Below are 57281 nucleotides of genomic sequence, written 5' to 3'. Positions count from 1 at the left end.
ACCGGCTGGACACCGACATCGCGGGCGCCGTCACCGCGGGCATGGACTCGCTGTGCGTGCTCACCGGCGTCGCGACCCCCGCCACCCTCGTCACCGCGGTCCCCGCCGAACGGCCGACCTACCTGGGCGCCGACCTCGGCGCCCTCACCGAACCCGCGGACGAACTGCGCGTCGCCCCGCAGGCCGGCTGGGACGTCCGCCGCGACGGGGACACCCTCGTCGTGACCGGCGACGGCGACCCGCTGGCCCTGCTGCGCACCCTCTGCGCCGTCGCCTGGGACACCGGCGTCACGGCCATCGCGCCGGGGGACGGCCGAGCCGGAAAAATCCTCGCGGAGCTGGGGCTGCCGTCCGGCGGCCGACCGATCCGTTAGCGTGGTGACCGTGCAGCACCAACCGACTCCGCAACCCCCGCGGCCGGTCCCCGGGCCGCCGCCGGCCGCCGCGCCGCAGCAGGACCCGCGCGCCGGCATCGAGGAGGCCATGGCCGCGCTCGGCGACCTGGACCGCATCCCGCTCGCCGAGCACGTCGAGCGCTTCGACGCCGTGCACGCCGAGCTCACCACCGCCCTGTCCAGCATCGACAAGGTGTGAGGCGATGCCCCGCAGGGCCCGCCTCGACGCCGAACTGGTGCGCCGCGGCCTCGCCCGCTCCCGCGAACACGCCAGCACGCTGATCAGCGAGGGCAAGGTGACCGTCAACGGCATGGTCGCCAGCAAACCGGCCACCGGCGTCGAGACCGGCGCGCCGATCGTGGTGAAAGCCGCCGACGACCCGGGCTGGGCGTCCCGCGGCGCCCACAAGCTGCTCGGCGCGCTCGAGGCCTTCGAACCGTCCGGGCTGTCCGTGGACGGCAAACGCTGCCTGGACGCCGGCGCCTCGACCGGCGGGTTCACCGACGTCCTGCTCCGCCGCGGCGCCGCCCAGGTGGTCGCCGCCGACGTCGGACGCGGTCTGCTCGACTGGCGGCTGCAGACCGACGAGCGCGTCGTCGTGCTGGACAAGACCAACGTCCGCAACCTCACCCCCGAGCAGTGCGGCGGTCCCGTCGACCTCGTGGTCGGCGACCTGTCGTTCATCTCGCTGCGCCTGGTCCTGCCCGCACTGGCCGCGTGCGCGACCGCGGAGGCCGACCTGGTCCCGATGGTCAAACCGCAGTTCGAGGTCGGCAAGGAACGCCTCGGCAGCGGTGGGGTGGTGCGGGACGCGGAACTGCGCGCCCGTGCCGTCCTGGACGTCCTGGACGCCGCCGCCGGGCTGGGCCTGCACCCGCACGGCGTGGTCGCGAGCCCGCTGCCGGGACCGTCCGGCAACGTCGAGTACTTCGCCTGGCTGCGCCGCGACCCGGCGCCGGACCAGGACGTCGAGCAACTGGTCCGCGACGCGGTCGGGAAGGGGCCCCAGTGAGCGAGCGCCGCGAGGTGCTGCTGGTCATGCACCCCGACCGCGAGACGACCAAGGACGCCGCGCGCGAGGTCGCCACCCGCTTCGACGAGGCCGGCATCGGGCTGCGCGTCATCGACGACGAGGTCAAGGAACTGATCGAGCACGACTCCCTCGACGAGCTGTGCACCCTCGTCGCGCCCGGCGACGACCCCGCCCGCGGCGCCGAGCTGGTGCTCGTGCTCGGCGGCGACGGCACCCTGCTGCGCGCCGCCGAACTGGCCCGTCCCGCCGGGGTGCCGGTGCTGGGCGTCAACCTCGGCCGCGTCGGCTTCCTCACCGAGGCCGATTCGGACGCGCTCACCGAGACCGTCGGGCGGGTCGTCTCGCGCGAGTACACCGTCGAGGAGCGCATGACGATCGACGTCACGGTGTCGGTCGAGGGCCGGGTCGTGGCCCGCACCTGGGCGCTCAACGAGGCCAGCGTCGAGAAAAGCACCCGCGAGCGGATCCTGGACGCGCTCATCGAGGTCGACGGCAGGCCGGTGTCCGCCTTCGGCTGCGACGGTGTGCTGTGCGCCACTCCGACCGGCTCCACCGCCTACGCGTTCTCCGCGGGCGGCCCGGTGATCTGGCCCGACGTCGAGGCGCTGCTCGTCGTCCCCAGCAACGCGCACGCGATGTTCTCCCGCCCGCTGGTCGTCTCGCGCGACTCGGTGATCACCGTCGGCGTCGACCCGTACGGCTCGCCCGCGGTCCTGACCTGCGACGGGCTGCGGCACATCGCCCTGCCGCGCGGCGCCAGGGTCGAGGTCGTCGCCGGTGAGGTCCCGGTCCGGCTGGCCCGCCTGCACCCCGGCCCGTTCACCGACCGGCTGGTCCACAAGTTCTCGCTGCCCGTCAAGAGCTGGCGGGAGCGGCACGCGCGCTGAGGCGAGGCGTCCGCGGATTGTCGGAGCGGACCGCTACGGTGGTCCCGTGCTGGCCGAGATGCGCATCCAGGGCCTCGGAGTGATCGAGGACGCCCTGCTCGAACTGCACCCGGGATTCACCGTGGTCACCGGCGAGACCGGCGCGGGCAAGACCATGGTCGTCACCGGGCTGCACCTGCTGTCCGGGGGACGCGCCGAGGCGTCGAAGGTCCGCAACGGCTCCGGCCGGGCGAGCGTCGAGGGACGTTTCGAAGGCGTGTTCGCCGGTCACGTCGCCCGGATCGTCGCCGACGCGGGCGGCGAGACCGACGAGGACGGCAGCCTCATCGCGCTGCGCTCGGTGGGCGCCGACGGGCGGTCCCGCGCCCACCTCGGCGGCCGCTCGGTGCCGGTGAGCGTGCTGTCCGACCTGGCCGACCGTCTGCTGGCGGTGCACGGGCAGAACGACCAGCTGCGGCTGCTGCGCCCCTCCGAACAACGCGAGGTGCTCGACCGGTTCGCCGGGGACGACGTCGCCGAGCCGCTGCGCCAGTACCGGGAGGTGCGCGACGAGTGGCTCGCGGTGGTCGCGGAGCTGACGGAGCGCACCAGCCGCTCCCGTGAGATGGCGCAGCAGGCGGACCTGCTCAAGCACGGTCTGGACGAGATCGCCGCGGTCGACCCGAAGCCGGGGGAGGACGCGGAGCTGGCCGAGCAGGTCAAGCGGCTCACCGCCACCGAGGAGCTGCGGGCCGCGGCGAGCGGCGCGCAGGCCGCGGTGTCCGGCGCGGCCGACGGCGACCCGGACCAGCCGGGCGCGCTCGGCCTGATCGGCGAGGCCCGGCGGCGGCTGGCCGGCGCGGACGACTCGGCCCTGCGCGACCTGGAGCCGCGGCTGGCCGAGGCCGAGATGCTGCTCAACGACGTCGGCGCCGAGCTGGGCGGCTACCTCGACGGGCTGGACGCCGACCCGGGACTGCTCGAGCAGATCCTCGCCAGGCAGGCCGAGCTGAAGACCCTGACCCGCAAGTACGCGCCCGACATCGACGGCGTCCTGGCCTGGGCCGAGGACGCGAACTCGCGCCTGGCGTCGATGGACACCTCGGAGGAGGCGCTCGCGGCTCTGGCCGCGCGGCGGGACGAGCTGGCCGCGCAGCTGGCCGTGCACGCCGCCGCGGTGTCGGCGGCACGCACCGTCGCCGCAGCCGAGCTGGCCGGCGCGGTCACCGAGGAGCTGTCCGGCCTGGCGATGGGCCAGGCCCAGATCGAGGTGACGGTGAAGCGCCGGGCCACCGACGCGTCCGACCCCCAGGCGCTGCGGGTGGACGGCGAGCTGGTGCACGCGGGCGGCTCCGGCGTCGACGACGTCGAGCTGATGCTCAAGGCGCACCCCGCCGCGCCGGCGATGCCGGTGCACAAGGCCGCCTCCGGCGGTGAGCTGTCCCGCGTGATGCTCGCGATCGAGGTCGTGCTGGCCGACGCCGACACCGTGCAGACGCTGGTGTTCGACGAGGTCGACGCCGGGGTCGGCGGCCGCGCGGCCATCGAGATCGGGCGGCGCCTCGCTCGCCTCGCGCGCACCCACCAGGTGCTCGTGGTGACCCACCTGCCGCAGGTGGCCGCGTTCGCCGACCGGCACCTGGTGGTCGACAAGGGCACCGCGGAGGGCGTCACGCGCAGCGACGTCAAGACGCTGCGCAAGTCCGAGCGGGTGGTCGAGCTGGCGCGGATGCTCGCCGGGATGGAGAGCACCGAGACCGGGCGGGCGCACGCGGAGGAACTGCTCGCGGTGGCCGACGCGGACAAGGAAGCGGCGGCGAAACCGCGCCGGAAGACCGGCAAGCGCACCAAGCGCTGACCGTCCACACGCGCCGGTCCACCGGGGAGATCACGCCGAGAAACCGGATTGTGCACGGCGTGTTGCGAGCGGACATCCGGCTTTCGTTTGCCACCATCGGACGCATGAAGCTTCCCGGTCTGCTCAACCGCAACACCGAGGCCCTCCCCGGCATCGTCGGCGTCGCCCGGGTGGACCGGCGCACGCGCGACCTGCTCCGCCGCGTCGGCCCCGGCGACATCGTGGTGCTGGACCAGATCGACCTGGACCGCGCCACCGCCGACGCGCTCGTCGAGGCCGAGGTCGCCGGGGTGGTCAACGCCTCGCCGTCGATCTCCGGCCGGTTCCCCAACCTGGGCCCGGAGATCCTGGTGAACGCCGGCATCCCGCTGCTGGACAACGTCGGCGGCGAGGTGCTGCGCCGCATCAAGGACGGCAGCCGCATCCGGCTGCACGAGGGCGGCGTCTACGTCGGCGACCGGCACGTCGCCAGCGGCAGCGAGCAGACGCCGGACAGCGTCGCCGACCAGATGATCGAGGCCAAGGCCGGGATGTCCACCCAGCTGGAGGCCTTCTCCGCCAACACCATCGAGTTCCTGCGCCGCGAGCGCACGCTCATCCTCGACGGGGTCGGCGTGCCCGAGGTGCGGGTGCCGCTGCGCGACCGGCACGTGCTGGTCGTCGCACCGGGCAAGGGGCACGCCGAGGACCTCAAGGCGCTCAAGAAGTACATCGCCGAGCACCGGCCGGTGCTGATCGGCGTGGACGGCGGCGCGGACACTCTGCGCGCGCAGAAGTACCAGCCGGACATCATCGTCGGCGACCCGTTCGGCATCGACGCCGAGACGCTCAAGTGCGGCGCCGAGGTGGTCGTCCCGGCCCAGCCGGACGGGCACGCGCCGGGCGTGGCGCGCATCCAGGACCTGGGCATCGGCGCGGTCACGTTCCCCGCGTCCGGCAACCCGGAGGACCTGGCGCTGCTGCTCGCCGACGCGCACGAGGCCGGGCTGGTCGTCACCGTCGGGTTCCAGGCGACGCTGCGGGAGTTCCTCGACCACGGCCGGTCCGGGTCGAACCCGTCGACGTTCCTGACCCGGCTCAAGCTCGGCACCCGCCTGGTCGACGGCAAGGCGGTCGCCGCACTGCACCGCAGCCGCGTCTCGCTGGGCGCGGTGGTGCTGCTCGTCGTCGCCGCGCTCGTCGCGGTCGCGGTCGCGCTGCTCATGTCCGACGTCGGCGGGGCGTACCTGGACTGGGCGCGCTCCACCTGGGATTCCTTCACAAGCTGGGTCAAGGGGCTCTTCACGTGATTTCTCTGCGGTACCACATCGTCTCGATCGCGGCGGTGTTCCTGGCGCTCGCCGTCGGCGTCGTGCTCGGGTCGACGGCGCTGAACGGGGCGCTCCTGTCCGGGCTGTCCGACGAGAAGGGCAAGCTCGCGTCGCAGGTGTCCGACCTGGAGGCCCAGCGCAACGCGCTCAACGCGCGGCTGTCCGACGCGGACGCCTTCGCCGGCTCGCTCGGCCCGAAGGTCGTCGCGGGCGCGCTGGACCGCCGCTCGGTCGTGCTCGTCACGACGCAGGAGGCGAACCCGGCCGACCGCGACGCGCTGCGGCAGCTCATCGAGGCCTCCGGCGCGCGGGTGTCGGGGGAGCTGCAGCTCACGGACTCGTTCACCGATCCGGCGAAGGCGGACCAGCTGCGCCAGGTGGTGACCCGGCTGCAGCCGGCCGGTTCGACGTTCCCGACGGCGGGTGACCCGGGCACGCTCGCCGGTGCGCTGGTCGGTTCGGTGCTGCTGCTCAACAAGGACACCGCGCAGCCGCAGTCCACAACGGACGAACTGGCCGCGGCGATCGCGGGCCTGCAGGACGGCGGGTTCGCCAACGCCAGCCCGGGCATCGGGCCGGGCCAGCTGGCGCTGGTGCTGACCGGCGGCCAGGCGACGGGCGACGGGGCCGGCGACAAGGCCGCGACACTGGCCCGGTTCGCGGCGCAGCTGGACCGCTCCGGCGCGGGCACGGTGCTCGCGGGCGACCCGGCGTCGGCCGAGGGCACCGGCGCGATCGGCTTCGTGCGGGCCGACACCTCGGCGACGTCCATCCTGTCCACTGTGGACAACGCGAACACGGCGGCCGGGCGGATCAGCGCGGTGCTGGCGCTCAAGGAACAGCTGGACGGCGGGACCGGGCGGTACGGCATCGCGGGCAACGCGCAGTCGCCCGCGCCTGGGGTGGCACAGCCGGGGAGCTGACCGCCGCCGCTGCCCGCCGGGTCGTTCCCGGCGGACAGCGTATAACGACCTATACCGCGCGGCTCTGAGTGATCAGGCCTTGGGCGATCAGGTCCCGGCCAGGGCCTCGACCACCGGGATCGCCGCTTCCAGAGCGTGGGCGTTGATCGTCACGTACGAGACCCCGAACTCGTCCCGGCGGCGGCGCAGCGTGTCCACCACCGTCGCCGTGTCGCCGGTCAGCACCGCCGGGTTCGTGTTGTCCCTGGCCGCCGCCGGGTCGATGCCGAACTGCCGCATCCACTCCGGGAGCGGGCCGTCGCCGATGGCGAACACGTTCACGCTCAGCTCCAGCTCGTCGAAGCGGGCGCCGGCCGCCTCCCGGAGCACCGGCAGGCGCTCACGCAGCTCCTCCTCGCTGCTGGTGTGCACCGCCACGATGTCGGCCTCCTGGGCGGCCAGCCGCAGCAACCGGGTCCCGCCGCCCGCCACCATGATCGGCGGCGCGGGCTGCTGCACCGGCCTGAACGTGCCGTCGGCGAACAGCTTCCGCACCGCCTGGATCGCCTCGCCCACCTGCCGCACCCGCTCGCCCGCGCTGCCGAAGGGCACGCCCAGCAGCTCCGCCGTGCCGCCGGCGTCCCCGCGGCCCGCGCCAAGACCCAGCTCGAACCGGCCTTCGGACAGCTGGTCGAGCGTCGCGGTTTCCCAGGCGATGCGGCCGGGGGAGTGCATCGGCGCGGCGAGCACGAACGTGCCGATCCGCAGCCGGGAGCTCGACGCGGCGACCGCGGCCAGCGCCGGGACCGACGCCTGCACCCCGGCCGCGTCGGGCACCAGTAGCGTGTCGAAACCGAGGTCCTCGGCGCGACGGGCCAGGCCCGCCCAGTGGCTCGCGGGCCCCGGCTGCCCGGTGACCAGGCCGAACCGGAAACGGCGATCGGTCATGAAAACCAGTCCTTCCCCAGATGATCTTGAGCTAAGATCGAAAGTACTCCACGGGACCGTGCCTGCCACCGAACCACAGCCGCAGAGGCAGCACCGCGAGAAATGTCCGGAGCGGGCGGCACTGTCAGTTCGTGATGCCCGTTTTCTGGAGGAATTCATGCACTTCGGCCTCGGCCTGCCCATCGGCAGCCCCGAACAGCTCACCGACTGGGCCCGGCGCGCCGACGACGGCCCGTTTCGCACCCTCGGCCTGCTCGACCGGATCGTCTACGACAACCCCGAGCCGCTGGTCACCCTCGCCGTGCTCGCCGGCGCCACCACCCGCGTCCGCCTGCAGACCGAGGTCCTGCTGGCGCCGCTGCGTGAACCCGCCCTGCTCGCCAAGCAGGCCGCCACCCTGGACCGGCTCTCCGGCGGCCGCTTCACCCTCGGCCTCGGGGTCGGCGGCCGCGCCGACGACCACCAGGCCACCGGCACCGACCCGCGTCAGCGTGGCCGGATCCTCGACGAGCAGATGACCCGCATGCGGCGGATCTGGTCCGGCGCCGAAGGGATCGGGCCGTCCCCGGCCACTCCCGGCGGTCCCGAGGTCCTGTTCGGCGCCTTCGCCGACCCCGCCCTGCAGCGGATCGCCCGGCACGGCGACGGGTTCCTGTGCGCCGCGCCCCCGCAGTGGGCCGGCGACCTGTTCGCCAAGGTCGAGCGGTTCTGGACCGACGCGGGCCGCGACAGCCGCCCGCGCATGGTCGCCCAGGTCAACGTCGCACTCGAGTCCGATGTGGACGAAGCGCGCACCGCGATCCTGGACTACTACGGCTTCACCGGTGACTGGGCGCGGCAGACCGCCGAGCGCATGCTCACCACGCCGGAGCAGGTCCGCGAAGCCGCCAAGCACTTCGCGGACCTCGGCGCCGACGAGCTGATGCTCTACTGCTGGGGCACCGACCCGGGCCAGGTCGACCGTCTGGCCGACGTGGTCAGCTGAGCATCCCCGCCCAGGCGGTGGTGAACCCGGGGAAGGTCTTGCCGACCGTCGCCGGGTCCTCGACCTCCACACCCGGCACCCGCAGGCCGAGCACCGCGCCGGCCATCACCAGCCGGTGGTCCTCGTAGGTGTGGAACACGCCGCCGTGCATCGGGGCCGGGGTGATCGCCAGGCCGTCCGCGGTCTCGGTCACCCCGGCGCCCAGCGCGGACAGCTCGGTCGCCAGCGCGGCCAGCCGGTCGGTCTCGTGCCCGCGCAGGTGCGCGACGCCGGAGATGACCGACGGCCCGTCGGCGAAGCACAGCAGCGCGGCGATCACCGGGGTCAGCTCACCCACCTCGTGCAGGTCGAGCCGCGCCCCCGGGATTTCGCCCGTTCCGGTGACGGTCAGCCCCTCCGGGGTGAGCTCCACGCGCTGGCCCAGCTCGGTCATCAGGCTGCGCAGCCAGTCACCCGGCTGGGTGGAGTACTCCGGCCAGCCCGGGATGCGCACCGTGCCGCCCGCGGCCGCCGCGGCCACCACGAACGGCGCCGCCGTGGACAGGTCCGGCTCGACCGTGAAGTCCGGGCAGGACAGCCGCGCCGGACCGACGTGGAACTCCTGCCCGTCCCGCTCCGGGGACGCGCCGAACCGGCGCAGCATGTCCAGCGTCATCGCGATGTGCGGCTCACTCGGCGGGGTGCCGCCGGTCAGCCGAACCGTCACCCCGGCCTCGAACGCGGGACCGGCGAGCAGCAGCGCCGACAGGAATTGGCTGGAGGCGCTGGAGTCGAGGTCGACCTTCCCGCCGGGCAGGCCGCCGTGCCCGCGGACGGTGAACGGCGGCGCGCCCCGGCCCTCGTCGTCGATGTCCGCGCCCGCCTCGCGCAGCGCGGCCAGCAGCGGCGCGATCGGGCGGCGGCGGATGGCCTCGTCCCCGTCGAAGGTCACCGGCGCCGACCCCAGCCCGGCCAGCGCGGGCGTGAAACGCGCGACCGTGCCCGCGTTGCCCAGCACCACGTTCGCCGGTTCGGTCGAGCCGTGGGCGAGCGGGCGGACCAGCACGTCGTCGCCGCGCCGCTCCCAGCCGCCGCCCAGCGACTCCAGCGCGCCCAGCATGAGCCGGGCGTCCCGGGAGTCCAGCGGGGCGCGGACCAGGGTCGGCTCACCGGCCAGCGCGGCCAGCACGAACGCCCGGTTGGTGATCGACTTGGAGCCGGGGACGCGCACCGTCGCGTCGAGCGGGCCGGGCGCGACCGGCGCGGTCCAGGTGGGCTGGGAAGCGGGGGGCTGGGTCACGGTGCCTCTTTCACGCGCGAACGTCTGACGTGACCCATCGAACTACGTGGGCGCGGCGAGCGAGCGTCCGGGGGCCGGTGCGATAAGGTGGAAGCCCGTGGGACTTCAGCCGCGGACAGCCAAGTATGTTTTCGTCACGGGGGGCGTCGCCTCCTCCCTGGGCAAGGGCCTGACGGCCTCCAGCCTGGGCCAGCTCCTCACCTCTCGCGGCCTGCGGGTCACGATGCAGAAGCTGGATCCCTACCTCAACGTGGATCCAGGCACCATGAACCCGTTCCAGCACGGCGAGGTGTTCGTCACCGAGGACGGCGCCGAGACCGACCTGGACATCGGCCACTACGAGCGCTTCCTCGACCGGGACCTCTCCGGCTCGGCGAACGTCACGACCGGCCAGGTCTACTCCGAGGTCATCGCCAAGGAGCGCCGGGGTGAGTACCTCGGCGACACCGTGCAGGTCATCCCGCACATCACCGACGAGATCAAGCGCCGCATCATGGCGGTCGCCGAGTCCGACGGGACCGGGCAGCAGCCGGACGTGGTCATCACCGAGGTCGGCGGCACGGTCGGCGACATCGAGTCGCTGCCGTTCCTGGAGGCCTGCCGCCAGGTGCGGCACGAGATCGGCCGGGACAACTGCTTCTTCCTGCACGTGTCGCTGGTGCCCTACCTGGCGCCGTCGGGCGAGCTCAAGACCAAGCCGACGCAGCACTCGGTCGCCGCGCTGCGCAACATCGGCATCCAGCCCGACGCACTGGTGTGCCGGGCCGACCGCGACCTGCCCGAGGACCTCAAGCGCAAGATCGGGCTGATGTGCGACGTGGACACCGAGGCCGTCATCGCCTGCCCGGACGCCCGGTCGATCTACGACATCCCGAAGGTGCTGCACCGCGAGGCGCTGGACGCCTACGTCGTGCGCCGCCTCGGCCTGCCCTTCCGCGACGTCGACTGGACGGTGTGGGGCGACCTGCTCGACCGGGTGCACAACCCGTCCGAGACCGTCCGGGTGGCGCTGGTCGGCAAGTACATCGACCTGCCCGACGCCTACCTGTCGGTCACCGAGGCGCTGCGCGCGGGCGGGTTCGCCCACCGCGCCAAGGTCGAGATCGTGTGGGTCGCCTCCGACCGCGCGACCACCCCGGCCGGCGCGGCCGCCGCGCTGGGCGACGTCGACGGCGTCCTGGTGCCCGGTGGGTTCGGCGTGCGCGGCATCGAGGGTAAGATCGGCGCGATCCACTACGCCCGCACCCGCGGCATCCCGGTGCTCGGGCTGTGCCTCGGCCTGCAGTGCATGGTCATCGAGGCGGCCCGCAACCTGGCCGGCATCGAGGGCGCGAACTCGGCCGAGTTCGACGACACCACCGAGCACCCGGTGATCTCCACGATGGCCGACCAGAAGGACGTCGTCGCCGGCGAGCGCGACATGGGCGGCACGATGCGGCTGGGCGCCTACCCGGCCAAGCTCAAGCCCGGCTCGCAGGTCGCGAAGGCCTACGGCAGCACCGACGTGTCCGAGCGGCACCGGCACCGCTACGAGGTCAACAACGCCTACCGCAAGCGGCTGTCCGACGCCGGGCTGGTCTTCTCCGGCACCTCGCCGGACGACCGCCTGGTCGAGTTCGTCGAGCTGCCCGCCGACGTGCACCCGTTCTTCGTGGGCACCCAGGCGCACCCGGAGCTCAAGAGCCGCCCGACCCGGCCGCACCCGCTGTTCGACGCGTTCATCGACGCCGTCGTCCGGTACCGCACGGCGGACCGGCTGCCGGTCGAGCTGCCCGAGCCCACCGTGAGCGCGCATTGACCGCCCCCGGCGAGCACGACTTCCGGGTGGTGTCCAGCAAGGACGTCCACATCGGACGCGTGGTCGGGCTGCGGATCGACGAGGTCGCGATGCCCGGCGGCGGCACCGCCAAGCGCGAGGTGGTGGAACACCTCGGCGCGGTCGCGATCGCCGCGGTCGACGACGAGGGCGCGGTCACCCTGGTCCACCAGTACCGGCACCCGCTGGGACGGCGGATCTGGGAGCTGCCCGCCGGGCTGCTCGACCACGCCGGGGAGGACCCGGTCGAGGCCGCGCGGCGCGAGCTGGCCGAGGAGGCCGGGCTCGCCGCCGCGCGGTGGGAGACGCTGGTCGACGTGGCCGCCTCGCCCGGGTTCACCGACGAGGTCGTGCGGGTGTTCCTGGCGCGCGACCTGACGGCGGTCGACCGGGACGTCCACGGCGACGAGGAGGCCGACCTGGTGGTGCACCGGGTGCCGCTGGCCGAGGCGGTGCGGATGGCGCTGTCCGGGGAGATCGTCAACGGCGCGACCGTCGGCGGGGTGCTCGCCGCGCACGCGGTCGTCCACGACGGCGCGCCGTCGCGGCCGTCGGACGCGCCGTGGCGGGACCGGCCGACGAGGTTCGCCGATCGCATTTCCTGACGGCACGCTCTAGGGTGTCGGCGTGCATGTTCTGCCGGCCGCCGAGGTGGTCACGGCCTATCTCGATCATCTCGCCGTGGAGCGCGGGACGGCACGCAACACCCTGGACAGCTACGCCCGCGACCTGCGCCGGTACCTGCGGTACCTGGAGCGGGCCGGGGTGCGGGACTTCCGGCGCGTCACCGAATCCGACGTGACCGGGTTCGGCGCGGCGCTGCGCGAGGGCGACGAGGTGCACCCGCCGCTGGCCGCGTCCTCGGCGGCGCGGGCGCTGGTCGCGGTGCGCGGGCTGCACCGCTTCGCGCACCTCGACGGGCTGACCGAGGACGACCCGGCCCGCGAGGTGCGGCCCCCGGCGCCGGCGAAGCGGCTGCCCAAGGCGCTGCCGGTGGACGACGTGCTGCGGCTGCTGGCGATGCCGCCCGCCGAGGGGGAGCGGCCGCTGCGCGACCGGGCGCTGCTGGAGCTGCTGTACTCCACCGGGGCCCGGATCTCCGAGGCCGTCGGGCTCGACCTCGACGACGTCGACCGCGAGGAGCGCACTGTCCTGCTCGACGGCAAGGGCGGCAAGCAGCGGCTGGTGCCGATCGGCCGTCCCGCGGTCGAGGCGCTGGAGGCCTACCTGGTGCGCGCCCGCCCGGTGCTGGCTCTGCGCGGCCGGGGCACCGCGGCGCTGTTCCTCAACGCCAGGGGGACCCGGCTGTCCCGGCAGAGCGCGTGGCAGGTCCTCAAGACCAACGCCGAGCGCGCCGGGATCTCCACCGGCGTGTCGCCGCACACGCTGCGTCACAGTTTCGCGACCCACCTGCTGGAGGGCGGAGCGGACGTCCGGGTGGTCCAAGAGCTGCTAGGCCACGCTTCGGTGACCACGACACAGGTCTACACCCTGGTCACGATGAACACTCTGCGTGAGGTATATGCTACGGCCCATCCTCGGGCGCTGGGTTGACCTGATCGCCTCCGGCGAGTTGCTTTGGCGACAAACGGCTCGCCGAATAGGCTGCGGCCAACCCGTCGAACGAGGAGTTTCGCGCCATGTCGACACCGCAGCCCTCGACCAGATCGGTCTCGGCCGCATCGGCCGCCGCGAACCTCGACAACCTGACCATCGCGACAGAGGGGGAGCCCGACATCGTGGACTCTGTCGTGGCCGTGGGCGCCGAAGCGAACGGCAAGCCCAAGCTCGGCCCGACCGGCAGACCGTTGCGTGAGATTCCCGAACCGCCCCTGCTGGACAAGCACGGCCCGGCCACGGTGCTGGCCATGTGCAACCAGAAAGGCGGGGTCGGCAAGACCACGTCGACGATCAACCTGGGCGCCGCGCTCGCCGAGTACGGCCGCCGGGTGCTGCTGGTGGACTTCGACCCGCAGGGCGCGCTGTCGGTGGGCCTCGGCGTGCAGCCGCACGAGCTGGACCAGACGGTCTACAACGCGATCATGGAGCGGTCGGTGACCGCGCAGGACATCCTGCGGCACACCAGTGTCGAGGGCATGGACCTGCTGCCGAGCAACATCGACCTGTCCGCCGCCGAGGTGCAGCTGGTCGCCGAGGTGGGGCGCGAGCACACGTTGCTCCGGGTCGTGCAACCCCTCATCTCGGAGTACGACTATGTTCTGGTCGACTGCCAGCCATCGCTCGGGTTGCTCACGGTGAACGCGCTCACGGCCGCCGACGGCGTGATCATCCCGCTGGAGTGCGAGTTCTTCAGCTTGCGTGGCGTGGCTTTGTTGATCGACACGATCGAGAAGGTACGCGAACGCTTGAACCCCAAACTGGATATCACCGGCATCCTGGCCACGATGTTCGACCCGCGGACCCTCCACTCACGGGAGGTCATGGCGCGGGTCGTGGAGGCCTTCGGCGACACCGTGTTCGACACGGTGATCAACCGCACCGTGCGGTTCCCGGAGACCACCGTGGCCGGTGAGCCCATCACCCGCTGGGCCCCCAAGTCCGCCGGCGCGCAGGCGTATCGCGCGCTGGCGCGCGAGGTGATCGCTCGGTGAGCAGGCGAGCCTCCCTCCCCGGGGCTTCGGAACTCTTCCGCCTGACCAGCAGCCCGGCCCTCGACGTGCCCGCACCGCCCACGCCCGCCCCGCAGCGCCCGGAGGCGCAGCGGCCGGGCAACGGGCAGAACTCCGGGCACCGCGAGCAGCTGGAGCGCAGCGCCGCCGGGCGGCGCGGCAGCGGACGTCAGAAGCACGATTCGAAGATCACCGTCTACGTCTCCGGCGACGAGCTGGTCGCGATGGAGCAGGCGCGGCTGAGCCTGCGGGCCCAGCACGGCCTGGCCATCGACCGCGGCCGTCTCGTGCGGGAGGCCGTGGCGGTGCTGCTGGCGGACTTCGACGAACACGGCGCCGACTCGGTGCTGGTGCGCCGCCTCCGTGAGGGCGGCCTCGACTCCGAGGAAGCCGCCGGGACGTGAGCGAGAACGGGGCTCCGGTCGACGGGGCCCAGCCCGTCGAGGATTCCGCGGCACCGAAGTTCAAGGTCCGCCTGGACAACTTCGAGGGGCCGTTCGACCTGCTGCTGCAGCTGATCTCGCAGCACCAGCTCGACGTCACCGAGGTCGCGCTGCACCAGGTCACCGACGACTTCATCGCCTACACGCGGGCGCTGGGGCCGGAGTGGGACCTGGACGAGGTGACGGAGTTCCTGGTCATCGCGGCGACCCTGCTCGACCTGAAGGCCGCGCGGCTGCTGCCCGCGGCCGAGGTCGAGGACGAGGACGACCTGGCGCTGCTGGAGGCGCGGGACCTGCTGTTCGCCCGGGTGCTGCAATACCGGGCGTACAAGCAGGTCGCGGCGCTGTTCGCGGAGCTGGAGGCCGGGGCGCTGCGGCGGTACCCGCGGTCGGTGTCGCTGGAGGAGCGCTACGTCGGGCTGCTGCCCGAGGTGACGCTCGGGGTGGACGCGGACAAGCTGGCGGAGATCGCGCTGGCGGTGTTCCGGCCCAAGCCGCCGCCCACGGTGTCGCTGGACCACATCCACGCGCACCGCGTGTCCGTGCGGGAGCACGCGGCGCTGCTGCGGCTGAAGCTGGCCTCGCGGGGCGAGGCGACGTTCACCGAGCTGGTCGAGGACTGCGAGCACACGGTCGAGGTGGTGGCCCGGTTCCTGGCGCTGCTGGAGCTCTACCGCGAGTCCAGTGTGCAGTTCGAGCAGGACGAGCCGCTGACGATGCTGCGGGTGCGGTGGACCGGTGGATCGGTCTCGGAGGCCGAGGCCGCCGCCGAGGCGGACCGGGCCCGCGTCGAGGAAGAGGAGTACGGGTGAGTCCCGAACAGGAACCGGCCCGGCCCGAGGGCGAGGTGGCCGCGCAGGGCGAGGTGCCCTCGGCGCCCGGCGCCGAGCCGGGTGACGTGGCGGAGGCGGAGCCGGCACGCGAGGCCGAGACGCTTGCTGCTGAGCAGGAGCCCGCCGATGGTGGATCGCCTTCCGAGGAGGCGCCCGCGCCCGATGCGGAGGCGGACGCCGCGCCTGCGGCACAACCCGCGGAGCCCCGGCCTGAGGTGGCGGAGGCCGAGGCCGTGGAGCCTGAGGCCGAGGCCGTGGAGCCTGAGGTAGCGGCGGAGGAGGCGCCGTCCGCGCCCGATGCGGACGGCGCGCCTCCTAAGGAGGCCGGCGCGGCGCCTTCCGCGGAGAGCGCGGAGCCTCCCTCCGCCGAGGCCGAGGAGCCTGGGGCCGAGCAGGCGTCCGGCGAAGCCACCCTGCCTCCGGAGGACGCGCCCCTGCCGGACTACCCGGAGGAGCCCGACGAGGACCTCGTCGCGGTGGGGGACGGGCTTCCGGACCTCACCGAGCACTCCGCGCTGGCCGCGGCGCTCGAAGCGCTCCTGCTGGTCGTCGACTCGCCGGTCAGCGAGGAGGCGCTCGCGAGCGCGCTCGGCCAGCCCGAGCCGCGCGTGACGCAGACCCTGCAGGTCATGGCGGCCGAGCTCACCGAGCGCGGCAGCGGCATCGACCTGCGCCGGGCCGGCGAGGGGTGGCGGCTCTACACCCGCGACACCTACGCGCCCTTCGTCGAAAAGCTCCTGCTGGACGGGCAGCGCTCCAAGCTGACCCGGGCGGCGCTGGAGACTCTCGCCGTCATCGCCTACCGGCAGCCCGTCACGCGTTCCCGCGTCGCGGCCGTGCGCGGCGTCAACGTCGACGGTGTGATCCGCACCCTGCTCGCCCGCGGTCTCATCGAGGAGAACGGCGCCGACCCCGAGACGGGTGGCACCCTGTACGTGACGACCGAACTGTTCCTCGAGCGGCTGGGCCTGTCGTCGCTGACCGACCTGCCGCCGATCGCCCCCCTGTTGCCGGAAGTGGACTCCATCGATGACATCTGAGCCCGAAGCCGAGGGCGTGCGCCTGCAGAAGGTGCTCGCCAAGGCGGGCGTGGCCTCGCGCCGCGCCGCCGAAGACCTGATCGTGCAGGGCCGCGTGAGCGTCGACGGCAAGGTGGTCCGCGAGCTCGGCCGGCGCGTCGACCCGGACAGTGCCGTGATCCACGTCGACGGCACCCGGGTCATCCTCCGCGAGGACCTGATCCACCTGGCGCTGAACAAGCCCCGCGGCGTGCACACCACGATGTACGACGACCAGGGCCGCCCGTGCGTCGGCGACTACGTGCGCGACCGCAGCGAGCGGCTGTTCCACGTCGGCCGCCTCGACGCCGACACCGAGGGCCTGCTGCTGCTCACCAACGACGGCGACCTCGCGCACCGGCTGATGCACCCCTCCTACCACGTGCCCAAGACCTACCTGGCGGAGGTCGACGGCAGGGTGCCGCGGGGCCTGGGCAAGGAGCTCAAGGAGGGCATCGTGCTGGAGGACGGCCCGGTGCGCGTCGACGCCTTCCGGGTCAAGGACAGCATGGGCGGGCGCACCCTGCTGGAGATCGTGCTGCACGAGGGCCGCAAGCACATCGTGCGGCGCCTGCTGGCCGAGGTCGGGTTCCCGGTGCGCAAACTGGTGCGCACGGCGATCGGCGACGTGCAGCTGGGCAACGGCAAGCCGGGCACGATCCGCAAGCTCAACCGCGACGAGGTCGGCGGCCTCTACCGGCGCGTCGGTCTGTAGCGGCGCCCGCCGATCGACGGCGGGCGCCGCCGTGGACCACTACCGGGCCGGGGTCACGGCCGCAGCGCGGGGCGCACTGGCCCGCCCCGGAATGCCGAGCGCGACGAGCACGCCGGTGAACGCGAGCACGGCCACCGCGCCCATGCCCGCCGAGAACCCCGTGCTGAACTCCCCGGGCGAGGTGTAGCCGCCGCCCGCGGCCGCGAACACCGCGACCGTGACCGACGTGCCGAACACGCCGCCGAAGATCCGCAGCATCATGAACGCGCCGGACGCCTGGCCGATCTCCGGCGGGCTCACCGCGGCGACCACCGCCCGCTGCGCCGCCGGCATGGCCATCGTCACGCCGACGCTGCCGACGACCAGGGCAGGCAGGATCTCCAGGTAGCCGGTGCCGGCGTCGGTGATCAGGGCGATCCAGCCCATGCACACCGACTGGAGCAGCAGCCCGCCCGCCACGAACGCGCGCTCGCCGAACCGGTCGGCCAGCCGCCCCGCGATCGGCGCGCACACCATCAGCGTCGCGGTCCACGGCACCAGCCGCAGACCGGCGACGAACGGCCCGTCACCGTGGACGATCTGGAAGTACTGCGCCAGGAAGAACATCGTCCCGTACAGCGAGGCGAACACCAGGAAGTTCGCCGGGTTGGCGGTGGCGAACGCCCGGGACCGGAAGAAGCGCATCGGCAGCATCGGGGCCTCGGTGCGCCGTTCCCAGAACACGAACGCCACCACCAGCGCGACCCCGACCACGAGCGCGCCCAGGACCTCGGCGCTGCCCCAGCCCGCCGCGTTCCCGCGGACCAGGGCCCAGACGATGCCGAAGCCCGCCGCGGTCACGAGCCCCATGCCACCCAGGTCGAACCGCTTGGCCGGGCCGAAGCTCTCGCCGACGTGCCGCCTGGTGAGCAGGATCGTGATCAGCCCGGCAGGCAGGTTCAGCCAGAAGATCCACTGCCAGGCCAGGCCCTGCGCGACGGCACCGCCGATGAACGGGCCGGAGAAGGTGGCCAGACCGGTGATCCCCAGGTACAGCCCCATCGCCCTGCCCCGCTCGTTCGGCGGGAACGCCGCGCTGACCAGGGTGAGCGACAGCGGCAGCACCATCGCGGCCCCGGCCCCCTGGAACGCCCGGGCCGTGACGAGCGCACCGATGCCCGGTGCCAGCGCGCACGCCACCGACGCGACCGTGAACAACGCCAGGCCGGCGACGAACACGCGGCGGCGGCCGAACCGGTCACCCAGCGCCGCGCCGGTCAGCAGCAGCACCGCGAACGCCAGGTTGTAGGCGTTGACCGTCCACTCCAGCGATTCGAGCGACGCCGACAGGTCCTGCCGGATCGACGTGAGCGCCGTCGTCACCACCAGGCTGTCCAGGGCCATCATGAACGACGCCGTCGACGCCAGGCCCAGGACCCAGGCCTGCCGCGGGGTCACCGGGCGCCGCGCGGTTCGGCGCGGGTGAGCGGCGGGCGCTGATCGTTCGGGTCGTCCGGGTCGGGCTCGCCGAACCACCGCGACGGGGCGTGCCGGCCGTACTCGTCGTGCCAGTCCCACCACTCGTAGGGCGCCGTCTGCGGGTAGCCCTCCGGCGAGTCCTCCCAGGTTTCCTGACGGCCGAGCGCGGTCAGGTCCAGGTAGCTCCAGTTGGTACCCAGCGCCTCGTCGCCACGGTTGTTGACGAAGTAGGTGCGGTACACCCGGTCGCCGTGGTGGATGAAGGCGTTGGTGCCGTGCCACTCGTCGACGCCGAAATCGGCGTCGAAGTCGTCGGTGATGGTGTACCAGGGCATCTGCCAGCCCATCCGCGCCCGCACGCGCTCGATGTCGGCCTGCGGGGCACGCGAGGCGAACACCAGCGTGGTGTCCCGCGCGTTGATGTGGGCAAGGTGGCCGAGGTTGTCCGCCATCATCGAGCAACCGCGGCAGGCGTGGTCCGGCCAGCCGTGCACCCCCGGTTCGAAGAAGGCGCGGTAGACGATCAGCTGGCGGCGGCCGTCGAACAGGTCGAGCAGGCTCGCCTCGCCCTCCGGCCCGTGGAAGGTGTAGGGCTTCGTCACTTCCACCCAGGGCATCCGCCGTCGCTCGGCGGCCAGCGCGTCGCGCGCGCGGGTGAGTTCCTTCTCCTTGACCAGCATCCGCCGGTGCGCGGCCGCCCACTCGGCCGGTGACACGATCGGTGGTGTGTGCATGAGTCCGCCTTCCCGTTTCGTCGGATACCGGTACCGACACCGGCGGGGCCGGGAACTGGTCGGCGGATCACAGGCGAAGCGTGCGCGGGAAACCGAACCTGGTCAGATGCGAGTTGTCGAACCGGGTCAGCGCGCTGACCCGGTCGCCGCTGAGGGTAAGGACGAGCACCCCGTGCGCGTGCAGCACCGGGGTCCGCGGGTCGCGGACGTAGTAGCCGAACGCGGGCTGGCCGTTCGCCCTGGCCGGGTACAGCACGTACCGGCGGCCGTCGCGCATCACGACGGTGTCCAGGAAGGTCCGGATGGCGTCGAGCCCCTGGTACTCCAGCGGCAGCGGCGGCATGGTCAGCCACGCGTCGTCGGTCAGCAGGGCCACGATCGCCTCGACGTCCCCGGCCTCGAACGCGCGCGCGAAGGTGTCCACGATGCGGCGTTCCCGGGGCGAGTCCGGCAGCGGCGCGTCCGCCCGGCCCGGCAACTCGCCGGCCAGCGCGCCGCGTGCCCGGGTGAGCGCGCTGGTCACCGCGTTCTCGGTGGTGTCCAGCATCTCCGCCACCTCGGCGGCCCGGAAGCCCAGCACGTCCCGCAGCACCAGCACCACCCGTTGCCTGGGCGGGAGGTGCTGCAGCGCGGCGAGGAACGCCAGCGACACCGACTCCCTGGCCTCGTACCGGGCCTCCGGCCCGGCCAGGTGACCGGCGGCGGCCTCCAGCAGGTCGTCGGGACACGGTTCGAGCCAGCTCGGCTCCGGCCGGCGGCGGGATGGTTCGGGCAACGGAACGCCTCCTCGGGGGCTCGGGTGATCCCGCGGGCGGCGCGCCTCGGCGCGCAGCGCGTTCAGGCAACGGTTGGTGGCGATCCGGTACAGCCAGGTCCGCACGGAAGCGCGGCCCGCGTAGCCGCCGAGGCCGCGCCACGCCGCCAGCAACGTCTCCTGCAGCATGTCCTCGGCGTCCTGGACCGAGCCGAGGATGCGGTAGCAGTGCACCTGCAGCTCACGCCGGAAGGGGTCGACGAGCGCGCGGAAGGCCTCACCGTCGCCGCCGCGCGCCAGGGCCAGGAGTTCCTCGTGGTGGGTCGGGTGCATGGCGGCTCCTTCGTTCGCGCGTGGTCCTCACTGTGGTGGACACCGCCGGTCCGGGAAAATGGTCGCTCCGCGCGGCATGACCGGGCATCTCGTGTGGCGGCGCCCGGCGACCGCGGCGAGCCCCTAGGATCGCGGCGTGGCCTCCGCTGAAACCATCCCCGTGAGCGACGCGCTGCAGACGCTGCGCCGCGTCTTCGGTTACGACTCCTTCCGCGGTGACCAGGAAGCGATCGTCGAGCACGTGATCGGCGGCGGCGACGCGGTCGTGCTGATGCCGACCGGCGGCGGGAAGTCGCTGTGCTACCAGATCCCGTCGCTGGTGCGCCCCGGCACCGGCGTGGTCGTCTCGCCGCTGATCGCGCTCATGCAGGACCAGGTCGACGCGCTGCTGGCGGTCGGCGTGCGCGCCGGGTTCCTCAACTCCTCGCAGGACTTCGAGCAGCGCCGCGAGGTCGAGGCCGCGTTCCTCGCGGGCGAGCTGGACCTGCTGTACCTGGCGCCGGAACGGCTGTCCATGGAGTCCACGCGGAACCTGCTCGACCGGGGCAAGGTCGCGTTGTTCGCCATCGACGAGGCGCACTGCGTGTCCCAGTGGGGCCACGACTTCCGGCCCGACTACCTGGGCCTGTCCGAGCTGCACGAGCGCTGGCCGGACGTGCCGCGCATCGCGCTGACCGCGACCGCCACGAAGGCCACGCACGCCGAGATCGTGTCCCGGCTCAACCTCGGCGAGGCGCGCCAGTTCGTGGCCAGCTTCGACCGGCCCAACATCCAGTACCGGATCGTGCCGAAGGCCGAGCCGAAGAAGCAGCTGCTCGACCTGATCCGCACCGAGCATCCCGGCGACGCGGGCATCGTGTACTGCCTGTCGCGCAACTCGGTGGAGAAGACCGCGGAGTTCCTGGTGGCCAACGGGATCAGCGCGGTGCCGTACCACGCCGGCCTGGATTCCCGCACCCGCGCGCGCAACCAAGCCCGGTTCCTGCGCGAGGACGGGCTGGTCGTGGTGGCGACCATCGCGTTCGGCATGGGCATCGACAAGCCGGACGTGCGGTTCGTGGCGCACCTGGACCTGCCGAAGTCGGTCGAGGGCTACTACCAGGAGACCGGGCGCGCAGGCCGGGACGGGCTCCCGTCGACCGCGTGGCTGGCCTACGGGCTGCAGGACGTCGTGCAGCAGCGGCGGATGATCCAGACCTCCGAGGGCGACGACGCGCACCGCAGGCGGCTGTCGCAGCACCTGGACGCGATGCTCGCGCTGTGCGAGACCGTCGAATGCCGGCGCGCGCAGCTGCTGAACTACTTCGGCCAGCCCGGGCAGCCGTGCGGCAACTGCGACACCTGCCTGACGCCGCCGGAGTCGTGGGACGGCACGATCGCCGCGCAGAAGCTGCTGTCCGCGGTGTACCGGCTGCAGCACGAGCGGGGCCAGAAGTTCGGCGCCGGGCAGATCATCGACATCCTGCTGGGCAAGCAGACGCCGAAGGTGACGCAGCACCGGCACGACCAGCTCACCGTGTTCGGGGTGGGGCAGGAGCTGTCGGAGAGCGAGTGGCGCGGCGTGGTGCGGCAGCTGTTGGCGCAGGGGCTGCTGGCCGTCGAGGGCGACTACGGGACGCTGCTGCTGACCGAGGCCAGCGGCGAGGTGCTGGGCCGCAAGCGTGAGGTGCGGATGCGCCGCGAGCCCAAGCGCGCCGGCCGGGCGGCCGCGGCGACCGCGAAGCGCAAGGCGGCGGCGGAAATGCCGGAGGAGGCGCGCCCGGTGTTCGAGAAGCTGCGGGCCTGGCGGTTCGAGGAGGCGAAGAACCAGGGCGTGCCGGCGTACATCGTCTTCAGCGACGCGACCCTGCGTCAGATCGCCACCGAGCAGCCGTCTACTTTGGACGAGCTGGCCGGGGTGAGCGGCGTCGGGGAGAACAAGCTCGCCCGCTACGGCGAGCAGGTGCTGGCGACCCTGGCGGGAGGCGAATAGTGGAGATCTGGGTCAACCCGCGGTGCTCGAAGTGCCGTTCGGCGCTGTCGATCCTGGACGAGGCGGGTGTGTCCTACGAGGTGCGCAGGTACCTGGAGGAGCCGCCGACGGTGGCGGAGCTGGACGCGGTGCTGAAGCGGCTCGGCCTGGACCCGTGGGACATCGCGCGGATGCAGGAGCCCGAGGCCGCCGAGCTGGGGCTGAAGAGCTGGCCGCGCGACGAGGCGACCCGGGACCGCTGGCTGACGGCGCTGGCGGAGCACCCGAAGCTGATCCAGCGCCCGATCATCACCGCTGACGACGGAACCACGGTGGTGGGGCGGACGGAAGAGGCCGTGCGCTCGGTTCTGGCTTGACGGCGGCACCGCCGTGCCCTGAACAAAACCCGAGCTGGGTGGTCATCCCGTCGCCTGACACGCAACGATCACCTTGAGCCAGGGCCGCAACCCGCGCTGGGTCCGGCAGCCGAAAGCACAAAGCTTGCGGCCCTGGCTCAAGGTGATATGCACAAACCGGAAGGCGACGGGATGACCACCCAGCGACCACCCGCCCAAGGTGAGACGAGGCACCCAACCCCTGGTCATCCCGGAGCCTGCCCGTCCGGCGAGGACTATCTTTTGATCTTTAAACCCGCGCCCGATCATCACCGCCGACGATCATCACCGCCGACGACGGAACCACGGTGGTGGGGCGGACCGAAGAGGCCGCGCACTCGTCCTGCCTTGAGGGGAGACGGCGACCACATTGTCGCCGCCCCCGGGGGAACTCAGCCCGCGCTGGAGGTCGCCGGCTCGTGGCCGTGTCCGCGGCGCCGCTGCAGGCCCTTCGCGAGCGGCTCGACCACGCGGGCCGCGATGGGGCCGAGGATCGCCATCAGCAGCACGTACGCGGTCGCGAGCGCGGCCAGCTCGTCGACCACCGCGCCGGCGGACACGGCCAGCCCGGCGATGACGATCGAGAACTCACCGCGCGCCACCAGCGCCGCACCGGCGCGGGCGCGGCCCAGTTTCCCGACGCCCTGCCGCCGCGCGGCCCACCAGCCGGTCGCCACCTTCGTCAGGGTGGTCACCACCGCGAGCAGCACGGCCCAGCCGAGCACCGGCGGGATGGACGCCGGGTTGGTATTCAGCCCGAACACCACGAAGAACACCGCGGCGAACAGGTCCCGCAGCGGCTCCAGCAGCCGCGTGGCGTTGTGGGCGGTCGAGCCGGAGATCGCGATGCCGAGCAGGAACGCGCCGACCGCGGCGGACACCTGCATCGCCGAGGCGAGCCCGGCCACCAGCAGCGCCGCGCCGAGCACCTTGAGCAGGAACACCTCGCGGTCGTCGGAGTCCACGATCGCCGACACGTACCGGCCGTACTTCAGCGCGATCACCAGGACCACGGTGATCACCAGCAGCGAGATCCCGACGGCCTCCAGGCCGCCGAGGAAGCTGACGCCGCCCAGGAGCGCGGTCAGGATCGGCAGGTACAGCGCCATCGCGAGGTCTTCGAACACCAGGATCGACAGCACCACCGGGGTCTCCCGGTTACCGAGCCGGCCGAGGTCGCCGAGGACCTTCGCGATGATCCCGGACGAGGAGATGTAGGTGACGCCCGCCATCACGATGGCGCCGATGGGGCCCCAGCCGAGCAGCAGCGCGACGGCCGCGCCGGGCGCGGCGTTGAGCACGATGTCCAGCAAACCGGCCATCCACGAGCGTTTCAGCCCGGTGAACAGCTCGGCCGCGGAGTACTCCAGGCCCAGCAGCAACAGCAGCAGCACGACGCCGATCTCGCTCGCCAGGTGCGTGAAGTCGCCGATGTCGCCGAGCGGGATCAGGCCGCCCTGCCCGAAGGCGAGGCCGCCGAGGAGGTAGAGCGGGATGGGGGAGAGGCCGATCTTCCCGGCGAGGCGTCCCAGGACGCCGAGCACGAAGAAGACGGCCCCGAGTTCGATCAGGGCCAGTGCGGTGTGCTCCAAGGGCTCAGCCGTTCTTCAGGATCTTGAGGGCGCCCTCCAGGCCTTCCGACGTGCCGACCGCGACCAGCACGTCACCGGCGGTGAACGTGAAGTCCGGGGTGGGGGAAGGGTGCACCTGGCCGGCGCGCATGACGGCGACCACGGACACACCGGTCCGGGTCCGCATCGCCGTGTCGCTGAGGGTGCGGCCGTCGAACGGGGAGTTCGCCTTGATGGGCAGCTGCTTGGTGTTGATGCCGGGGACCTCGCGGTGCTCCTCGGTGAGCTGCGCGACCAGTTGCGGGGCGCCGAGCAGGTTGGCCAGCGCGCCGGCCTCGTCGGCGGTCAGGGGCAGGGACGCCAGGCACGCGTCGGGGTCGTCGGACTTGGACACGATCAGCTCGATCTGCCCGTCCCGGTGCGTGACCACGCCGATGCGGCGGCCGTTCCGGGTCGCGAAGTCCTTCCGCACACCGATGCCCGGTAGGGGCGTTACTTCCACGTTCACGACCGCCACGGTACCGGTGCGGTCGCCGCACCGCGGGCCAGGCACAATGGAGAACCGCAGGTACAGACCGATCGAGACGGCGAGGAGAGCATCGGTGGCGGGAGCCCTACGCGGCGTGGTCGCTCTGGACGGACCCTCGGGAACGGGGAAGACCACGGTGGCGCGCAAGCTCGCCGGGCGCCTGTCGGCCGGCTACCTCGACACCGGCGCGATGTACCGGGTGGTGACGCTGGCCGTGCTGCGCGCGGGCGTCGACCCGGCCGACGGTCCCGCGGTCGCGGAACTGGCCCGGACCACCGACTTCGCCCTCGGCACCGACCCGTCGGCGCCGAGCGTCCACCTGGCCGGCGAGGACGTGGCGGCCGAGATCCGCGGCGCCGAGGTCAACCACGCGGTGTCGCCGGTGTCGGCGGTGCCCGAGGTGCGTGAGCTGCTGGTCGCGCGGCAGCGCCGGATCATCGGCGAGGTGCTGGAGGAGATCGGCGGCATCGTCGTCGAGGGCCGCGACATCGGCACCGTCGTCACCCCGGACGCCCCGCTCAAGGTCTACCTGACCGCGGACCCGGCGGTGCGGGCCGCGCGACGCAGTGCCCAGGACACCGCCGCCGGGCGGCAGAGCAGCCAGGCCGAGGCGCTGGCGTCGGTCGACCGGCGGGACCGGCTCGACTCGACGCGCGCCGTCGCGCCGCTGAAGGCCGCCGACGACGCGGTGCACCTGGACACCACCGAGCTGTCCATCGACCAGGTGCTCGTCGCCCTGTCCGAGCTGGCAGGCCGGCGCGGCCTGCTGGGCACGTGCGCGCAGGTCACGCGGTGAGCCCTGCCGGTCTTCCGGACGGCGCGTCAGCGCGGCTGCACGACGCCGCCCGGTTCGTGGGGACCCACCTGTTCAAGCCGGCCTACCGGCTGCGGATCCGCGGGCTGGAGCGGGTGCCGAAGACCGGGCCGGTGCTGGTGGTGGCCAACCACAGCTCGATGGTCGAGCCGCAGATCATCTTCGGAATGTTGCCGCGCCGTTCGGTGTTCCTCGTCAAGGAGGAGATGTTCACCGGGGCGGTCGGGTGGTTCCTCCGGCGCATCGGACAGGTGCCGGTGCGCCGGGGTGAGCCCGACCGGGCGCCCCTGCTGACCACGGCGAACGTGCTCAAGGGCGGCGGGCTGGTCGCGGTGTTCCCGGAGGGGACCCGCGGCGAGGGCGATGTCACCAGCGCCGAGCGCGGCGCGGCCTGGCTGGTCCGGGCCTCCGGCGCGGTGGTCCTGCCGATCGCGGTGCGCGGGACGCGGCGTCCCGCGGGCAGCGGGCGGCGGTTCCGGCCCCGGGTCGACATCCTGGTGGGTGAGCCGTTCCCGCTCGAGGTCGGCCGCGGCCGGGCCGGGCTGGACGAGGCGACCGGGCGGCTGCGGGACGAACTCGCGGGCCTGGTCCGCACCCTCGACGAATGGCGTGCAGCGCAGGGCGAGCCCGTGCGCGGGAAGAAAGCGGAGTTATGACGGAGCTTGACGGGACCTGGTCGGACGAGGCGGAGTTCACCGCGCTCGACAGCCAGGCCGACGACACGGCGTCCGAGGAGGAAGCCGAGCTGAGCCAGCCCGTGCTGGCCGTCGTCGGGCGCCCGAACGTGGGCAAGTCCACCCTGGTGAACCGCATCCTCGGCCGCCGCGAGGCGGTCGTGCAGGACACGCCCGGCGTGACCCGGGACCGCGTGGCTTACGACGCGCAGTGGTCCGGCCGCCGGTTCACCGTGGTCGACACGGGCGGCTGGGAGCCGAGCGCGACCGGGCTGCAGGCCGCGGTCGCGGCACAGGCCGAGCTGGCGATGAACACCGCGGACGCGGTTCTGGTCGTGGTGGACGCCTCGGTCGGCGCGACCGCGACCGACGAGGCCGTGGCGAAGGTGCTGCGCCGGTCGAAGCGCCCGGTGCTGCTGGCGGCCAACAAGGTCGACGACGAGCGGCTGCTGTCCGACGTGGCCTCGCTGTGGTCGCTCGGCCTCGGCGAGCCGCACGCGGTGAGCGCCCTGCACGGCCGCAGCTCGGGCGACCTGCTCGACGCGATCATCAAGGTGCTGCCCGAGGCCCCGCGCGAGCGCGAGGCCGTCGCCGGGCCACGCCGCGTCGCGCTGGTCGGCAAGCCGAACGTGGGCAAGTCCAGCTTGCTCAACAAGCTCACCGGCGAGCAGCGGTCCGTCGTGGACTCGGTCGCGGGCACCACGGTCGACCCGGTCGACTCGCTGGTGGAGCTGGACGGCCAGGTGTGGCGGTTCGTCGACACCGCTGGCCTGCGCAAGCGCGTGCACACCGCGAGCGGCACCGAGTACTACGCGTCGCTGCGCACCAAGGCGGCCATCGACTCCTCCGAGGTCGTCATCGTCCTGCTGGACGCCAGCGAGCCGCTGTCCGAACAGGACCTGCGCGTGCTGACGTCCGTGGTGGAGTCCGGCCGCGCGTGCGTGCTGGCGCTGAACAAATGGGACCTCGTCGACGAGGACCGCCGCCACCAGCTGGAGAAGGAGCTCGACCGCGGCCTGGTGCGCGTCACCTGGGCCGAGCGGGTCAACATCTCCGCGCTCACCGGGCGTTCGGTGCGCAAGCTCGCGCCTGCGCTGCGGACCGCGCTCGCCTCGTGGGACCAGCGGGTCCCGACCGGGCAGCTGAACTCGTGGCTGTCCGAGCTGATCGCGGCCACCCCGCCGCCGGTGCGCGGCGGTAAGCAGCCCAAGGTGCTGTTCGCGACCCAGGCCGGCATCCGCCCGCCGACGCTGGTGCTGTTCACCACCGGGTTCCTCGAGGCCGGCTACCGCCGCTTCATCGAGCGGAAGTTCCGCGAGCGCTTCGGTTTCGCGGGCAGCCCGGTGCGCATCAACGTGCGGGTGCGGGAAAAGAAGCCGCGGCCCGGCAAGAAGGGCAAGTGACGCAACGAGGTGTGACGGCGGCGACACCCCGGTGAGACCGCCCGGCCACCTGCCGTTCACCTCGGGTAGAGTCATCGTCCCGCGCGGGCGCCTCACACTTTTCGCGAGTTCCGGCCCGAACGCTGGCGGAAGGTGAACTCGATGGGCGCGCCCGTTCTCGATCCGACGCTGCCCGGGGTCCTGGCCCCGGACCGGGCCCTGTTCCCCGGCGGACCGGCCGCCGCGCGGCGCACGCTGCTGGACGTGCTGGCCGACACCGCCGCGCGTCACCCGAACGCGGCTGCGCTCGACGACGGCGAGCGCGTGCTGAGCTACCGCAGGCTGTCCGAGGAGGCGCAGGCGCTGGGCAGGCGGCTCGCCGCCGAGGGCGTCGGCCGCGGCGACCGCGTCGGCGTCCGGATCTCCTCCGGCACCGCCGACCTTTACGTCGCGATCCTCGGCGTGCTCGCCGCGGGCGCGGCCTACGTGCCGGTGGACGCCGACGACCCGGACGAGCGGGCCGAGCTGGTGTTCGCCGAGGCCGGCGTGTGCGCGGTGCTGATGGACGACGGGCTGACGATGCTCGCCGAACCCGGCCGCCGCACCGGCGCGCCCGCGCCGGACGACGACGCGTGGATCATCTTCACCTCCGGATCGACGGGCAAGCCCAAGGGCGTGGCGGTCAGCCACGGTTCCGCGGCCGCCTTCGTCGACGCCGAGGCCCGGCTGTTCCTCACCGAGGAGCCCGTCGGCCCCGGTGACCGCGTGCTGGCCGGGCTGTCGGTCGCCTTCGACGCCTCGTGCGAGGAGATGTGGCTGGCCTGGCGGCACGGCGCGTGCCTGGTGCCCGCCCCGCGTGCGCTCGTGCGCACCGGCGTCGACCTCGGGCCGTGGCTGGTCGCCCAGCGCATCACGATCGTGTCCACCGTGCCGACCCTGGCCGCGTTGTGGCCGGCCGAGGCGCTGGAGGACGTGCGGCTGCTCATCTTCGGCGGCGAGGCGTGCCCGCCGGAGCTGGCCGAGCGGGTCGCCGTCGAGGGCCGCGAGGTGTGGAACACCTACGGCCCGACCGAGGCGACCGTGGTCGCCTGCGCCGCGCCGCTGACCGGGGAGGGCCCGGTGCGGATCGGGCTGCCGCTGGCCGGCTGGGACCTCGCTGTCGTGGACGCCGCGGGTGAGCCGGTGGCGATGGGGGAGTCCGGTGAGCTGGTGATCGGCGGCGCCGGCCTGGCCCGCTACCTCGATCCCGTGAAGGACGCGGAGAAGTTCGCGCCGCTGCCCGCGCTGGGCTGGGAGCGCGCCTACCGCAGCGGCGACCTGGTGCGTGCCGAGCCCGCGGGCCTGGTGTTCCTCGGCCGCGCCGACGAGCAGATCAAGCTCGGCGGCCGCCGCATCGAGCTGGGCGAGGTGGACGCCGCACTGCAGGCCCTGCCCGGGGTCGCCGGAGCCGCCGCGGTGATCCGCACCACGAAGGCAGGCAACCAGGTCCTCGTCGGGTACGTCGTGCCGCAGGGCGAGTTCGACACCGATGCCGCTTCCGCGCTGCTCCGTGACCGCCTGCCGGCTGCCCTGGTGCCGCTGCTCGCGGTGGTCGACGACCTGCCGACGCGCACCTCGGGCAAGGTCGACCGCGCCGCGCTGCCCTGGCCGCTGGCCACTGTGGACAGTGCCGCGACGCTGACGCCGACCGAGTCGTGGCTCGCCGAGGGCTGGGCGGAGATCCTGGGTGTGCCGGTGACCGATCCGGGCGCCGACTTCTTCACCTCCGGTGGCGGCAGCCTCACCGCCGCGCAACTGGTCGCGCGCATCCGCACCCGGCACCCGCAGGTGTCGGTCGCCGACCTCTACCGCCACCCGAAGCTCGGCCAGCTCGCCGCGCTGCTCGACGGCCTCGACGGGGAAACCGCGCGGCGGCGCGACGTCCGCCCGGTTCCGCGGCGAGCCGGAGCCGCGCAGGCCGTGCTGGGCCTGCCGGTGCTCGCCCTGACCGGCCTGCGCTGGCTGACCGCGTTGGCCGCACTGTCCACTGTGCTCGCGCTGACCGGCGTCGCGTGGGCGCCCGCCGTGCCCTGGTGGTCGCTGGCCCTGGCCTGGCTGGTGCTGTTCAGCCCGCCCGGCCGCATCGCCATCGCGGCCGGTGGCTCGCGGCTGCTGCTGCGTGGCGTCCGCCCCGGCGCCCACCCGCGCGGCGGCCGGGTCCACTTGCGACTGTGGGCCGCGGAGCGGCTCGCCGAGGCCGCCGGCGCCGCCGGGATCTCGGGCGCGAGCTGGATGACGCTGTACGCCCGCGCGCTGGGCGCGAAGGTCGGCAAGGACGTCGACCTGCACACCCCGCCGCCGGTCACCGGCCTGCTCAAGCTGGGCCGCGGGGCGGCCGTGGAACCCGAGGTCGACCTGTCCGGCCACTGGGTGGACGGCGACGTCGTGCACATCGGCAAGATCCGTGTCGGCGCCGGCGCCCGGGTCGGCGCGCGCAGCGTGCTGCTGCCCGGCGCACGGATCGGCAAGGGCGCGGAGATCGCCGCCGGGTCGACCGTGCTGGGCGCGGTGCCCGCGGGTCAGCGCTGGGCCGGTTCGCCCGCGCGGCGCGACGGCAAGGGCGCGCTGCGGTGGCCGTCCAGCCGCCCGCCGCGGTCGCGGTTCTGGGCCTTCGCCTACGGGACGGCCTCGTTCGTGCTGGGCCTGTTCCCGGTGCTCGCCGCCGTGCCCGGCCTGCTGGTACTGGGCGCCGCGGTCGCGGGCACCACGACGATCGGCGCCGCCCTGGGCGCCGCGCTGCTCGCCGTGCCGGTGGCGACGGTGGCCGCGTTCGGCACCTACGCGCTGCTGGTGCTGGTGTCCGTCCGGCTGCTCGGGCTGGGCCTGCACGAGGGCTACCACCCGGTGCACGGCCGCATCGCCTGGCAGGTGTGGGCCACCGAGCGGCTGATGGACCTCGCCCGCCAGGTGCTGTTCCCGCTCTACGCCAGCCTGTTCACGCCGGTGTGGCTGCGGCTGCTGGGCGCGAAGGTCGGCCGTGGCGCGGAGGTCTCGACCGTGCTGGCGGTCCCGCGGATGACGCAGGTCGACGACGGCGCGTTCCTCGCCGACGACACCATGGTCGCCACCTACGAACTGGGCCACGGCTGGCTGCACGTCGCGCCGACGCGCATCGGCAAACAGGCGTTCCTCGGCAACTCCGGGATGGCCGCCGCTGGGCGCGCGGTGCCCAAGCGCGGTCTGGTCGGGGTGCTGTCCTCGGCGCCGCGCAAGGCGAAGAAGGGCTCGTCGTACCTGGGCATGCCGCCGATGCCGCTGCGCCGCGCGGTAGAGGCGGCCGACGCCAGCCGCACGTTCGCGCCGCCGCTGCGGCTGAAGGCCGCGCGGGCCGCGGTCGAGCTGTGCCGGATCGTGCCGGTGATGTGCGCGGTCGCGCTCGCGGTGCTCGTGCTGGCCGCGCTGGCGGCGGTGTGGTCGGCGGCGGGCCTGCTCGTGGCCGCGGTCGCCGCGCCGGTCGTGCTGGTCGTCGCCGGTCTGGTGGCCGGGTCCGTGACCACCGCGGTGAAGTGGGCGCTGACCGGGCGGTTCCGGGCGGTGGACCACCCGCTGTGGAGTTCGTTCGTGTGGCGCACCGAGCTGGCCGACACGTTCGTCGAGACGCTCGCGGTGCCGTGGCTGGTGAGCTGGAGCGCGGGCACGCCGCTGCTGCCGTGCTGGCTGCGCACGATGGGCGCGAAGATCGGCCGCGGGGTGTGGCTGGAGACGTACTGGCTGCCGGAGACCGACCTGGTGCGGCTGGGCGACGGCGCCACCGTGAATCGCGGCTGTGTCGTGCAGACCCACCTGTTCCATGATCGGATCATGCGCATGAGCGAGGTGACCGTGGCCGAGGGCGCGACCGTCGGCCCGCACGGGATCGTGCTGCCCGGCGCCAGCGTCGGCGCGCGCACCACCGTGGGCCCGGGTTCGCTGGTGACCCGCGGCGACGCCGTCCCGGCCGACAGCCGCTGGCTGGGCAACCCGATCGCGGCGTGGCGGGCGTGAGCCGCGCCGACTACACGCTCGGCCACGGCAGCGACGACTACCGGGTCACGCACTACGACCTGGAGCTGGACTACAAGATCGGGCCGAACAGGCTGAGCGCGCGAGCGGCCCTGTCCGCGGTCGCGGCTGGCGAGCTGAGCCGGATCCCGCTCGACCTGGCCGGGTTCGCGGTCAAGGGTGTGCGCGTGGACGGGCGGACCGCGAAGTTCACCCACCGCGGCGGCAAGCTGGTGGTGCGCCCGGTGCGGCCGGTGCGCGGGGAGTTCACTGTCGAGGTGCGCTACTCCGGCAACCCGCGGCCGGTCGCGAGCCGGTGGGGCGAGATCGGCTGGGACGAGCTCACCGACGGCGCGCTCGTGGCGAGCCAGCCCACCGGGGCGCCGTCCTGGTTCCCGTGCAACGACCGGCCCGGCGACAAGGCGTCCTACCGCGTCGCGCTGACCACCGCGTCGGCCTACACGGTGCTGGTGACCGGCGACCTCGTCACCCGCCGCGCCGGGGGCAGTGCGACGACGTGGGTGTTCGAGCGGCGCGAGCCCACCGCGCCGTACCTGATGAGTGTCCAGATCGGACGGTACGACGAGCTGATCCTCGATGGCGTGCAACGAATCGCGCTGCCCCGGCGGTTGCGTGCCGCGGCCGCGCACGACTTCGGGCGCCAGTCGGAGATGATGCGCAGGCTCACCGAGTGGTTCGGGCCGTACCCGTTCGGCGAGTACGTCGTGGTGGTCACCGACGACGACCTGGACGACCCGATCGAGGCGCAGGGCATGGCGATCTTCGGCGCCAACCACGTCGACGGCCGCCGCACGTTCGAGCGGCTGGTGGTGCACGAGCTGGCGCACCAGTGGTTCGGCAACAGCCTCACCGTCGCCGGCTGGCGGCACATCTGGCTCAACGAGGGCTTCGCGACCTACGCGGAGTGGCTGTGGTCGGAGGCCTCCGGCGGCCCGTCCGCGGAGGCGCTGGCGCGCGACTGGCGGTCCCGCGCCGGCACCGACGTGGCGATCGGCGACCCGGGCGTGGCGCGCCTGTTCGACGAGCAGGTCTACAAGCGCGGCGGCCTGGTCCTGCACGAGTTGCGCGGCCGGGTCGGCGACGAGGTGTTCTTCGGCCTGCTGCGGACCTGGGTGGCCGGGCATGCGCACGGCACCGTCACCACCGAGGACTTCATCGCGCACGCGGAGCGCGCCGCCGGTGTGCCGCTCCGTGACGAGTTCGCCTCCTGGCTCGGCTGAGCCACCGCGATCCCGCACCCGGCGTAGCTTCGCCCGTTCCTGGCCGTCTGAGCAGCGAGGACGTCCCTTTCGGGCAACGTGCCGTCGCCGTTCGTCCCGCTCCCGCCACGGCTTGAGGATCGCGGCCCTTTTGTTACCGGAACGTGTCGGATCGGGCTTCCCCTCACACGCGGTCACGACGTATGTTGTCGGCCACAACATTCAAATGTTGTGAGTCACAACATTCCTGCCAAGGGGACGCAATGAAGCGGAGAAAGACCCTCGCGCTGGCCGCCGCGGGCACCGGGCTCGTCCTGGCGCTGACCGCGTGTGGAGCGAACAGTGCCAACAACAACAGCGGTGGGAGCGGCGGGTCGGACAACGGCGGCCCGAAGGTCGGCGTGATCCTGCCCGAGACCGCGACCTCGGCCCGCTGGGCCGGGTTCGACCAGCCGATGCTCCAGTCGGCCCTCACGAAGGCCGGGCTCAGCCCGATCATCGAGAACGCCCAGGGTGACAACCAGCGGTTCGCGCAGCAGGCCGACAGCATGCTCAGCCAGGGCGTCAAGGTCCTGATCATCGCCGCGCCCAGCGGTGACGTCGGCGCCACGGTCGAGCAGAAGGCCAAGCAGCAGGGCGTGCCGGTCATCAACTACGACCGCCTCAACCTCGGTGGCAGCGCCGACTACTACGTCAGCTTCGACAACGTCCAGGTCGGCCGCCTGCAGGGCCAGGCGCTCGCGGACGCGCTGAAGAACAAGCCCGGCGCCCAGGTCATCGAGATCGAGGGCTCGCCGACGGACAACAACGCGACCCTGTTCTACAACGGGCAGCAGGAGATCCTCGGCCCGCTCTACAGCTCGGGCGGGCTGAAGAAGGTCGCCAGCCAGCGCATCGACAAGTGGGACAACGCGGTCGGCGGCGCGACCTTCGAGCAGTTCCTGTCCGCCAACGGCGGCAAGGTCGACGGTGTGCTGGCCGCCAACGACGGCATGGCCGGCGCCGTGATCACGGTGCTGCAGAAGAACGGCCTCGCCGGCTCGGTCCCGGTCACCGGCCAGGACGCCAGCGCCGCGGGCCTGAAGTCCATCCTGCAGGGCCAGCAGTACTCGACGGTGTTCAAGCCGATCCAGCAGGAGGCCGACGCCACCGCGCAGCTGGCCGCCGCGCTGGTCAAGGGCGACACGGCGGGCGCCGACGCCATCGCCAAGCAGACCTCCACCGACCCGACCGGCAACCGCACGGTCAAGTCGGTGCTGCTGCAGCCGTTCTCCATCACCAAGGAGAACGTGAAGATGGTGGTCGACCAGGGTTACGTCAAGGCGAGCGAGATCTGCGGCGGCGACACCGCCCCGGTCTGCCAGCAGCTGGGCATCTCCTGACGGCACGCGGAGCATGGGGGCGCGTGGTCCGGAAACCCCGGACCACGCGTCCCCTCCACGCGTGTCTCCCACGGATAGCGGAGGTTCTTCCATGAACGAGCCCGTCCTCGCGCTGCGAGGCGTCAACAAGAGCTTCGGGCCGGTGCACGTCCTGCACGACGTGGACTTCCAGGTGCGCGCGGGGGAGGTCACCGCGCTGGTCGGCGACAACGGCGCCGGGAAGTCCACGCTCGTCAAGTGCATCGCGGGCATCCACCCGATCGACAGCGGTGAGGTCCTCTTCGAGGGCAAGCCGGTCCACATCCACAACCCGCGCGAGGCGGCCGCCCTCGGCATCGAGGTCGTCTACCAGGACCTCGCGCTGTGCGACAACCTCGACATCGTCCAGAACATGTTCCTCGGCCGCGAGCGCAACCAGCGCGGGCTGCTCGACGAGGCGGCGATGGAGCTGGCCGCGCGCAAGACCCTGGCGTCGCTGTCGGTGCGCACCGTCAAGTCGGTCCGCACGCCGGTGTCGTCGCTGTCCGGCGGGCAGCGGCAGACCGTCGCGATCGCCAAGGCCGTGCTGTGGAACAGCAAGGTGGTGCTGCTCGACGAGCCGACCGCCGCGCTCGGCGTCGCGCAGACCCGGCAGGTGCTCGACCTGGTGCGGCGCCTGGCCGAACAGGGCCTCGGCGTGGTGCTGATCAGCCACAATATGAACGACGTGTTCGAGGTGGCCGACCGGATCGCCACCCTCTACCTCGGCCGGCTGGCCGCCGACGTCGCCACCAAGGACGTCACGAACAGCCAGGTCGTCGAACTGATCACCGCGGGCCGGTCCGGCGACCTCGGCCTGGCCCGCCCCGAGACCGCGGCCGTGTGAGGAAAGAAGTGGCCATGACTGAAACCCCCACGAAGCCCGGCGGCCAGCCCCCGGCGGCGATCTCGGACTTCGGTATCGACACCACCTCGCGGTCCACCCGCGAGGCCATCGGCGACTACTTCGGGCGCCTGCGCGGCGGCGAGCTGGGCGCGCTGCCCGCGCTGCTCGGCCTGCTGGTGCTGGTGCTGGTGTTCACCGGGCTCTCGGACACCTTCCTGTCCCTGAACAACATCGCGAACCTGTTCGCGCAGGGCGCCGGGCAGACCATCATCGCGATGGGCATCGTGCCCGTGCTGCTGCTCGGCGAGATCGACCTGTCCGCGGGCACCGCGTCCGGCCTGGCCGCGTCGGTGATGGCGCTGCACTTCACGCAGGACGGCAACCTGCTCGGCAACTTCGGCAGCACGGTGTTCTACGGCTTCATCGTCGGCTCCATCGTGGCGGCGGCGCTGTGCGTGTGGATGCGCGTCTGGATCGGCGCGGTGCTCGCGCTCGTCGTGCCGGTGTTCCTGCTCGCCGGGTTCCCCGCGAACCCGTGGATCGAGATCGTGCTGGCGATCTGCGTCGGCGTCGTCATCGGCACCCTGACCGGCACCATCGTGGCCAAGATCGGCATCCCGTCGTTCGTGGTGACCCTGGCGCTGTTCATCGGCTGGTACGGGCTGCTGCTGCAGCTGGTCGGCGAGGGCGGCACGATCTCCATCCGGCAGAGCGACGTGCTGTACCAGGTGGCCAACGGCAACCTGTCCATCCTGGCCGGCTGGATCATGTTCGCGCTCGCCGCGGGCGGGTACGCCGCGGTGGTCCTGACCCGCCACTTCGGACGGTTGCGGCGCGGACTGGTGGCGCAGCCGACGACGATCGTGGTCGTCAAGGCGGGCGCGGTGCTGGTGCTCGGCGCGGTCGCGACCTACCTGCTCAACACCAACCGCTCGCCCAACCCGAACCTGACCACGATCGCCGGCGTGCCCTACGTCGTCCCGATCGTGCTGGTGTTGCTGGTGGCAGGCACGTTCGTGCTGGACCGCACCCGCTACGGGCGGCACATCTACGCGGTCGGCGGCAACAAGGAGGCCGCGCGGCGCGCCGGCATCAAGGTCGACAAGATCCGGATGAGCGTGTTCGTGATCTGCTCGGCGGTCGCGGCGATCGGCGGCATCGTCTACAGCTCCAAGGTCGGCGCCGTGGACGGCAACTCCGGTGGCGGCAACACGCTGCTGTTCGCCGTCGGCGCGGCGGTCATCGGTGGCACGTCGCTGTTCGGCGGCCGCGGACGGCTGCGCGACGCGGTGATCGGTGGTCTCGTGCTGGCGACCGTCCAGAACGGCCTCGGCCTGCTCGGGTTCCAGGCGGCTACGGTTAACATCATCACCTGCCTGGTCCTACTGGTGGCGGCAGCCGTCGACGCGCTTTCCCGCAAGCGTGCCGCGGTCGCGCGCTGAGGCACGGGTGAGGACCGCCGACCACCGGCCAGCAGGGAAGCGCAGGTGACGACCACACCGACCGCGGGCACCCGCCCCGACGACGTGCGCCGGCACAACAGGGCCGCCCTGTTGCGCCGGCTGCACGTCCATGGTCCGTCCACACGGGCCAGTCTCGCCACCGACCTCGGGCTGAACCGCAGCACGATCAAGGCCCTGGTGGACGGGCTGGCCGAGGACGGGCTCGTCGAGGAGCGGGTGCCGGCCCAGCGCAGCGGGGCGGGCCGCCCGTCCCTGCTGGTGCTGCCGCAGCCGCAGGCCGCGGTGGTGCTGGCGATCGACATCCGGGTGGAGCGGGCCGGGATGGCGCTGGTCGGGATCGGCGGCGAGATCCTCGGGCGGGGCGGGTGGAACATCCGCTCCACCACCAACGACCCGCGTGAGGTGTTCACCAAGATCGTCGACACGGCGGGCCCGCTGATCGACGAGCTGGGCGTGCACCCGGTCGCGGCCGGCGTGTCGGTGCCGGGCGTGGTGCGGCACCAGGACGGGTTCGTGCACGAGGCGCCGAACCTGCACTGGACCGACATCCCGCTCGGCGCGTGGCTGTCGCGGGCCCTGCAGCTGCCGGTGCACATGGGCAACGACGCCGAGCTGGGTGCGCTCGCCGAGCACCTGCGCGGGGTGGCGCGCGGCTACGACGACCTCGTCTACATCGGCGCGGAGGTCGGTGTCGGCGGCGGCGTGATCTCCAACGGGGTGTCCATGCGCGGCGCCGGCGGGCACCACGTGGGCGAGGTCGGGCACATGGTGGTGCGGCCGCAGGGGCGGCAGTGCTACTGCGGATCGCACGGCTGCTGGGAAACCGAGGTGGGGGAGCGGGCGCTGGCGCGGGCGCTGGGGCTGGACGAGGACAGCCCGGTCGGCGCGATCGTGCACGAGCTGCGGCTGCTCTCGGCCGACGGCGAGGCGCCGGACGTGCTCGCGGAGTTCACCGAATGGCTCGCGCTCGGGCTCGGCAACGTGGTCAACCTGCTGTGCCCGCAGCTGGTCGTGCTGGGCGACCTGTTCACCGCGCTGCCCCCGGCGCTGGTCGAGCACGTGGAGCGAACGGTGCGGCAGCGGAGCCTGGTGAGCCGGGCCCTCGCCGGGACGCGGGTCGCGACGTCGGCGCTGGGCACGGACGCGAAGCTGCTGGGCGCCGCGGAGCTGGCCTTCGAGACGGTGCTCGCGGACGGTTGAGCCGGGCGGGCGCGCGCGGGCTGGGGGCGGAACTGGCGCGGCGGTCGGTGCGGCGGGGGTCGCTGCTGGGTGCCGCGGACTGGCGTTTCGAGACGGTGCTTGCGGACGGTTGAGCCCGGGCGGGTGCGCCGAGTTCAGGCTGGCCCCGGTCGGGCGGAAACCCTGGTTGCGGGCGGCGAGCGCGTAGGTGGTTGTCGGTTTCCTGACCGCGCATCGCGAGACGTTGCGGCACTCGGGTGCCGGGCTGGGTGCCGGCTGCTGGGTGGCTCGGGAAGCAGCCCGCCATCGGTGCTACCGCCTGACACGGGCAGGAAAAACAGCGGTTCGCGGGGATGGGTGCGAACCGCTGCTTTCCCTTCGGATGCCGGAGGCAACTACCGTCCGGCGGCGTAGCCCTGCATGCCTCGCGGGTTCGAACCCGCGGACAGCACACCGGTTTCCGGGTCGCGGGCGACCGCGCACAGGCGGCCTTCCGACCACGGGTCGGCGACCTCGACGTCGTGCCCGCGCCGCCGCAGTTCCGCGATCACGGGATCGCCGATGCGGGATTCCACGGTGACGCTGCCCGGTTTCATCGAACGCGGGTAGAACGAGCTCGGGAAACTGTCCGTGTGCCAGTTCGGCGCGTCGATGGCGCCCTGCAGGTCGAGGCTGCCGCGCACCTTCCCGCGCAGCGCGACGGCGAGGAAGAAGTGCACGCTCCACTGGTCCTGCTGGTCCCCGCCGGGCGTGCCGAACGCGAGCACCGGCACGCCGTCGCGCAGCGCCATCGACGGGGACAGCGTCGTGCGCGGGCGGCGGCCGGGCACCAGCGAATTGGGCAGCCCCTCGTCCAGCCAGGACATCTGCAGCCGGGTGCCCAGCGGGAAACCCAGGGCCGGGATGACCGGGTTGGACTGCAGCCAGCCGCCGCTCGGGGTGGCGGCGATCATGTTGCCCCACCGGTCGGCCACGTCGAGGTGGCAGGTGTCGCCGCGGGTGGCGCCGTCCTTGGCGACGGTCGGCTCACCGGCGCCCGCGGCGGGTGGCGGCGGGACCGCGCCGCCGACCGACAGTTCGGCCTGCTTGCTCAGCCGCGGCCGTCGCCCGTCCGGCGAACCCGGCCGCAGCTCCGTCGAGGCCCGCTCGCCGATCAGGGCGCGGCGGGATTCGTTGTAGGACGCGGAAAGCAGGGTGTCCACGGAGACGTCCGCGCTGTCGCCGTACCACGCCTCGCGGTCGGCCATGGCGAGCTTGGTGCCCTCGATCAGCGTGTGCAGGTACTCCGGCGTGCCGTACTCGAGGCCGTCCGGCAGCAGGGCGAGCTGCTGCAGGAACGACGGCCCCTGGCTCCACAGGCCGCACTTGGCGACCGTCCAGCCCTGCCAGTCGTAGGTGACCGGGTCCTCGTAGCCGGCTTCGAACGCGGCGAGGTCGTCGGCGGTGAGGGTGCCGGCGTGCCGCTCCCCGGAGGTGTCCATGGTCGGCCGGGCAGCGGCCTCGGCGATCGCCTCGGCGATGAAGCCCTCGCGCCAGATCCGGCGGGCGGCGTCGATCTGCGTCTCCCGGCCCGCGCCGGCGGCCTCGGCCTCGGCGATCACGCGCCGCCAGGTCGCGGCCAGCGCCGGGTTGCGCAGCATCTCGCCGGGCGCCGGCGGGCGCCCGGCGCGCAGGTACACCTCCGCAGAGCTGGTCCATTCGGTCTCGAACAGCTCCCGCACGCTGGCCACGGTCGAGCCGATCCGCTCCACCGCCGGGTGCCCGTTCTCGGCGTAGCCGATCGCGTATCTCAGCACCTCGGCCAGCGTCTTCGTGCCGTGGTCGCGCAGCAGCAGCATCCACGCGTCGAACGCGCCGGGCACGGCGGCGGCCAGCGGACCGGTGCCGGGCACCAGGTCCAGGCCGAGCGAGGTGTAGTGCGCGACCGTCGCCCCGGCCGGGGCCGGACCCTGCCCGCACAGCACGCGCGGCGCCTGCCCGGCGGGCGCGAGGATGATCGGGACCTCGCCGGCGGGGCCGTTCAGGTGCGGTTCGACGACGTGCAGCACGAACCCGGCGGCCACGGCCGCGTCGAAGGCGTTGCCGTCGTCCTCCAGCACCGCCATCGCGGTGGCGGAGGCGAGCCAGTGGGTCGACGACACCATGCCGTGGGTGCCTTGCAGCGTGGGGCGGGTGGTGAACACGGTCCGAGTAGACACCCTCGACCGGGTGAACGTCCAAGACATCTGTGACACCATCCCCATAGCTGTTCGCTATGGATGGGAGCGTGGTGGAACGCCGCCAGCTGGAGTACTTCGTCGCGATCGTCGAGCACGGCGGGTTCACCGCGGCGGCCAGGGCACTGCACGTCGCGCAGCCCTCGCTGTCCCGCTCGATCGGCAAGCTCGAACACGAGCTGGGCGTCACGCTGTTCCACCGGGTCGGGCGGCACGCCGTGCTGAGCACCGCCGGGGAGGCGCTGGCCGACCGGGCCCGGCTGGTGCTGCGCGACCTGGACGCGTTGCGGGCCGCGGCGGGCGCGATCGGGGACGGGGCGGCTGGGCGGGTGGACGTCGCCGCGACCTCGTCGTCCGGGCTGGAACCGGTGACCAGCGTGATCGCCGAGCTGGCCCGGCGGCACCCGGGGGTCACCGTCAGCACGTCGTCGGCGATGTCGGCGGCCGAGGTGGTCGCGATGGTGCTGCAGGGCCGGTGCGAGGTCGGGGTATGCGGTAGCGCGGAGCGCCCGTCCGGGCAGGGGCTGGTGACGCACCACCTGCGGGACGAGGAGTTCCTGCTGGTCGTGCCGCCGGGCGCCCTGGACGTGCCGGGGCCGTCGGTGGGCCCGGAGGTGCTGCGCGGCATGCGGTTCGTGGTCACCAAGCCGGCCACGGCGGTGCGGGCCCTGTTCGACCGGCTGGCCGCGACCGTCGGGGACATGACGATCGCGGCCGAGGCCGGGGACCGGGGCATGGTGCTGCCGATGGTGCTCAAGGGCATCGGCGCCGGCCTGATGCCGGACGGCTGGTCGGACCTGGCGCTGCGGGCGGGCGCGGACGTCTACCGGTTCGACCCGCCGGAGCGGCTGCCGCAGTGGCTGGTGCACCGCGGCGGCCCGCTCACCGCGGCGACGCGCGCGTTCATCGACACGACGCTCGGGACTGCCCCGGCGGGTCAGGACTCCATGGCGGCCCGGTCGGAGTCGCTGCGGAGCACGCAGAACTCGTTGCCCTCGGGGTCGGCGAGGACGGCCCAGCCGGACCCGTCCGGGTTCCGGTGATCGGCGACGAACGTGGCGCCGAGGCCCAGCAGCCGCGCCACCTCCACCTCGTGCGAGGTCTCCGGGCGCAGGCACAGGTGGATCCGGTTCTTGATCGTCTTGGGCTCCGGCACCTGGTTGAAGTGCAGCACCGGACCCTCCGCGAGCAGCACCTGCGTCTCCGGGTCGCCCGGCCGGTCTTCCGGGTGGGGCGGACGGCCGGTCACCGCGCTCCAGAACCGGGCCAGCTCGTAGGCGTCCGCGCAGTCGATCGCGACGTTCTGCAATACCGAGACCATGCGCCGAGCTTCCCCGATCAGCCGAGGTCGCGGCGCAGCAGGTCCTCCTCGGTTTCGCGGCGCACGAGCACGCGTGCTGCGCCGCCGGCGACGGCGACCAGCGGCGGGCGGCCCACCAGGTTGTAGTTCGACGCCAGCGCGTGGTGGTAGGCGCCGCTCACGGGCACCGCCACTAGGTCGCCGGGGCGGATGTCGGCGGGCAACGGCACGTCCTCGGCCAGCACGTCCCCGGCCTCGCAGTGCCTGCCGGCGATGGTCCACGGGCGGCGCGGCGCCTTGGTGTGCCGTCCGACGAGCCGGGCGGTGTAGCGCGCGCCGTACAGCGCCGGGCGCGGGTTGTCGCTCATGCCGCCGTCGACCGCGACGAACCCAATCTTCACCGCGGCCACCCGGTACAGCGTGATCCCGGCGGTCGCGACGAGCCAGCGGCCGGGTTCCAGCACCAGCCGCGGCACCGGGATCCGGTGGCGGTCGCACTCCAGGCGCAGCGTGCCCAGGATCCGGCGGGCGGCGCCGGTCAGGTCGAAGGCCCGCTCGCCGGCGCGGTAGGGGACGGCGAAGCCGCCGCCCAGGTCGAGCTGGTCCAGCATCACCCCGTGCCGCTCGCGGACCTGGGCGAGCAGGCGCACCATGCGGCGCACGGCTTCGGCGTACGCGCCGGTGTCGCGCACCTGGGAGCCCAGGTGGCAGTGCAACCCGGCGGCGCGCAGGCCCGGCTGGGCGAGGACCTGCCCGACGGCGTCCAGCGCGGCGCCGGAGGCGAGGGAGAACCCGAACTTCTGGCCCTCGACGGCGGTGGCCAGCGCGCGGTGCGTGTGCGCGTCGACGCCGGGGGTGACCCGCACCAGGACCCGTTGCCCGGCGGGGGCGAGCGCGGCGAGCTGGTCGATCTCGTCGGCCGAGTCGGCGACGATCCGCCCGGCGTGCGCGGTGAACGCGGCCTTGAGGTCCTCCGGGGTCTTCACGTTGCCGTGCACCAGGATCCGCTCGCCCGGCACACCCGCCGAGCGCGCCATCGCGATCTCGCCCGCCGAGCACACGTCCGCACTGAAACCCAGCACCCGGAGCACGCCCCGCACCGGCAGGGCCTTGGTGGCGAACGCGATCTCGGCGTCCGGGAACGCGGCGCGCAGCGACTCGGCGCGGCCGCGGATCTCGGTTTCGTCGAAGACCTGTACCGGCGTGCCGAACCGCGCGGCGAGCCGCGTCAGGCGCACGCCGCCGCAGGTCAGGTCGCCGCCGCCGGCGAGGCGGGTCGTGCGCGGCCACAGGCCGGGTTCCAGCGGCGGTTCTCCGGCGAGCCCCACGCTGGGCAGCACGTCGGCGAGCGTCATGACGTCCTCCTTCGGTATCCCTGCACCGAAGGAGATCTCCGCGGCGGCCCGCGCGGACCCCGGGCTGACGCGGCGATGACACGGGGCGGCCCGGTCTTGATCCGGCCTTGACACCGGCGTGAGCCCGTTCACGCGGTCATACTGGCGGGCATGGACGCAGGCGAACTCAGGGAACTGCAGGCCCCGCTGAAGGAGCGCTACCGGGAGGACCCGGCACAGGCGCTGATCACCTTGCGCGCCAACGCGGAGCTCGACGGGCTGGGCATCTCGTGCAAGGTGGAGACCGGGCGGGCGGTGGTCGAGGCCGGCCTGCATCCGGCCACCGGCGGCGACGGCAGCCTCGCGTGCTCCGGCGACATGCTGCTGGAGGCGCTGGTCGCGTGCTCCGGGGTGACGCTGCGGGCGGTGGCGACGTCGCTGGGGCTGGAGATCCGCGGCGGGACCGTGCGGGCGGAGGGCGACCTGGACTTCCGCGGCACGCTCGGGGTCGACAAGTCCGCGCCGGTGGGGTTCCAGGCGATCCGGTTGTCGTTCGACCTCGACACCGACGCGTCCGAGGAGCAGCTCGCCACGCTGCGCAAGCTGACCGAGCGGTACTGCGTGGTGTATCAGACGTTGCGGACGCCGCCGGAGATCGAGGTGCGCCTCGCCTGACCCGGCTCGACGGTCCCGATGCCGTGCAGCACGTGGGCGAGGATCTCCGCGCCCCGCACGACGCGCGGGCCGGGGCGGTTGAAGTAGGACGGGCCGTCGAGGATCCACACCTGCCCGCCGCGCACCGCGGGCAGGTCCGCCCAGCCCGGTCGGCTCGTGAGCAGGCCGAGTTCGGCCTCGGTGCGCTCCGGCGGCAGGCCGCAGGGGAGCAGGAGGAGGACGTCGGGTGCCGCGGCGGTCACCTCGGCCCAGTCGATGGCCGTCGTGTGCTCGCCCGGCCGGGCGAGCAGGGGCTCCCCGCCGGCGGCGGCGATCTGTTCGGGCACCCAGTGGCCTGCCGGCCAGACCGGGTCGAGCCATTCGATCGCGGCGACCCGCGGCCGGGGCAGGTCCCGGGTCCGCTCCCGGAGGTCCGCGAGCCGGGCGCGCAGTTGCGTGTGTTTCGCGCGGGCGACGTCCGGCACGCCGAGGACGTCGCCGAGCAGCAGCAGGCAGTCCAGCACCTCGGCGAGCGTGCGGGGTTCGAGGCTCAGCACCCGCGGCCCGGCGTCCATCATCCGGACGGCGTCGGCGACCCGGCGGTAGGACACCGCGCAGACCTCGCAGAGGTCCTGGGTGAGCACGACGTCGGGCTGGAGCTCGGCGAGTTTCCCGGCGTCCAGGGCGTAGAGCGCGGAGCCGGCGTGGGCGCCGCCGACGGCCTGCGAGATCTCGCGGCTGCTCATCGAGGTGTGCAGCCCGCTGCTGGTGACCACGGGCACGTCCTCGATGCCCGGCGGCCAGTCGCATTCGTGCGTCCGCCCCACCAGCTGCCCGGCCAGCCCCAGCTCGGCCACCAGATCAGTGGCGGCGGGCAGCAACGAGACGATCCGCACGCTGCGAGCCTAGGCGGGACCGCCGCCCCGACGCCATGGGGCGCCGCCGGACGGGCAGGTGCCCTCGACGACCGTCGAAGACCGGCAAGCGGTGCTCGATCCGGTGGGTCCCGGGGCTGGCCGCACTCCTACGAGGAGAGTCCCGCTGCCGGGCGTTCCCAGCGCCGTTCCAGCGCTGCACGTGTGGCCGGGCTCGATCGACCGCCGCCGGACGGGGCGCATCGCCCGGTGCCGTCTGAACCATCAGCCCTGGCGGGACGCGAGCAGGTCCTCCACCGCCTTGGGCAGCGTCGTCTCGAAGTCCAGCAGCTTCGCCCAGTCCGGCTCGATCGTGATGACCACCATCTGCTCGTACAGCGCCCGCACGCCCTGCTCCCAGGACTCGAACACCTCGGCGGGTGTCACCTTCCGGGACGCCTCGATGTAGGCGCCGGGGACGCCGTCGACCAGTTCCAGGCGTGCGGTGCCGCGGATCAGCAGCACGCGCGGGGGCCACGGGTCCATGCGGTCGACGGTGATCGCCACTCGCGGGTTCCGGCGCAGGGCCGCGACCTTCGCCGACTTCGGCACGGTGGCCATGACCAGGTGCGAGCCGTCCCACCAGAACCCGATCGGGATGACGCGCGGCTCGCCGTCCAGTCCGTCGTACGCCAGCCGCGCGGGGATGTTCGACTCCAGCAGCTCCTGCGCGATCGGCTTGGCCAGTTCAGCGGTGACATCCATGTCCGTCTCCTCCGGTTCGGGGTGTGTCACGCCGGGGACGGAGCCGCTCCCGCGTTCTCGACATCGCTCACGCGAGAAGTGGCGCCAGTTGCCCGGCGTGGTCGCGCACCAGCGCCACCAGCTCGGCGTTCGGCTCGGCGACCCGTTCCGCGGGCCCGCTCACCGCGAGCCCGGCGACCAGCTCGCCGGTCACCACGTCCCGGATCGCCACCGCCAGGCAGCCCTTGCGTTCCAGCAGCTCACCGCACTGCCGGGCCAGCCCGTCGCGCGCGACCGCGGCCAGTTCGGCGTCCAGGCGGTCGGCGTCGACGATCGTCCGCTCGGTGAACGACCGCAGCTCCCGCACCACCGCGCGCCAGTCGGCCTGCTCGGCGAGCAGCAGCTTGCCCAGCGCGGAAACGTGCGGGTAGCGGGCGAGCAGCGCCCCGTCCGACGGCGGGTGGTCCGGGTCCGGGTCGACGAGCGTCAGCCGCCCGGTCCGGTAGGACGCCAGGTGCACACCCCACCGCACCCGCTGCCGCAGGTGCTCCACGATCGCCCTGGCCGCCGCGGGCGGGCGCACCGCCACCGGGGTCGCCAGCCGCCCGGCGCGCCGCCCCAGCGCGAACCCCCGCAGGTCCGGCAACCGCACCAGGTACTCCTCGCCGACGAGCAGGTTCAGCAGCCGGTAGGTCGTCGCCGGGGGCAGCTTCAGCGCGGCCGAAATCTCCTTCGCCGTGACACCCGGCCCGGCCGCCACGACCTCCTCCAGCACCGCCAGCGCGCTGCGGACCGCCTTCGGCTGGCGGCCGGACAGCGGCGTCTCCGGGCTCACCGCTCGCCGCCGAGCAGGTCGGCCTCGGACGTCTCGTCGTAGATGCCGATCCGCGCCAGGTCCCGTGGCCGCCGACGGCGCAGCCAGGCGAACCAGGCCAGGCCGGCGAGCGCGCACAGCCCGAACACCGCCGGGTACGGGCCGCCCAGGTTGTCGACCGTGAACACGACCAGCGCCGCCAGCAGCGCGGGCGCGGTGATCGCGCCGACCACCAGCGCCCCGCGGGTCAGCTCGCCGATGCGGTACAGGAACACCGGCGCCGCCACGCACACCAGCAGGTACGCCACCAGGTAGCCGAACACCGCGACGTTGAGCAGCGTGACGAACACCGACGTGGTGCTCATCCCGGCGGCCATCAGCACGATCGGCACCACCGCGACCGGCGGCAGCACGGCCAGGATCGCGACGTGCGGGGTCCGGTACCGCGGATGCGTCCGGCCCAGCGCGGCCGGTGCCACGCCCTCGCGTCCCATGGACAGCAGCACCCGCACCAGCGCGCTGCCGGTCGCCAGCGTGCACGCGAGGAACGACGCGGCGATGCCGAGGTCGAGCAGGTAGGACAGCCACGGCAGCTGCTGCAGCGCGGCCAGCGTGCTGACCGGCTCGGCCTGCCCGGCGAGCCCGCCCGGCAGCGCGCCCAGCCCGATGACCTGCGTATACGCCGCCACCAGGTACAGCACGCCGCACAGCGCGGCCGTGCCCTGCACCGCCCGCGGCACCGTGCGGAACGGCCGCCGGGCCTCGACCCCGTAGGACGCCGCCGCCTCGAACCCGATGAACGCGCCGAGCGCGGGCAGCACCCCGGCCGCGATCCCGCCGACGCCCCGGTCCGGCGCGGTCGGCGCCAGCCCGGGGCCGACCCTGGCCAGCAGCAACCCGAACACCACCAGCATCAGCGAGATCGACACGGCCTCGGCGACGAGCACCACCGTCGCCGACAACCGCACACCCCGCAGCACGCACGCCGTCGCCAGCCCGCCCAGCACCAGCACGAGCACCGCGACCAGGCCCCAGCCCAGGTCCAGCCCGGCGCGCCGTAACAGGTCCTGCAGGTAGACGCCGGACCCGGTGAGCGCGGCCATCGTCAGCAGGCCGTAGCCGATCAGCAACGCGCAGCCGCACGCGAACGCCGCGGCCGGGCCGAGCCCCTTCGCGGTCAGGCTGTACAGCGACCCGGCCGCCGCCATGCGGCGCGTGAACTGCGCGATCCCCAGCCCGATGAGCAGCGCGAGCACGGTCGCGACGACGAACGACCACAGCACCCCGGTCCCGGCCCCGGCCGCGGCGACCGCGGGCGCGGCCGCCATGGCCGCCGACGGCGCCGCGGCCGAGATCGACTGCGCGAACACCTGCAGCGGACCGAGGTTGCGGCGGTCGAGCCCGGACATCGGGGACTCGCGCCGCAACGGCGGCAGCACCCGGGGTGGCACGGACATCCGGAATTTCCTCCTCTGTGGACGGTAACCCGGCACTGTAACTCCGGGGTTACGTCCGAGGACATGGCCGCGAGCGTCAAATGAGAAAAACGCCGGAGCCGTTCCCGCGTTGGGAGAACGCCCCGACGGGACTTCCCGGTGCCGGAGACCGGGGTTTGACCGGCGGCTGACGGCGGCGCAACGTTGCTGCTCAACGCTGTGCAGCCGTCACCGGAAATCCCCGCTGAGTCCCCGGAGGTCTCATGGATACGCCACGGTCGCTGACCGGTTCACTGGGCGCCGGCTCCATCGTCTTCATGGTCGTCGCGGCCGCCGCCCCGCTCACGGTGGTCGCCGGCAGCGTGCCGCTGGGCGTCGCGCTCGGCAACGGCGCCGCCTTCCCCGCCACCTTCGTGCTCTGCTGCGTGGTCCTGCTGCTGTTCGCGGTCGGGTTCTGCGCGATGAGCCGCCACGTGCCCAACGCGGGCGCCTTCTACGCCTACGTCCGCGAGGGGCTCGGCCGCGCGCCCGGCCTCGGCGCCGCGTTCCTCGCCCTGGTCACCTACACCGCGGTGCAGCTGGCTGTCTACGGCTACCTGGGCGCCGCCCTCGACGGCCTGGTCCAGCACTACGGCGGTCCCGCGCTGCCATGGTGGGTGTGGTCGCTGGCCGCGCTCGCCGTGGTGGGCCTGCTCGGCTACCGGCACATCGAGCTGAGCAGCAAGGTGCTCGGCGTGCTGCTGCTGTGCGAGGCCGGGATCGTGCTGGTCTTCGACGCGGTCGTGACCGTGCGCGGCGGGGACGGTGGCCTGTCGACGGCGTTCCTGCAGCCGGCGCAGATCGGCTCCGGCTCGGTGGGCATCGCGATCATGTTCGCCATCGCGAGCTTCATCGGGTTCGAGGCCACCGCGGTGTTCCGCGACGAGGCCCGCGACCCGGCCCGCACGATCCCGCGCGCCACCTACCTGTCGCTGCTGCTCATCGCCGGGTTCTACACGCTGTCCAGCTGGGCCGTCGTGTCGGCGTGGGGCGACACCGCCGCCGTGGAGCAGGCCGGCGCGGACCCGGGGAACATGCTGATCACCACGGTCGGCCGCTACCTGGGCACCGCGGGCGCCGACGTCGTGCAGGTCCTGCTGATCACCAGCCTGTTCGCCGCGCTGCTGTCGTTCCACAACGTCATCGCCCGGTACGCGTTCTCGCTCGGCAACTCCGGCGCGCTGCCCGCCGCGTGCGGCCGCAGCCACCACCGGCACGGTTCGCCGCACGTCTCCTCGCTCGCGCAGTCGGTCAGCGCGGTCGTGTTGATCGCGGTGTTCGCCCTGGCCGGGATGGACCCGGTCACCCAGGTGTTCTCGTGGATGGCCGGCACCGCGACCCTCGGCGTGCTCGTGCTCATGACGCTGACCTGCTTGGCCGTCGTGGTGTTCTTCCGCCGTACGCGGGTGGACCGGCGCGCCTGGCACACGTTCGCCGCGCCGGTGCTCGGCCTGGCCGGGCTGGCGGGCTGCCTGGTGCTGACCGTGCTCAACTTCCCGACGCTCATCGGCGGCTCGTTCGGCCTGGCCGCCGTCATCTTCGCCATCCTCGCCGGAGCGTTCGCCCTCGGGGCCGTGCTCTCGGCCGTTCTGCGCTCGCCCGCCACCGAACCCGCCATCGCCTGAAAGGATCGTCGATGACACTCGCCGAAGAACGCACCACCACGACGCACCCGCTCGACCCGATGACCGAGGACGAGGTCCGCGCGGTCCGGGAGGTGCTCAGCGCCGCCGGGCTGCTGGGGGAGTCCGTCCGGTTCGCCTTCCTGGTGCTGGAGGAGCCGGGCAAGGCCGTGGTGCGCGCGCACCAGCCGGGTGACGAGGTGGACCGCCGGTTCCGGGCGATCCTGCTCGACCTGGCCGACGGCTCGTCGAAGGACGTCGTCGTGTCGGCCACGCGGTCCACTGTGGACGAGGTGCGGGAGATCGATCCGGTCGCCGACGGCCAGCCGCCGATCATCGACACCGAGTTCGAGCTGATCGAGGACATTCTCAACGCCGAGCCGCGGTGGACCGACGCCCTGCGCAAGCGCGGCCTGGACCCCGCCACCGTGCGCGCGGTGCCGCTGTCCGCCGGTTCGTACGACCACCCCGGGGAGACCGGCCGCCGCGTCGTGCGGGCGCTGGGCTTCCAGCAGTTCCACGAGAAGGACCACCCGTGGGCGCACCCGGTGGACGGGCTGGTCGCCTACGTCGACCTCACCGCCCGCGCGGTGACGAACGTGATCGACCACCGGGAGCTGCCGGTGCCGCAGGAGCCGGGCAACTTCGACGACCCGGCGCAGACCGGGCCGCACCGCACCACGCTCAAGCCGATCGAGATCACCCAGCCGGAAGGCCCGAGCTACGCGGTCGAGGGCAGCCGGGTGCGGTGGGAGAACTGGGACCTGCGGATCGGCTTCAACGAGCGGGAAGGCCTGACCCTGCACGAGGTCTCGTTCCACGAGCGGCCGGTGCTGTACCGGGCGTCGGTGGCCGAGATGGTGGTGCCCTACGCCGACCCGTCGCCGGTGCGGTTCTGGCAGAACTACTTCGACTGCGGCGAGTACATGTTCGCCCGCTACACCAACTCGCTGGAGCTGGGCTGCGACTGCCTGGGCGAGATCCGCTACTTCGACGCGGTGGTGGCCGACGACCTCGGCGAGCCGCGCACCATCCGCAACGCGATCTGCATGCACGAAGAGGACTTCGGTGTGCTGTGGAAGCACAGCGACATGTTCGCCGGCTCGCACGAGACGCGGCGGCAGCGGCGGCTGGTGGTGTCGTTCTTCACCACGATCGGCAACTACGACTACGGCTTCTACTGGTACTTCTACCTCGACGGCACGATCGAGCTGGAGGCCAAGGCCACCGGCATCACCTTCACCTCGGCCTACCCGGCGGAGGGGCACGAGTACGCCACCGAGATGGCGCCCGGCCTGGGCGCGCCCTACCACCAGCACCTGTTCTGCGCGCGGCTGGACGTCAGCGTCGACGGCGACCGCAACGCCGTGGACGAGGTCGACGCGGTGCGCGTGCCGGTGAGCGAGGCCAACCCGTACGGCAACGCCTTCCGGGAGGCCCGCACGCGGTTGACCCGCGAGTCGGAGGCGGCGCGCGCGGCCGACAACACCCGCGGGCGCGTGTGGCACATCGTCAACCCGGACCGGCGGAACCGCTTCGGCCGCAACCCGGCCTACGTGCTCCACCCGGAGGGCCAGCCGACGCTGCTGGCGGACGAGTCCTCGTCGGTGCACGCGCGGGCCACCTTCGCGACGAAGCACCTGTGGGTGACCCGCTACTCGGACGACGAGCGCTACCCGGCCGGTGACCTGGTGAACCAGAACCCCGGCGGCGCCGGGCTGCCCGCGTGGACCGCGGCGGACCGCGACATCGACGGCGAGGACATCGTGCTGTGGCACACCTTCGGGCTGACGCACTTCCCGCGCCCGGAGGACTGGCCGGTGATGCCGGTGGACTACACCGGGTTCAAGCTCAAGCCGGTGGGGTTCTTCGACCGGAACCCGACGCTGGACGTGCCGCCGTCGACGGGCGGTCACTGCCACGGCGGGTGAGCCAGCGCGTGTGAGCCGGCAGGCCGTCGCCGCGGTCCCGGGCCTGGAGGAGGGCCTCGGTGAACGCGGCGACGGCCCGCGGGCGCGGCCGGGACGGGTCGCGGACCAGCGCGATCGTGCGTTCGGCGCGCGGCCCGTCCAGCGGCAGGCTGCGCAGCCCGGCGAAGGCCACCAGCGGCAGCACGAGGCCGGGGATCGCGGAGACACCCAGCCCGGCGGCGGCGAGCCCGGCGACCGCGGCGATGTTGCGTGCTTCGATCGTGTGGCCGGGCGCCACCCCGGCCTCGGCGAGCGCGTGGTCGACCAGCGGGCGGATGCTGCTGCCGGGGGAGAACGCGATGAACGGCTCACCCTGGATCCGTTGCCAGGACAGGTTTTCCGCGTCCGCGAAGGGGTGGCCGGGCGGGAAGACGCAGCAGCACTCGTCGGCGGCCAGCGGCTGCACCTCCAAATCGTCCGGGGGCTCGCCGACGACGGTGACCGCGAGGTCCACCGCGCCCGCGCGCACCCGGGCGAGCACCTCCTCCGACAGGCAGTCCTCGATGGACAGTTCGACGTCCGGCAGCTCCCGCCGGTAGCGCGCGATGACCGGGGGCAGCAGGATCGCCGCCAGCGACGGCAGCGTCGCCACCCGGACGTGCCCGCGGGTGCCGGCGAGGAACCCGGTGAAGTGCCGCAGCCCGGCGTCGAACGAGGCCAGCACCTCCCGCGCGATCCGGGTGAACTCCACGCCCTCCGCGGTCGGCACGAGCCGCCGGGTGGTCCGCTCGAACAACGCGACCCCCACCTTGCGCTCCACCTCGGCGACCGTGCGGCTCAGCGACGACTGGGCCAGGTGCAACCGCTGGGCGGCCGTGGTGAACCCGCCGGCGTCGGCCACCTCGACCACGGCCCGGAGCTGCTGCACCGTCAGATCCATGCGCATGGTGCATGAGTCTATGCCGAACTCTTGTTTGACCTCGATAGCTGTGATGCCGCAGAGTCGGCAGACGTCACCGTCGACAGCGCACTGGAGGTCCACGAGATGCTTGCCCTGGCGGGCTTTCTGACGATCGGCGTGTTCCTCGCCGGGGTGCTCTCGCGCCGGGTCTCGGTCCTGCTCGCGCTGACCGTCGTGCCGGTCGTCGCCGCGCTCGCCGTGGGCGCGGCCCCGCGCCTGGGCGAGCTGATCGGCAAGGGGCTCACCACCGTCGCCCCGGTCGCGATCATGATCACCTTCGCGGTCCTCTACTTCTGCCTGATGATCGACGCCGGCCTGTTCGACCCGGCCGTGCGGCGGATCCTGCGGTGGGCGGGCGGTGACCCGCTGAAGATCACCGTCGGGACCGCGGCGCTCACCGTGCTGGTCGCCCTCGACGGCGACGGCGCTTCGACGTTCCTGATCACGGTGTCCGCCCTGCTCCCGCTCTACCAGCGGATGGGGATGCGCCGGCTGGTGCTGGCGGGGGTCGTCGCACTCGGCGCCGGGGTGATGAACCTGGTGCCGTGGGGCGGCCCGACCGCGCGGGCGATGGCCGCGCTGGACGCCGACAGCGGCCGCATCTTCCTGCCGCTGCTGCCCGCGATGCTGGCCGGGATCGCGTGGGTGCTCGTCGCCGCGTGGCTGATCGGCCGCGCCGAGCGCAAGCGGATCGGGGTGCTCGACCTGGACGGCCCGGCCGCCGCGGTGGAACGCACCCGGGCCGAGCGCGTCCGGTACTGGGCCAACGTCGTGCTCACCCTCGCGCTGGTGGCCGCCCTGCTGGCCCAGGTGGCGAAGCTGGAGGTGCTGTTCGTCGGCGCGTTCGTGCTCGCCCTGCTGATCAACCGTCCGAAGTGGAGCCAGCAGCAGGAGCTGTTCGAGAAGCACGGGCACAACGTGGTGCTGGTGACCACGATGATTTTCGCCGCCGGTGTGTTCACCGGGATCCTGTCCGGCACCGGGATGATCGAGGCGATGGCGCGGGCCCTGGTGAGCGTCGTGCCGGACTGGGCGGGCGGCGCGCTGCCCGCGCTGACCGCGTTGACCGGGATGCCGCTGAGCCTCGTGTTCACCCCGGACGCCTACTACTTCGGCGTGATGCCGGTGCTCGCCGAGACCAGCGCCGCGCTCGGCGGCGACCCGGCCGAGATCGCCCGAGCCGCGCTGCTCGGGCAGATGACCACCGGGTTCCCGCTCAGCCCGCTGACCGCGTCCACGTTCATCCTCGTCGGCATGGCGGGCGTGGACCTGGGCGAACACCAGCGGTTCGCCTTCAAGTGGGCGTTCGGGACCACCGTCGTGATGACCGCCGTCGCCCTGGCCGTGGGCGCGATCTAGGGGAGAGCATGGACTGCGTACGGATCGGCGGGGGAGCCGGCTTCGCGGGGGACCGGTTCGAGCCCGCGGAAGCGCTCGCCCGCGACGGGGAACTCGACGACCTGGTGCTGGAATGCCTGGCGGAGCGCACGATCGCGCTCGGCCAGCAGCGCAGGCTGGCCGACCCGACGGCGGGGTACGACCCGCGGCTGGTCGCCCGGTTCGAACGGCTGCTGCCGCTCTGCGCCGCGCGGGGCGTGCGGGTGATCACCAACATGGGCGCGGCGAACCCGCTCGCCGCCGGCCGGGTGACGGCGGACCTGGCCGGGCGCCTCGGCCTCGGGCTGACCGTCGCGGTCGTGACCGGCGACGACGTGCTCGACCGGATCGACCCGTCCGCACCGGCCCTGGAGACCGGGCGGCCGCTGGCCGCGCACGGGGAACTGGTGTCCGCCAACGCCTACCTCGGCGCGGAGCAGATCATGCCGGCGCTGGAGACCGGTGCGCACGTGGTGCTCACCGGCCGCGTCGCCGATCCCTCGTTGTTCACCGCGCCACTGGCCCAGCGGCTCGGGTGGGACCTGCGTGACGCCTCGGCGATGGCCGCCGGGACCGTGGCCGGGCACCTGCTCGAGTGCGCCGGGCAGCTCACCGGCGGGTACTTCGCCGACCCCGGCCGCAAGGACGTGCCCGGACTGGCCGAGCTGGGATTCCCGTACGCCGACGTGACCGCTGACGGCGACGTGGAGGTGTCGAAGCTGCCCGGCACCGGCGGTCTGGTCTCCCGCGCGACGGTGCGGGAGCAACTGCTGTACGAGGTCACCGACCCGACGGCCTACCTGACCCCGGACGTCACGCTCGACCTGCGCGAGGTGACCGTCGCCGAGACCGGGCCGGACCGGGTGGCGGTGCGCGGCGCGGTCGGGCGGGTGCGGCCGGAGAAGTTCAAGGTCAGCGTCGGCTACCGCGCCGGGTGGCGGGCCGAAGCCGGGATTTCCTACGCCGGACCGGGCGCCCGGGCCCGCGCCGAACTGGCCGGTGAGGTGGTCCTGCGGCGGCTCGCGGGCACCCGGGTGCGGGCCGACGTGCTGGGCGCGGAGGGGTCGCCGGAGTGCCGGCTGCGGATCGCCGCGTCGGCGGCGGACCGGGCGGCGGCCGAGGTCGTGTGCCACGAGGTGGAGGCGCTCTACACGAACGGGCCTGCCGGGGGCGGAGGCGTCCGGACGGCCGTGACGGAGGTGATCGGGATCGTGTCCACGTTGATCGACCGCGACCGGGTCGAGCCGGCGGTGACCGTGATCGGGGGGCATGCGTGCGGGTGATGTTGCACGAGGTCGCGCACTGCCGCGCCGGCGACAAGGGCGACACGTCGATCCTGTCGCTGTTCCCCTTCGACGACCGGCATTTCGCGGACCTGGAGCGCGAGGTCACGGCGGAGCGGGTGCGCGAACACCTCGCTGGTCAGGTGCGCGGCGAGGTGGTGCGCTACGTGCTGCCGAAGCTGTGCGCGCTGCAGTTCCGGTGCCGCCAGGCGCTCGACGGCGGGGTGACGACGTCGCTCGCGCTGGACACCCACGGCAAGGGGCTGAGTTCGCGTCTGCTGGCGATGGAGATCGAGCTGTCCGGCTAGCCTGGGTGGCGTGTCTGCGGACGACTGGGTCCTGCACGTGGACCTGGACCAGTTCATCGCGGCGGTCGAGGTCGCCCGGCACCCCGAGCTGCGCGGGAAACCGGTCGTGGTCGGCGGGAACGGGGACCCGTCCGAGCGGGCGGTCGTGGCCACGGCGTCGTACGAGGCGCGCGAGTTCGGGATCCAGTCGGGCATGCCGTTGCGGACGGCGGCGAAGCGGTGCCCGGACGCGGTCTTCCTGCCGGTCGACAAGGAGGCCTACGAAGAGGTCTCGGAGCGGGTGATGGCGACGCTGCGGAGCTTCCCGGTGGTCGTCGAGGTGATCGGGTGGGACGAGGCGTTCGTCGGCGCGCGGGTGACGGACCCGGAGGCGCTGGCCGCGGAGATCCGGACGCGGGTGGCCGCGGAGACCGGGATGTCGTGCGCGGTCGGGATCGGGGACAACAAGGTGCGGGCCAAGATCGCGACCGGCTTCGCGAAGCCGGGCGGGATCTACCGGCTGACGCGGGCGAACTGGGTCGCGGTGATGGCCGACCGCCCGACCGACGCGCTGTGGGGGATCGGCCGCAAGACGGCGAAGAAGCTGGCGGAGGCCGGGCTGACCACCGTGCGGGACCTCGGCACGGCCGACCCGGACGACCTGGCGGCGCGCTTCGGGCCGACGATGGGCCCGTGGTACCGGCTGCTCGCACAGGGGGCCGGGGACACCGAGGTGACCGCGACGCCGTACCTGGCCCGGTCGCGGAGCCGGGAGACGACGTTCCAGACGGATCTGGACGACCGCGCTTCGGTGGATGCGCAGGTGTCGGCCCTGGCGGCGCGGGTCGCGGAGGACGTGCTGGCCGAGGGGCGCCCCGCGGTGCGGATCGGGGTGAAGGTGCGGTTCAAGCCGTTCCTCACCTACACCCGCAGCCTGACCCTGCCCGCGCCGACGAGCGACCGCGCGGAGATCGAGCGCGCGGCACTGTCCCTGTTGGACCGTTTCGAGTGGACCCGCCCGGTGCGCCTGCTGGGCGTCCGAGCCGAGTTCAACCGCGACGAGTGACGCACGCCGGTTGAGTGCCCAGCGCGCGTGGTGCCTGAGGTGCCGATGTGGTGGGTGGGTGGTCTGGCCTTGTCGGGTTGGGCAAGTGCGCGGGGCCGGGTGCCGTGGTGCCGGGTGCGGGGGCGCGGGTCTGACCTTGCCGGGTCCGCGCACGAGTGCGTGGGGCTCGCGGTGAGGTGGCCGGTCTGATTCTGCCGGGCTTGGGGAGTGCGCGTGGGGTCGGTTGGGGCCGCACCTGCGGCGCCGGCTGTGGCGGGCGGATCGCCCGGCGCTGCCGGGTCGTGCGCGAGTGTGGGAATCGCGCGTGGCTTGTCAGCGCCGGGCGCGGTGGTAGTGGCGGCGGGCGCGCTCGCGGTTGCCGCAGTCGGCGGAGCTGCACCAGCGGCGCGAGCCGTTGCGGCTGCGGTCCAGGAAGAGCCAGCCGCAACCGTCGTCGGCGCATCGGCGCAGCCGGGTCAGGTCCTCGAACTGCAGCAGCCGCCACGTCTCCAGCGCCAGCGCGTCGCGCAGGTCCCGGGTGCCGTGGACCGGGATCCGCCACTCCAGCGGCACCACCGACGCGACCTCCGCCCGAGCCAGCGCACCCACGATCAGGCGACGCAACGGTTCGACGTCCCCGGGGTCCGCGCCGGTCGCCAGCGGCTCCAGCACCCGGTGGGCCGCCTCGCGGACCTCGCGCACCTCGACCACGCCACCGTCCGGGACCACGGTGAACCCCGCAGCCTCGGCCCACCGCCGCAACGCGTCGTCGTCCGGCAGCCGCTCCTCGCGGCGCGCCGGGTCCAGGCGCCACGCGACCGTGTTGACCAGGTCGAGCGCCACATGACCGCCGACGAACATCTAATGAGCATAACCGTGTTTGACTGTTAGGTCTACGGGTAGCCGAGGGGTATGCGACCTGCCTGGGGTGTCGCGACGGGGGCGCTCGCCGTCTCCGCGTCGGCCGTGCTCATCGAACTGTCCGGGACGGCGCCGGGCACCGCCTCGTTCTACCGGTGCCTGTTCGCGCTCGCCCCGCTGGCGGTGCTCGCCCGCGCCGAACACGGTGGCGCGCTCGAGCGAGCCGAACGGGTGCGTGCGGTCCTGGCGGGCGCGTTGTTCGCCGGGGACAGTCTGCTGTGGACACAGGCGATAGGCGAGATCGGGGCCGGGTTGTCCACGGTGCTGGTCAACCTGCAGGTGGTGCTCGTGCCGGTGATCGCGTGGGTGGCCGACCGGGAGCCGGTGTCCCGCCGCTACTTCGCGGCGGTCGCGCTGGTGCTGCCGGGGGTGGTGCTCGCCGCGGGCGTGACCGGCGGGCCGGCGTCGCTGGCCGGGACGATCCACGCGTCGCTGGCCGCTCTGTGCTACTCGGGCTTCCTGCACCTGCTGCGCCGCGGCGGGCAGGACGGGCGGACCCGGCGGGCATACCTGGTCGTCACCGCTTCCGCCGCGGTCGTGTCGCTGGCTGCGGGGTTCCTCGGCTACGGGCTGGACCTGACGCCGGGGTGGGCCGCGATCGGCTGGCTGGTGGTCGTCGCGGTGTGCGGGCAGGTCGTCGGCTGGCTCCTGGTCGCGACGAACACGCCGCGGCTGCCGAGTGCGGTCG

The 57281-nt window shown here is 73.2% G+C and carries 52 protein-coding genes (2 of these 52 cut by a window edge); 36 read left to right on the top strand and 16 right to left on the bottom strand.

Annotation, left to right across the window (positions count from 1 at the left end):
- The 7 genes from ACCP09_RS09775 to ACCP09_RS09745 all read left to right on the top strand — a co-directional run.
- Window positions 1-374: the final stretch of an HAD-IIA family hydrolase gene (locus tag ACCP09_RS09775; RefSeq protein ID WP_433745131.1), read on the top strand. The gene continues 637 nt to the left of window position 1, outside the view; only the last 374 of its 1011 coding nucleotides appear in the window; the start codon falls outside the window, past its left edge; its stop codon occupies window positions 372-374.
- Between the two features lie 10 nt (window positions 375-384).
- A complete protein-coding gene (locus tag ACCP09_RS09770; protein ID WP_027930649.1) occupies window positions 385-594 on the top strand; it encodes a hypothetical protein in 210 nt (69 codons plus the stop codon).
- A gap of 4 nt (window positions 595-598) precedes the next feature.
- Window positions 599-1408 carry a TlyA family RNA methyltransferase gene (locus ACCP09_RS09765; RefSeq protein ID WP_433745127.1) on the top strand — a complete coding sequence of 270 codons (810 nt, stop codon included), beginning with the start codon at window positions 599-601 and terminating at the stop codon, window positions 1406-1408.
- The gene (locus ACCP09_RS09760; protein ID WP_017982001.1) at window positions 1405-2316 is read left to right on the top strand and encodes an NAD kinase; all 912 of its coding nucleotides are present in this window, start codon (window positions 1405-1407) and stop codon (window positions 2314-2316) included. The genes ACCP09_RS09765 and ACCP09_RS09760 overlap by 4 nt, the downstream gene beginning before the upstream one ends.
- A gap of 46 nt (window positions 2317-2362) precedes the next feature.
- Complete coding sequence (gene recN, locus ACCP09_RS09755) at window positions 2363-4153, top strand: DNA repair protein RecN (protein WP_027930648.1); 1791 nt, start codon at window positions 2363-2365, stop codon at window positions 4151-4153.
- A gap of 104 nt (window positions 4154-4257) precedes the next feature.
- Window positions 4258-5442, top strand: a complete 1185-nt coding sequence (gene steA, locus ACCP09_RS09750) for a putative cytokinetic ring protein SteA (RefSeq protein ID WP_027930647.1) — start codon at window positions 4258-4260, stop codon at window positions 5440-5442.
- On the top strand, window positions 5439-6386 hold the full coding sequence (locus tag ACCP09_RS09745; RefSeq protein WP_020420659.1) for a copper transporter: 948 nt from the start codon (window positions 5439-5441) through the stop codon (window positions 6384-6386). The genes steA and ACCP09_RS09745 overlap by 4 nt, the downstream gene beginning before the upstream one ends.
- Before the next feature lie 87 nt (window positions 6387-6473).
- Here the strand turns inward: ACCP09_RS09745 and ACCP09_RS09740 are convergent, their stop codons facing one another.
- Entirely contained in the window at window positions 6474-7313 is an 840-nt protein-coding gene (locus ACCP09_RS09740; protein ID WP_431906139.1) for a TIGR03621 family F420-dependent LLM class oxidoreductase, read from the bottom strand.
- Between the two features lie 157 nt (window positions 7314-7470).
- Between ACCP09_RS09740 and ACCP09_RS09735 the strand changes: the two genes are divergently transcribed.
- Complete coding sequence (locus ACCP09_RS09735; protein ID WP_433745120.1) at window positions 7471-8298, top strand: LLM class flavin-dependent oxidoreductase; 828 nt, start codon at window positions 7471-7473, stop codon at window positions 8296-8298.
- Here ACCP09_RS09735 and aroA read toward each other — a convergent pair.
- Complete coding sequence (gene aroA, locus ACCP09_RS09730; protein ID WP_123682604.1) at window positions 8291-9577, bottom strand: 3-phosphoshikimate 1-carboxyvinyltransferase; 1287 nt, start codon at window positions 9575-9577, stop codon at window positions 8291-8293. The two genes, ACCP09_RS09735 and aroA, sit on opposite strands and share 8 nt — an antisense overlap.
- 97 nt (window positions 9578-9674) lie before the next feature.
- On the opposite strand from aroA, the gene ACCP09_RS09725 reads away from it, so the two are divergent.
- The 8 genes from ACCP09_RS09725 (at window position 9675) to ACCP09_RS09690 (ending at window position 17072) form a co-directional block, all read left to right on the top strand.
- Window positions 9675-11375 carry a CTP synthase gene (locus ACCP09_RS09725; RefSeq protein ID WP_017982010.1) on the top strand — a complete coding sequence of 567 codons (1701 nt, stop codon included), beginning with the start codon at window positions 9675-9677 and terminating at the stop codon, window positions 11373-11375.
- A complete protein-coding gene (locus ACCP09_RS09720; RefSeq protein WP_027930643.1) occupies window positions 11372-11998 on the top strand; it encodes an NUDIX domain-containing protein in 627 nt (208 codons plus the stop codon). The genes ACCP09_RS09725 and ACCP09_RS09720 overlap by 4 nt, the downstream gene beginning before the upstream one ends.
- Before the next feature lie 46 nt (window positions 11999-12044).
- On the top strand, window positions 12045-12947 hold the full coding sequence (gene xerD / locus ACCP09_RS09715) for a site-specific tyrosine recombinase XerD (RefSeq protein WP_027930642.1): 903 nt from the start codon (window positions 12045-12047) through the stop codon (window positions 12945-12947).
- Between the two features lie 86 nt (window positions 12948-13033).
- Window positions 13034-14005 (top strand): ParA family protein, encoded by a 972-nt coding sequence (locus tag ACCP09_RS09710; protein WP_123682603.1) that lies wholly within the window; start codon window positions 13034-13036, stop codon window positions 14003-14005.
- Entirely contained in the window at window positions 14002-14427 is a 426-nt protein-coding gene (locus ACCP09_RS09705) for a hypothetical protein (RefSeq protein ID WP_026153074.1), read from the top strand. Before ACCP09_RS09710 ends, ACCP09_RS09705 begins: the two co-directional genes overlap by 4 nt.
- A complete protein-coding gene (locus tag ACCP09_RS09700; RefSeq protein WP_027930640.1) occupies window positions 14424-15278 on the top strand; it encodes a segregation and condensation protein A in 855 nt (284 codons plus the stop codon). Before ACCP09_RS09705 ends, ACCP09_RS09700 begins: the two co-directional genes overlap by 4 nt.
- Entirely contained in the window at window positions 15275-16339 is a 1065-nt protein-coding gene (gene scpB, locus ACCP09_RS09695) for an SMC-Scp complex subunit ScpB (protein ID WP_433745113.1), read from the top strand. Before ACCP09_RS09700 ends, scpB begins: the two co-directional genes overlap by 4 nt.
- Window positions 16329-17072, top strand: coding sequence for a pseudouridine synthase (locus tag ACCP09_RS09690; RefSeq protein WP_433745110.1), 744 nt, complete (start codon window positions 16329-16331; stop codon window positions 17070-17072). The genes scpB and ACCP09_RS09690 overlap by 11 nt, the downstream gene beginning before the upstream one ends.
- Window positions 17073-17111: 39 nt before the next feature.
- Here the strand turns inward: ACCP09_RS09690 and ACCP09_RS09685 are convergent, their stop codons facing one another.
- The 3 genes from ACCP09_RS09685 to ACCP09_RS09675 all read right to left on the bottom strand — a co-directional run bounded on the left by ACCP09_RS09685 (window position 17112) and on the right by ACCP09_RS09675 (window position 20351).
- Window positions 17112-18509: an MFS transporter gene (locus tag ACCP09_RS09685; RefSeq protein WP_433745107.1), complete on the bottom strand. Its 1398-nt coding sequence runs from the start codon at window positions 18507-18509 to the stop codon at window positions 17112-17114.
- Window positions 18506-19264, bottom strand: a complete 759-nt coding sequence (locus ACCP09_RS09680) for a DUF899 domain-containing protein (protein ID WP_123682599.1) — start codon at window positions 19262-19264, stop codon at window positions 18506-18508. Before ACCP09_RS09680 ends, ACCP09_RS09685 begins: the two co-directional genes overlap by 4 nt.
- Window positions 19265-19331: 67 nt before the next feature.
- Complete coding sequence (locus ACCP09_RS09675) at window positions 19332-20351, bottom strand: sigma-70 family RNA polymerase sigma factor (RefSeq protein WP_123682598.1); 1020 nt, start codon at window positions 20349-20351, stop codon at window positions 19332-19334.
- Between the two features lie 136 nt (window positions 20352-20487).
- Here ACCP09_RS09675 and recQ point away from each other — a divergent pair, with 136 nt between their 5' ends.
- Window positions 20488-22323 carry a DNA helicase RecQ gene (gene recQ, locus ACCP09_RS09670; protein ID WP_020420645.1) on the top strand — a complete coding sequence of 612 codons (1836 nt, stop codon included), beginning with the start codon at window positions 20488-20490 and terminating at the stop codon, window positions 22321-22323.
- Entirely contained in the window at window positions 22323-22679 is a 357-nt protein-coding gene (locus ACCP09_RS09665) for an arsenate reductase family protein (RefSeq protein WP_433745102.1), read from the top strand. The genes recQ and ACCP09_RS09665 overlap by 1 nt, the downstream gene beginning before the upstream one ends.
- A 410-nt stretch (window positions 22680-23089) precedes the next feature.
- On the opposite strand, the gene ACCP09_RS09660 is transcribed toward ACCP09_RS09665, so the two are convergent.
- The gene (locus tag ACCP09_RS09660) at window positions 23090-24289 is read right to left on the bottom strand and encodes a cation:proton antiporter (RefSeq protein ID WP_017982020.1); all 1200 of its coding nucleotides are present in this window, start codon (window positions 24287-24289) and stop codon (window positions 23090-23092) included.
- Between the two features lie 4 nt (window positions 24290-24293).
- Entirely contained in the window at window positions 24294-24776 is a 483-nt protein-coding gene (locus ACCP09_RS09655) for a cation:proton antiporter regulatory subunit (protein WP_433745099.1), read from the bottom strand.
- A gap of 115 nt (window positions 24777-24891) precedes the next feature.
- Here ACCP09_RS09655 and cmk point away from each other — a divergent pair, with 115 nt between their 5' ends.
- The 9 genes from cmk (at window position 24892) to ACCP09_RS09610 (ending at window position 37817) form a co-directional block, all read left to right on the top strand.
- A complete protein-coding gene (gene cmk, locus ACCP09_RS09650) occupies window positions 24892-25593 on the top strand; it encodes a (d)CMP kinase (RefSeq protein ID WP_123682596.1) in 702 nt (233 codons plus the stop codon).
- Window positions 25590-26267 (top strand): lysophospholipid acyltransferase family protein, encoded by a 678-nt coding sequence (locus ACCP09_RS09645; protein WP_123682595.1) that lies wholly within the window; start codon window positions 25590-25592, stop codon window positions 26265-26267. The genes cmk and ACCP09_RS09645 overlap by 4 nt, the downstream gene beginning before the upstream one ends.
- Window positions 26264-27688, top strand: a complete 1425-nt coding sequence (gene der / locus ACCP09_RS09640; protein WP_027930634.1) for a ribosome biogenesis GTPase Der — start codon at window positions 26264-26266, stop codon at window positions 27686-27688. Before ACCP09_RS09645 ends, der begins: the two co-directional genes overlap by 4 nt.
- Before the next feature lie 141 nt (window positions 27689-27829).
- A complete protein-coding gene (locus ACCP09_RS09635) occupies window positions 27830-31690 on the top strand; it encodes a Pls/PosA family non-ribosomal peptide synthetase (protein WP_433745094.1) in 3861 nt (1286 codons plus the stop codon).
- Window positions 31678-32928 (top strand): M1 family metallopeptidase, encoded by a 1251-nt coding sequence (locus ACCP09_RS09630; RefSeq protein ID WP_433745092.1) that lies wholly within the window; start codon window positions 31678-31680, stop codon window positions 32926-32928. Before ACCP09_RS09635 ends, ACCP09_RS09630 begins: the two co-directional genes overlap by 13 nt.
- A 242-nt stretch (window positions 32929-33170) precedes the next feature.
- Entirely contained in the window at window positions 33171-34289 is a 1119-nt protein-coding gene (locus ACCP09_RS09625) for a sugar ABC transporter substrate-binding protein (RefSeq protein ID WP_123682592.1), read from the top strand.
- Between the two features lie 91 nt (window positions 34290-34380).
- Window positions 34381-35154, top strand: coding sequence for an ATP-binding cassette domain-containing protein (locus ACCP09_RS09620; protein WP_017982028.1), 774 nt, complete (start codon window positions 34381-34383; stop codon window positions 35152-35154).
- Window positions 35155-35168: 14 nt separating this feature from the next.
- The gene (locus tag ACCP09_RS09615; RefSeq protein WP_433745087.1) at window positions 35169-36596 is read left to right on the top strand and encodes a sugar ABC transporter permease; all 1428 of its coding nucleotides are present in this window, start codon (window positions 35169-35171) and stop codon (window positions 36594-36596) included.
- 45 nt (window positions 36597-36641) lie between these two features.
- On the top strand, window positions 36642-37817 hold the full coding sequence (locus ACCP09_RS09610; protein ID WP_027930629.1) for an ROK family transcriptional regulator: 1176 nt from the start codon (window positions 36642-36644) through the stop codon (window positions 37815-37817).
- 374 nt (window positions 37818-38191) lie between these two features.
- Here the strand turns inward: ACCP09_RS09610 and ACCP09_RS09605 are convergent, their stop codons facing one another.
- Window positions 38192-39979 (bottom strand): gamma-glutamyltransferase family protein, encoded by a 1788-nt coding sequence (locus tag ACCP09_RS09605; protein WP_433745083.1) that lies wholly within the window; start codon window positions 39977-39979, stop codon window positions 38192-38194.
- An 83-nt stretch (window positions 39980-40062) separates the two neighbouring features.
- Between ACCP09_RS09605 and ACCP09_RS09600 the strand changes: the two genes are divergently transcribed.
- Window positions 40063-41055 carry a LysR family transcriptional regulator gene (locus tag ACCP09_RS09600; protein ID WP_433745080.1) on the top strand — a complete coding sequence of 331 codons (993 nt, stop codon included), beginning with the start codon at window positions 40063-40065 and terminating at the stop codon, window positions 41053-41055.
- Here ACCP09_RS09600 and ACCP09_RS09595 read toward each other — a convergent pair.
- Together ACCP09_RS09595 and lysA are read right to left on the bottom strand one after the other, a co-directional pair.
- The gene (locus tag ACCP09_RS09595) at window positions 40950-41333 is read right to left on the bottom strand and encodes a VOC family protein (protein WP_433745077.1); all 384 of its coding nucleotides are present in this window, start codon (window positions 41331-41333) and stop codon (window positions 40950-40952) included. The genes ACCP09_RS09600 and ACCP09_RS09595 overlap by 106 nt on opposite strands.
- 17 nt (window positions 41334-41350) lie before the next feature.
- Window positions 41351-42667 (bottom strand): diaminopimelate decarboxylase, encoded by a 1317-nt coding sequence (lysA, locus tag ACCP09_RS09590; RefSeq protein WP_433745074.1) that lies wholly within the window; start codon window positions 42665-42667, stop codon window positions 41351-41353.
- Window positions 42668-42817: 150 nt separating this feature from the next.
- Between lysA and ACCP09_RS09585 the strand changes: the two genes are divergently transcribed.
- Window positions 42818-43321, top strand: coding sequence for an OsmC family protein (locus ACCP09_RS09585; RefSeq protein ID WP_020420622.1), 504 nt, complete (start codon window positions 42818-42820; stop codon window positions 43319-43321).
- Here ACCP09_RS09585 and ACCP09_RS09580 read toward each other — a convergent pair.
- The 4 genes from ACCP09_RS09580 to ACCP09_RS09565 all read right to left on the bottom strand — a co-directional run bounded on the left by ACCP09_RS09580 (window position 43276) and on the right by ACCP09_RS09565 (window position 47169).
- Window positions 43276-44196 (bottom strand): ABC transporter substrate-binding protein, encoded by a 921-nt coding sequence (locus ACCP09_RS09580; protein WP_433745071.1) that lies wholly within the window; start codon window positions 44194-44196, stop codon window positions 43276-43278. The two genes, ACCP09_RS09585 and ACCP09_RS09580, sit on opposite strands and share 46 nt — an antisense overlap.
- Before the next feature lie 243 nt (window positions 44197-44439).
- On the bottom strand, window positions 44440-44919 hold the full coding sequence (locus ACCP09_RS09575) for a pyridoxamine 5'-phosphate oxidase family protein (RefSeq protein WP_400984396.1): 480 nt from the start codon (window positions 44917-44919) through the stop codon (window positions 44440-44442).
- A 67-nt stretch (window positions 44920-44986) separates the two neighbouring features.
- Window positions 44987-45733: an IclR family transcriptional regulator gene (locus ACCP09_RS09570; RefSeq protein WP_027930622.1), complete on the bottom strand. Its 747-nt coding sequence runs from the start codon at window positions 45731-45733 to the stop codon at window positions 44987-44989.
- A complete protein-coding gene (locus tag ACCP09_RS09565) occupies window positions 45730-47169 on the bottom strand; it encodes an APC family permease (RefSeq protein WP_378335611.1) in 1440 nt (479 codons plus the stop codon). Before ACCP09_RS09565 ends, ACCP09_RS09570 begins: the two co-directional genes overlap by 4 nt.
- A gap of 242 nt (window positions 47170-47411) precedes the next feature.
- Here ACCP09_RS09565 and ACCP09_RS09560 point away from each other — a divergent pair, with 242 nt between their 5' ends.
- Both ACCP09_RS09560 and ACCP09_RS09555 read left to right on the top strand, forming a co-directional pair.
- Complete coding sequence (locus ACCP09_RS09560; RefSeq protein ID WP_123682583.1) at window positions 47412-48812, top strand: APC family permease; 1401 nt, start codon at window positions 47412-47414, stop codon at window positions 48810-48812.
- Window positions 48813-48823: 11 nt separating this feature from the next.
- Window positions 48824-50740, top strand: coding sequence for a primary-amine oxidase (locus tag ACCP09_RS09555; RefSeq protein ID WP_433745065.1), 1917 nt, complete (start codon window positions 48824-48826; stop codon window positions 50738-50740).
- On the opposite strand, the gene ACCP09_RS09550 is transcribed toward ACCP09_RS09555, so the two are convergent.
- Window positions 50661-51665, bottom strand: a complete 1005-nt coding sequence (locus tag ACCP09_RS09550; RefSeq protein WP_123682581.1) for a LysR family transcriptional regulator — start codon at window positions 51663-51665, stop codon at window positions 50661-50663. The genes ACCP09_RS09555 and ACCP09_RS09550 overlap by 80 nt on opposite strands.
- Window positions 51666-51764: 99 nt before the next feature.
- On the opposite strand from ACCP09_RS09550, the gene ACCP09_RS09545 reads away from it, so the two are divergent.
- Genes ACCP09_RS09545 through ACCP09_RS09530 form a run of 4 tightly spaced genes read left to right on the top strand, consistent with a single transcriptional unit; the run spans window position 51765 to window position 55693 of the window.
- Window positions 51765-53039: a CitMHS family transporter gene (locus ACCP09_RS09545; protein ID WP_027930617.1), complete on the top strand. Its 1275-nt coding sequence runs from the start codon at window positions 51765-51767 to the stop codon at window positions 53037-53039.
- 8 nt (window positions 53040-53047) lie between these two features.
- A complete protein-coding gene (locus tag ACCP09_RS09540) occupies window positions 53048-54340 on the top strand; it encodes an acyclic terpene utilization AtuA family protein (protein ID WP_433745061.1) in 1293 nt (430 codons plus the stop codon).
- Window positions 54340-54648: an AtuA-related protein gene (locus tag ACCP09_RS09535; protein WP_228685280.1), complete on the top strand. Its 309-nt coding sequence runs from the start codon at window positions 54340-54342 to the stop codon at window positions 54646-54648. The genes ACCP09_RS09540 and ACCP09_RS09535 overlap by 1 nt, the downstream gene beginning before the upstream one ends.
- Before the next feature lie 10 nt (window positions 54649-54658).
- Entirely contained in the window at window positions 54659-55693 is a 1035-nt protein-coding gene (locus tag ACCP09_RS09530) for a DNA polymerase IV (protein ID WP_431906181.1), read from the top strand.
- 312 nt (window positions 55694-56005) lie between these two features.
- Here the strand turns inward: ACCP09_RS09530 and ACCP09_RS09525 are convergent, their stop codons facing one another.
- Window positions 56006-56533 carry a CGNR zinc finger domain-containing protein gene (locus ACCP09_RS09525; RefSeq protein WP_378365489.1) on the bottom strand — a complete coding sequence of 176 codons (528 nt, stop codon included), beginning with the start codon at window positions 56531-56533 and terminating at the stop codon, window positions 56006-56008.
- A 51-nt stretch (window positions 56534-56584) separates the two neighbouring features.
- Between ACCP09_RS09525 and ACCP09_RS09520 the strand changes: the two genes are divergently transcribed.
- Window positions 56585-57281 carry the 5' portion of a DMT family transporter gene (locus ACCP09_RS09520; protein WP_433745056.1) on the top strand. Its footprint extends 221 nt past the window's final position, so 697 of the gene's 918 nt are visible here — the first part of the coding sequence; it begins with the start codon at window positions 56585-56587; its stop codon lies beyond the right edge, outside the window.

Source organism: Amycolatopsis sp. 3B14 (assembly GCF_050958625.1).
GTDB lineage: Bacteria > Actinomycetota > Actinomycetes > Mycobacteriales > Pseudonocardiaceae > Amycolatopsis_E > Amycolatopsis_E thermoflava.
The sequence above is the reverse complement of the archived record's forward strand: the minus strand, read 5'-3'. Positions and strand labels throughout refer to the sequence as shown.

Bases quoted from the DNA above. Each gene is read 5' to 3' on its own strand.
- ACCP09_RS09735 (WP_433745120.1), top strand. From the start codon at position 7,471: ATGCACTTCGGCCTCGGCCTGCCCATCGGCAGCCCCGAACAGCTCACC.
- ACCP09_RS09680 (WP_123682599.1), bottom strand. From the start codon at position 19,264: ATGCACACACCACCGATCGTGTCACCGGCCGAGTGGGCGGCCGCGCAC.
- ACCP09_RS09525 (WP_378365489.1), bottom strand. From the start codon at position 56,533: ATGTTCGTCGGCGGTCATGTGGCGCTCGACCTGGTCAACACGGTCGCG.
- ACCP09_RS09635 (WP_433745094.1), top strand. From the start codon at position 27,830: ATGGGCGCGCCCGTTCTCGATCCGACGCTGCCCGGGGTCCTGGCCCCG.
- ACCP09_RS09585 (WP_020420622.1), top strand. From the start codon at position 42,818: ATGGACGCAGGCGAACTCAGGGAACTGCAGGCCCCGCTGAAGGAGCGC.
- ACCP09_RS09535 (WP_228685280.1), top strand. From the start codon at position 54,340: ATGTTGCACGAGGTCGCGCACTGCCGCGCCGGCGACAAGGGCGACACG.
- ACCP09_RS09620 (WP_017982028.1), top strand. From the start codon at position 34,381: ATGAACGAGCCCGTCCTCGCGCTGCGAGGCGTCAACAAGAGCTTCGGG.
- ACCP09_RS09575 (WP_400984396.1), bottom strand. From the start codon at position 44,919: ATGGATGTCACCGCTGAACTGGCCAAGCCGATCGCGCAGGAGCTGCTG.
- ACCP09_RS09765 (WP_433745127.1), top strand. From the start codon at position 599: ATGCCCCGCAGGGCCCGCCTCGACGCCGAACTGGTGCGCCGCGGCCTC.
- ACCP09_RS09545 (WP_027930617.1), top strand. From the start codon at position 51,765: ATGCTTGCCCTGGCGGGCTTTCTGACGATCGGCGTGTTCCTCGCCGGG.
- ACCP09_RS09595 (WP_433745077.1), bottom strand. From the start codon at position 41,333: ATGGTCTCGGTATTGCAGAACGTCGCGATCGACTGCGCGGACGCCTAC.
- ACCP09_RS09625 (WP_123682592.1), top strand. From the start codon at position 33,171: ATGAAGCGGAGAAAGACCCTCGCGCTGGCCGCCGCGGGCACCGGGCTC.
- ACCP09_RS09565 (WP_378335611.1), bottom strand. From the start codon at position 47,169: ATGTCCGTGCCACCCCGGGTGCTGCCGCCGTTGCGGCGCGAGTCCCCG.
- ACCP09_RS09740 (WP_431906139.1), bottom strand. From the start codon at position 7,313: ATGACCGATCGCCGTTTCCGGTTCGGCCTGGTCACCGGGCAGCCGGGG.
- ACCP09_RS09690 (WP_433745110.1), top strand. From the start codon at position 16,329: ATGACATCTGAGCCCGAAGCCGAGGGCGTGCGCCTGCAGAAGGTGCTC.
- ACCP09_RS09540 (WP_433745061.1), top strand. From the start codon at position 53,048: ATGGACTGCGTACGGATCGGCGGGGGAGCCGGCTTCGCGGGGGACCGG.
- ACCP09_RS09560 (WP_123682583.1), top strand. From the start codon at position 47,412: ATGGATACGCCACGGTCGCTGACCGGTTCACTGGGCGCCGGCTCCATC.
- ACCP09_RS09615 (WP_433745087.1), top strand. From the start codon at position 35,169: ATGACTGAAACCCCCACGAAGCCCGGCGGCCAGCCCCCGGCGGCGATC.
- ACCP09_RS09675 (WP_123682598.1), bottom strand. From the start codon at position 20,351: ATGCACCCGACCCACCACGAGGAACTCCTGGCCCTGGCGCGCGGCGGC.
- ACCP09_RS09550 (WP_123682581.1), bottom strand. From the start codon at position 51,665: ATGCGCATGGATCTGACGGTGCAGCAGCTCCGGGCCGTGGTCGAGGTG.
- ACCP09_RS09710 (WP_123682603.1), top strand. From the start codon at position 13,034: ATGTCGACACCGCAGCCCTCGACCAGATCGGTCTCGGCCGCATCGGCC.
- der (WP_027930634.1), top strand. From the start codon at position 26,264: ATGACGGAGCTTGACGGGACCTGGTCGGACGAGGCGGAGTTCACCGCG.
- steA (WP_027930647.1), top strand. From the start codon at position 4,258: ATGAAGCTTCCCGGTCTGCTCAACCGCAACACCGAGGCCCTCCCCGGC.
- ACCP09_RS09555 (WP_433745065.1), top strand. From the start codon at position 48,824: ATGACACTCGCCGAAGAACGCACCACCACGACGCACCCGCTCGACCCG.
- lysA (WP_433745074.1), bottom strand. From the start codon at position 42,667: ATGACGCTCGCCGACGTGCTGCCCAGCGTGGGGCTCGCCGGAGAACCG.